A 55251-nucleotide genomic window follows, 5' to 3' on the forward strand; every position below is an offset into this window, starting at 1 on the left:
AAGAGCCGGGCGTTTTCGTGTCCGGGGCGCCATAGCGAGCGCCCGAAACGGCCCGCCGCGCGCAGGGCGCGGGAAAATTCGGTCGTTCTTGCGCCGACCTCTGCTAGACTCGCGCCCGTGACGACGGCGCATGAGGAATCGATCACGATGAAGCGTTTGGCATTGACGTCCGCCGCGGTTCTCGCGGCCGTCGCAGCGCTTGGCGTCCAGGCGGCCTCGGCCGCAGACATGGCCGAGCGCACGCGCGAGCACGTCTACGAACGCCCGATCCCGCGCGTCTATTACCAGTCGGCCCGGCCGACCGCGGTCTGCCGCGTCGTGTTCCTGACCGAAGAGCGCGGCCGCCAGTGGCCGAAAGAACAGCGCTCGGTCGCGCGCTGCATGGACTTCCGCTAAAGCCGCCAGCGCCTGATCTCGAGCCGGGATCGTGAGTCATGTCGCGCGCCCGGTGCATGTTTTTCTCGGAACGATCTCTCCTCCGCCTCGTTGAGACTGCATAAGCGCGGCCTGAAAGCAGGGTCGCGACGTTCCACCAGAGCGCTTCATCTGGAGATTTGTTCTCCTGACGCGATGCGGCCGGAACGGTTCTCGAACGAATCTGGAGGAGAGCCTCATGAAGACCCTCATCCTTTCGACCGCGATGATCATGGGCCTTGGAGCCGCCGCGCCGGCGATGGCGCAGAGCGTCTATATCGGCCCGGGCGGCGGCGGCGACCGCGGCGATTGCCGCATGGTCGAGAAGAAAGTCGTGAAGAACAACAAGACCGTCATCACGAAGGAACGCCAGTGCGACGGCGACCGTCGCGTCTATCGCGAAGGCGGCGACCGCTACGTCGAGCGGCGCGACAGTGGGCCAGGCGTCTATATCGGCCGCTGACGCTGACAGTCGGTTTGACAGTCAAGGCGCCCGGACCTCGCAGTCCGGGCGCTTTTTCGTCACCAGTCGTGCGTCTTGTCGATCTTGATCACGAAGTTCCGCCATGGCGCGGCTTCGGCGATGCGCTCGTAAAGCGCGGCCGCGGGATTCTTTTCCGGGACCATCCAGCGAAGATGCATCCAGCCGAGCCGCTCGCCCTCCTCGACGAGGCCTGCGATCAGTTTTTGCGCGACGCCGTTTCCGCGGGCGTCCGGGCGGACGTAGAGGTCGTCGAGCTGACCCGCGCGCAGGCCCGAGATCGCCTCGGGAAGGTCGTAGTAGAGCGCGAAGCCGACGAGCCGGCCGTCCAGAAACGCTCCGGCGACGTTGGCCACCGGCTCCTCGTCCGACAGCAGTTTGCGCGCATAGGGTTCGTCGGGCGCGCTTGGCGCTTCGCGGCCGAGCAGCGCGTCCGAATAGGCTGCGAGCAGCGGCGCGAACAGGTCTGCGTCGTCGGGCGTGAGGGCGCGGATGTCGAGGGACATGGAACCTTGGCGCGACGCTGTTGACCCCCTCTCCCGCAGAGCGGGAGAGGGTAAGGGTGAGGGCCCTTTTGAGAGGGCGCCGCCGTTTCCCCTCATCCTTACCTTCTCCCGCGAGCGGGAGAAGGGGCGGGAAACGTCGCGCTCTAAAGCCTCACCGCCAGTCGCGGATGTCGACGAACTTGCCGGCGATCGCGGCGGCGGCCGCCATCACGGGCGAGACGAGGTGCGTGCGCCCGCGGAAACCCTGGCGGCCCTCGAAATTGCGGTTCGAGGTCGAGGCGCAGCGCTCCTCCGGCGACAGCTTGTCCGGGTTCATGGCGAGGCACATCGAGCAGCCCGGCTCGCGCCAATCGAAACCCGCGGCGCGGAAGATCTTGTCGAGCCCTTCCGCCTCCGCCTGCTCCTTCACGAGGCCCGAGCCCGGCACCACCATGGCGTTGACGTTGCCGTTCACCGTCTTGCCCTCGATCACCTTGGCGGCGGCGCGCAGATCCTCGATGCGGCCGTTGGTGCACGAGCCGATGAACACGCGGTCGACCCCGATGTCGGTGATCTTGGTGCCGGCGGTCAGGCCCATATAAGCGAGCGCCCGCTTGATCGCGGCCTTCTTGCCCTCGTCCTCGGCGGCGTCCGGATCCGGCACCACGCCGGTGATCGAGACGACGTCCTGCGGGCTCGTGCCCCAGGAGACGATCGGCGGCAGGTTCGCGCCGTCGAGCCGGACGATCCGGTCGAAATGCGCGCCCTCGTCGGTCTTCAGCGTGTCCCAGTAGCGCACGGCCGCGTCCCAGGCTTCGCCCTTCGGAGCCATCGGGCGGCCCTTCAGGAAGTCGTAGGCCTTGCCGTCCGGCGCCACGAGCCCGGCGCGGGCCCCGCCCTCGATCGACATGTTGCAGACCGTCATGCGGCCTTCCATCGAAAGGCTCTCGATGGTGTCGCCGGCGTACTCCATCACGTAGCCGGTGCCGCCCGCCGTGCCGATCTCGCCGATGATGGCCAGGATCACGTCCTTGGCCCCGACGCCGTCCGGCAGCTTGCCGTCGACGACGATGCGCATGTTCTTGGCTTTGGTCTGGATCAGCGTCTGGGTCGCGAGCACGTGCTCGACCTCGGACGTGCCGATGCCGTGCGCGAGCGCCCCGAACGCGCCATGCGTCGAGGTGTGGCTGTCGCCGCAGACGATCGTGGTGCCGGGGAGCGTAAAGCCCTGCTCGGGACCGACGACATGGACGATGCCCTGACGCTTGTCGAAGGCGTCATAATACTGGATGCCGAATTCGCGCGTGTTCTCGGCGAGCGCCTCGATCTGGGCGGCGCTCTCCGGGTCCGGGTTCGGCAGGTTGCGGTTCGAGGTCGGCACGTTGTGGTCGACGACCGCGAGCGTCTTGTGCGGCGCGCGGACCTTGCGGCCCGAGGTGCGCAAGCCCTCGAAGGCCTGCGGGCTCGTCACCTCGTGGACGAGGTGGCGGTCGATATAGAGCAGCACCGAGCCGTCGGGCTGCCGGTCGACGACGTGGTCGTCGAAGATCTTGTCGTAGAGGGTCTTGGGAGCGGCGGCGGCCATTGTTCGCCTCGGAAATATGAGCGTTTGCGTCGATCGGGTGTCAGGCCGCGGAAAGCCGCGGCGCGCTCAGTCCCGAAGTCGGGTCGCGATGCCGGACAGACGCGCATGGAACCGCGACGGCAGGCGTGCGTGGTCGGTCAGGGCGGCGAAGCCCTCCGACGTCAATTCGCCCGTGATCCTGCGTCCGGTCATGGGCGTCATATAGGATTGGAACGGCTCTAGTTGCAATCGCCATGGACGGTGGGCGGAGGCCGCAAAAACGCCCGGTCCATCTCCATGAACCGGGCGTGGGCGTCGAGGAGACCGGAGGCGGAGAGGGGCGGGGATCCGCTGCCGGCGTCTTTCGGGACGGGAGAACCGCCTCGACGTTGGATCGGAGACTAGCGGGGCCGATCTGAACGGCGCATGGCCGGCGCGTTTGGCCGGGGTTCATCGGCGTGGCGCTGAGACGGCCAAGCCGTGGCGGGCTCCGCCGGGGAGGGCGGCGGGCTTCGGCTCGCCTGGACGCGAAAACGCCCGGCTCATCTCCATGAGCCGGGCGTTTGGCCTCGAGGGGTCCGGAAGCGGAGAGGGGCGGGGATCCGCTGCCGGCGTCTTCAGGACGGGAGATCCGCCTCGACGTTGCAGAGACCCTAGCGGCGCGCGTGTGAACCGAAGGTGGCCGGTCCGTTTATCTCGGGTTCATGGGCTCGGGCGGTCCGTCTCCGAGCCCCTTTCGGGCGCGTCCGCTCGCGAAGAACAGCGCGAGGGTCGCTGTCCCGAACGTCGCGACCGCGACCGGCAAGGCGAGAAAGCCGTAGTCGGTCCCGAGCGTGCGCCCGATCGCGACGCCGATCAGCGCGCCGGTCGCCATCTGGGCGAAGCCGACGAGCGAGGACGCCGCGCCCGCGCGCTCGGGAAACGGCTGGAGCGCGGCCGCCATCGACTGCGGCATCACCAGCCCGACGCCGAACATGTAGATCATCATCGGGATCATGACCGCGAAGGGCGTCTTGGGCCCGAGCGTCACGAGCGCGAGCATCAGCAGGCCGCCGACCGCGAGCGCCCCCGTCCCGATCCCGATCGCGTGGTCGAGCCCGCCGCGGCGCACCAGCGGGCCGGCCGCGAGCGTGCCCCCGATGAAGCCGATGACGCCGACCGCAAAGGCGGCCCCATAGGCCACCGCCGAGAGGCCGTAGATCGACTGCAGAATGAAGGACGAGGTCGAGATGTAGGCGAACAGCCCCGCGAACGCGACCGCGGTGAGCCCGAGATAGGTGAGGAAGCCGCGGTGGCGCAGCAGCACGCCGAAGCTCGCGAACACGGTGCGGGGGCTGACGGCTCCGACGGCCTTGGCGCGGATGGTCTCGGGCAGGAAGACAGCCACCACCAGCATTTCGGCGGCGAGCACGAAGGTCAGCACCACGAAGGTCGCGCGCCAGGAGAAGGCGTTCTCCAGCACGCCGCCGATGAGCGGGGCGACTGCCGGGATGAGGCCGAGGATCGTCGCCATGCGCGCGAGCTCCCTGGCGGCGCGCGGCCCCGAATAGAGGTCGCGCACGATCGAGCGGGCGAGCACCACCGGCCCCGCGCCGCCGAGCGCCTGCGCGAAGCGCGCGACGATCAGCGTCTCGATGGTCGGGGCGACGGCGCAGAGCGCGGAGCCGAAGGTGAAGAGCGCGAGGCTCGCGATCAGCACCGGCTTGCGGCCCTTGGCGTCCGACAGCGGGCCATAGACCACTTGGCCCGCCGCGAAGCCGACGAGGAAGGCCGACAGCGTCAGCTGCCCCTCCGACTGGCTCGCCCCGAGCGCTTCGGAAAGGTGCGGCAGCGAGGGCAGATACATGTCGATCGCCAGCGGGCCGACGGCGGTCAGCAGCGCAAGGACTGCGGTGAGAGCGAGCGTGTCTGGCTTGAGGCGCATGGGCGCTCGGGGCTCGTGGCGAAGCGGGGACGCGAGGTGGAGAGGCCGCGCGTTGAGGCGCGGCGAACCCGCCGGTTTTAGGGCGCTGGAGCCAAATCGCCGCGCATGCCGGCTTTGCGCCTTCGCCCAAGCGGCTAAGATCGCCAGAAAAACGGGGAGGACCAATGACGCACGACCACGGCCACGATCACGAGCATGATCACGCGCCCGATCGCTGGAAGCATGACGGCGTCCGCGTCATCAAGGGCGACAAGCTCGACTCCAACACCGCGCAGACGCCCGGGATGTTCCGTCAGGCGGCGATCAATCACGCGCGCGTCGGCGCGCAGAAGATCTGGGCCGGGACGGTCTCGATCGAGCCCAACGCCAAGACCGGCGTTCACCACCACGGCGCGCTGGAAAGCGTGATCTACGTCGTGCGCGGCCGCGCGCGGATGCGCTGGGGCGAAAGACTCGAATATGTCGCCGAGGCCGAGCCCGGCGACTTCATCTTCGTGCCGCCTTATGTGCCGCATCAGGAGATCAACGCGAACCCCGACGAGCCGCTCGAATGCGTGCTGGTGCGCTCCGACAACGAGGCCGTGGTGGTCAACATCACCGACGTCGACCCGGTGGAGAAGCCCGAAGCGGTCTACTGGGTCGACCCGATCCACAAGGCGCCGTGAGGGACCAAGCACGGCGCCGCCGATTGCGAGCTTTCGCGGGACGCGCACGACGTCTCTGTCCCCGTCCCTCCCCCTTGCGGGGAGGGTGAGGGTGGGGGTGGTTCAGAATGAAGCTCGATACATCGGCATAGAGCGACGTCGCGCATGCCGCTCAATCCTGAACCACCCCCACCCCCGACCCCTCCCCGCAAGGGGGAGGGGAGAACAGGCGCGGCTTCCGACCGTCTTCACGCGATCTCGTGGTTCGACATGATCTCCAACGCGCGGGCGAGGCCGGAATGATCCCAGGCCTTGCCGCCATTGGCGACGCACACCGAGAACAGCTGCTGGGCGACCGCGGTCGAAGGCAGCGCGATCCCGAGCGACTTCGCGCCTTCGAGCGCGAGGTTGAGATCCTTCTGGTGCAGCTCGATGCGGAAGCCCGGATCGAAGGTGCGCTTGATCATCCGCTCGCCGTGAAGCTCGAGGATGCGCGAGGTGGCGAGCCCGCCGGTCAGCGCCTGCCGCACCTTGGCGGGGTCCGCGCCGGCCTTGGAGGCGAACAGCAGCCCTTCGGCCACCGCGCCGATGGTGAGCGCGACGATGATCTGGTTCGCGACCTTGGTGGACTGGCCCGCGCCCGTCGGGCCGACCAGCGTCACGTTCTTGCCCATCAGCTCGAACAGCGGCTTCACGGCGTCGAAGGCCGCCTCCTCGCCGCCGACCATGATGGTGAGCGAGGCGTTCTTCGCGCCGACCTCGCCGCCGGAGACCGGCGCGTCGAGGTAAGAACCGCCCTTTTCCGCGATCCTCTCCGCGAAGGCCTTGGTTGCGATCGGCGAGATCGAGCTCATGTCGACGACGATCTTGCCGGCCGAAAGCCCCTCGGCGACGCCGCCTTCGCCGAACAGCACGGCTTCGACGTCAGGCGTGTCCGGCACCATGGTGATGATGACGTCGGATTTTTCCGCGACCTCTTTGGCGCTCGCGCAGGCGGTTCCGCCGGCTGAGATCAGCTCGGTCGGGACTTCCCGGCGAGTTTTCAAGAAGAGCGTGTGGCCGCCTGCGATGAGGTGGCCCGCCATCGGCTTGCCCATGATGCCGAGGCCGACGAATCCGACGTTCATGTGGGGTCTCCGGTCTGTGGGAAAGTGTGTAGGAAAGCGGTGGAAAGGGAGTGCGTTCCCAGCCGTCATGCCCGCGCCTTCGCGCGGGTATCCACGACTTGGTCGTAGCGCTTGCCATCTACGGAAAGTCGTGGATACCCGGCTTCGCCGGGCATGACGGCGGGGGCCTTGTCACCCCTGCTTGAACCGCGCCGCGAGCGCTTCGGTAGTGCGCGCGAGCAGGGTCATGTCGGAGCCGACCGCGGTGAAGATCGTGCCGGCGGCCATATAGCGGCGCGCGAGCGTCTCGTCGCCCGTCAGGATCCCGCAGGCCCGGCCCGTCGCGGTGATGCGCGGGATGATCTTCTCGATCGCCTCGACGACGTCTGCGTGGCCCTGGCGGCCGAGATAGCCGAGGCTGGTCGACAGGTCGCCCGGCCCGACGAACAGCGCGTCGACGCCCTCGACGGCCGCGATCTCCTCGATGTTGTCGAGCGCGGTCTGGCTCTCGATCTGCACGATCACGCAGATCTCGGCCTCGCAGTTCGCGTGGTAATTCGGAACGCGCCCGAATCGGGCGGCGCGCGGCGCCTGGCTGAAGCCGCGCACGCCCTTCGGCGCGTAGCGGGTCGCGGCGACGACCTTCGCCGCCTGCTCGGCGGTCTCGACGTTCGGGATCATCAGCGACTGCGCGCCGGCGTCCAGAATGCGCTTGATGGCGATCGGATCGTCGCTCGGCATGCGGATCACCGCCTGCGTGGCGGTCTCCATCATGGACTGGAGCTGGACATAGACGTCGCCGAGGTCGTTCGGCGAGTGCTCCATGTCGAGCAAGATCCAGTCGAAGCCCGAGCCCGCGATGACCTCTGTCGAGATGTTGCTCGCGAGGCTCGACCACAGGCCGATCTGCTGGCGGCCCGACGAGATCGCGGCCTTGAAGGTGTTTTTGGGCATGTCCATGGCGGTTGCTCGCCTCTGTGTCTGAAGGGTTCTGGCGACTGTCGGTCAACGGCGCGCGCGGCGACGAACTGCGTGCTTCGAGATGCGGCCTTCCGGCCGCTCCTCAGCATGAGGGAGGGGGAGGAAAGCCGACCCCTGACGGTCCTCATGCTGAGGAGGCCCGAAGGGCCGTCTCGAAGCACGCACTGTCCGATCCGCCGCCATCACCGCACCATCGCGGGGCGCTTGTTGTCGAAGGTCCAGCCGGGGATGAGGAACTGCATGGCGGCCGCGTCGTCGCGGGCGCCGAGGCCGTGGCGCTTGTAGAGCTCGTGCGCCTTCTCGACCTCCAGCCAGTCGATCTCGATCCCGAGGCCCGGCCGCTCGGGGAGCGCGACGAGCCCGCCCTTGATCTGCAGCGGCTCCTTGGTGAGCCGCTCGCCGTCCTGCCAGATCCAGTGGGTGTCGATCGCCGTCACCTTGCCGGGCGCGGCGGCGGCCGCATGAGTGAACATGGCGAGCGAGACGTCGAAGTGGTTGTTGGAGTGCGAGCCCCAGGTGAGGTCGTGGTCGCGGGTGAGCTGCGCGACACGAACCGCCCCTGCGAGCGTCCAGAAGTGCGGATCGGCGAGCGGGATGTCGACCGAGCCGAGCTGGATCGCGTGGCGCATCTGCCGCCAGTCGGTCGCCACCATGTTGGTGGCGGTGGGAAGGCCCGTGGCGCGGCGGAACTCCGCCATGATCTCTCGCCCCGAAAAGCCCTGTTCGGCGCCGCACGGATCTTCGGCGTAGGCGAGCACATGGCCCTGGCCCTTGCAGAGCCGGATCGCCTCTTCGAGCGACCAGGCGCCGTTGGGGTCGAGCGTCACGCGGGCGTCCGGAAAGCGCTTCTTGATCGCGGTCACGGCCGCGATCTCCTCCTCGCCCGGCAGGGCCCCGCCCTTCAGCTTGAAGTCGTTGAAGCCGTATCGCTCATGCGCGGCCTCGGCGAGGCGCGTGACGGTCTCGGGACTGAGCGCCTCCTCGTCGCGCAGGCGCAGCCAGCCGTCCTTGGCGGTCGGCGCGCGATAGGGCAGGTCCGTCCTCGTCCGCGGGCCGACATAGAACAGGTAGCCGAGCATCTCGACGGCAGGACGCTGCACGCCTTCGCCGAGCAGCGCCGCGACCGGGACGCCGAGATGCTGGCCGAGCAGGTCGAGGAAGGCGCTCTCGACCGCGGTCACCGCATGAATGGTGATGCGGAGATCGAAGGTCTGGAGCCCGCGGCCGCCGGAGTCGCGGTCGGCGAAGGCGGCGCGCATGTCGGTGAGCGCCGCGTTCCAGGCGCCGATCGGGCGGCCGACGATGAGCTCGCGGGCGTCCTCCAGCGTCTGGCGGATCTTTTCCCCGCCCGGCACCTCGCCGAGGCCGGTATGGCCGGCGCTGTCGGTGAGGACCACGAGGTTGCGGGTGAAGAACGGGCCATGGGCGCCGCTCAGGTTCATCAGCATCGAGTCATGGCCGGCGACGGGCACGACCTTGAGGTCGGTGACGACCGGCGTCGAGGCGCGGGCGGAAGCCTGGCTCTCGACGTCTTCGGCGAGGGTGGTCACGGGAGGGCTCCGGGCAAAGAGATCTTGTGGGTCTCGCGCCGTTCGCGAAGGAGGCGCTCTTCTCCCCTCCCCCTTGCGGGGAGGGGTCAGGGGGGTGGGGGTGGTTCCGGAAGGGCGAGGAGAGAGCCGCTGCTCTGCGCGCGGCGCCTGAGTCCAGTCCTGAACCACCCCCACCCTTACCCTCCCCGCAAGGGGGAGGGAGCGGACACGTCGCGGCTTGCCGCGAAGGGCAGGGGTCACGGCGACGGGATGTTCCCCTTGGCCACGACCTCCTTCCAGCGGGCGATCTCGCCGGCCTGGAAGGCCCGGAACTCCTCTGGCGTGTTGGCCACGATCTCGAAGCCGGTCTTGGCGAAGGCCTCCTTCACGGACGGCTCCTTCAGCGCCTTGACCATCTCGGTCGCGAGCTTTGTCCGAACGTCCTCGGGCATGCCCTTCGGCCCGCCGAGCGCCTGCCAGGAATAGACCTCGGCGCCCTGAAGGCCGAGTTCCGCGAGCGTCGGCACTTCGGGCAGCAGCGGGTCACGCTTCTCCGAGGTGATGGCGAGCGCCCGCACCTTGCCCAGATGGACCTGCGGATAGATGTTGCCGAGATTCGCGAAAGAAGCGTCGGCGTGGCCGCCGATGAGGTCGGCGATGGCCGGTCCGCCGCCCTTGTAGGGAATGTGGTTCGCCTTGGTGTCGGTCTTCTGCCACCAGAGTTCTGCGGTCAGATGATCCGACGAGCCGCTGCCGGAGCTCGCGAACGTCACTTCGCCCGGATGGGCCTTCAGATACTCGACGAACTCCTTGTAGTCCTTGGCCGGAAAGTCCTTGCGCACGACCAGCACGTTCGGCGTGCGCACTGCGATCGTCAGGTGGTCGAAATCCTTGGCGGGGTCGTAAGGCAGGTTCTTGAACAGCGCCGCGTTGATCGACCAGACCGACAGCGCCGCGCAAAGCAGCGTGTAGCCGTCCGGCGCGGCGCTCGCGGCGAGACGCGCGCCGGTGTTGCCGGTCGCGCCCGGCTTGTTCTCGATGATGATGTTCTTGCCGAGCTGCTTCTCGAGTTGCTGGCTGACGACGCGCGCCGCAGTGTCCGAGGCGCCGCCGGGCGGGAACGGCACGATCATCGTGATGTTGCGGGTCGGGTAGTCAGTCGCCAGCGCGGGCGGCGGCGCGACGAGGGCGAGCGCGCAGGCCGCGACCGCCAAAACCTTGAGCATGCGCATCTGAGACACTCCTCCCGGGGCGCGTTTCCTCGTCGGCCTAGCGGTCTTGTCGCCGCATCGTCCCGACGTCCCGGAGGCTAGTCGCAGCCTCTATTCCGGTCTAAGCTAGAAAATGCATCGATCGATGCTCGTTAGGTATCGATGTTCGAATTCGCCCATCTTCGCTGTTTCGTCGCCGTCGCCGAGGAGCTGCATTTCGGCCGCGCGGCGCGCCGGCTGAACATGACGCAGCCCCCGCTCAGCCGGCAGATTCAGCTGCTCGAGCATCTGTTGGAGGCCAAGCTCTTCGAGCGGTCTCACCGCCGCGTCGCGCTCACGCCCTCGGGGCGCACCTTCCTTCCGGAGGCGCGGCGACTGCTGCAACTCGCCGAAGGCGCGGCGATGTCGATCCGGCGCGTGTCGGGCGGCGACGTCGGCGCGGTGACGATCGGCTTCACGGCGGCCTCGGGCTACGGCTTCCTGCCGGACGTGTTTCAGCGGCTGAGGGCGCGGCTTCCCGGCGTCGACGTCGCGCTGCGCGAGGCGGTGACTTCCGCCCAGCTCGACGCGCTGGCCAACGGGCGCATCGACATCGGCCTCGTGCGCCCGCCGGTGCGCCATGCGGGCCTCGAATTCCGCATCGTGCTGCGTGAGCCGATGATCGTCGCGCTGCCGCCGGACCACCGCTTGGCGGACCGCGACCGGATCGACCTCGTCGAGCTCGGCGGCGACCCGCTGATCAGCTACTCGCCGTTCGAGGCGCGCTATTTCCATGACCTGACGCTGCGGCTGTTCTCGGCGGCGGGCGCGCAGCCGACCATCGCCCAGCATGTCAGCCAGATCCATTCGGTGCTGGCGCTGGTTCGGATCGGGCTCGGGGTGGCGCTCGTCCCGGAGGCGGCGCGCCAGCTGCACTTTGAAGGCGTCGCCTATCGCGAACTCGCCCGGGCCGGCGAAACCGCGGACCTCGGCGCCGTCTGGCGCAGCGACAACGAGAACCCGGCGGCCGCGCGCGCGCTCGAGATCATCTTGGGCGAGGGGTGAGGGGAACGGCTTGGCGCATCCGTCGTCCCGGCCGAAGAGCCGGGACGGCGGCTCTTCGACCGGCATGACGCCCTCCAGCGCATGAGGCGGCGTCAGGGACGTCGGCTCATGCCCGCTTGCCGACTTCGTGGCTGTCCACCACCCATGCGCGCGCCTGCTCGCTGATGGTCGCGCCGAGGCCCGGACGGTCCGGCACCACCATGCGGCCGTCGCGGATCTCGAGGCTTTCCTCGAACAGCGGCTCCAGCCAGTCGAAGTGCTCCACCCACGGCTCGCGCGGATAGCAGGCGCAGAGATGGAGGTGGATCTCCATGGCGAAATGCGGGGCCATCATCAGCCCGGCGTGGTCCGCCATGTTCATGATCTTCAGGAACTGCGTGATCCCGCCGACGCGGCCGGCGTCCGGCTGGATGAAGTCGACGCTGTCGTTGCGGATGAGCTCGTAATGCTCGGCGACGCTCGTCAGCATCTCGCCGGTCGCGATCGGGGTGGCGAGGTCGGCGGCCAGCATCGCGTGGCCCTTGGCGTCATAGGCGTCGAGCGGCTCCTCGATCCAGAACAGGTCGAAGTCCTCGAGCGCCCGGCCGACCCGCATCGCGGTCGGGCGGTCCCACTGCTGGTTGGCGTCGACCGCGAGCGGAAACCCGCCGTCGAGCAGCTTGCGCACCGCCTTCACGCGCTCGAAATCCTTCGACCAATCCGGCTGGCCGACCTTGATCTTGATGCCGCCGATGCCCTTTTCGCGCGACGCCGCGCAGTTCTCGAGCACCTCGGGAAGCGGGGTCGAAAGGAAGCCGCCCGAGGTGTTGTAGCAGCGCACCGAATCCCGGTGGGAGCCGATGAGCTTCGACAGCGGCAGGCCGGCGCGCTTGGCCTTCAGATCCCAGAGGCAGATGTCGATCGCGGCGATGGCTTGCGTCGCCAGCCCCGAACGGCCGACCGAGGCCCCGGCCCAGACCAGCTTGGTCCAGATCTTTTCGATGTCGTTCGGATCCTCGCCGATCAGGCGGTCGGCGATCTCGCGGGCGTGGGCGAACATGCCGGGTCCGCCGGCGCGCTTGGAGTAGGAGAAGCCCATTCCGCGATGCCCGTCCCGGGTCTCGATCTCGCAGAACAGGATCGCGACTTCGGTCAGCGGCTTCTGGCGCCCGGTCAGCACCTTGGCGTCGGAGATCGGGGTCTTGAGCGGAAGGAAGCAGAGCGAAAGCTTGGCGAAGGCGATGCGGTCGCCGCCGGGCGCGGCGGCGTGGGTCGCGACGGCGGAGCTGTCGGCGGCGGTCATCGGGCGTTTCTCCTCACGGGCCGGCGCTCCCAAGGCGCAGGCTTCTCGCGGGGGTAGAGATACGCCCGGACATTCGTGCGCGTCCAAGGCTATGTTTTCATAATTTTGATGCGCTCAGGGCATCAATTGTTCGCGCACGCGTCAGCCCACCAGCGCCGAGCCATCGCACCGCACGCCGCGCACCGAGACGTCCGCCTGGCCGAGGCCGACGCCGAGCGTCGACAGCAGCGTGTTGAGCACCGGGTCAAGCAGCGCGCCGATCGGCGAAACGGCCGCGGCGAGCGTGTCGGTGACGAATTTCGGCGTCCCGAGCGTGAAGCCGAGGAGATTGACCGTGATGGACAGATTCTTGGTGAGGCTGGTCAGGGCCGATTGCAGAATGGAGGTGTTCGTGACCGTCTTCATCGTGCCGGCGGCCATGTCGCTCGCGGTGAAGGTCACGTTTGACGCCTGCGTCGTCTCCACGCCGACATAGGACAGCGCGGAGGCGGACAGCAGCAGCGGCACGTCGACAAGCGTCGCCGGACCGATGTCGGCCGCCTGGGTCATGTCGTTCCAGCGGCTCAGGTTCTTCGGCTGACCGATCCAGATCCGGCCGATCGAGGGCGTCACCGAAAGCGTCGCGGTGGCGTCGGTCTTCGGATTGCGGCCGCATTGCGAGGCGGACAGCGTCGCCTGCGAGGCCGCCACGTCGACGGCGACCGGCAGATTGATCGACGCCAGGCCGAGCACCCCGCCGATTTTGGCGTTGAGGCGCAGGCGGGTCTGCGCCGTACGAACCGTCGCGCCCTCCGTGTTCAGTCCGAACCACGGCGACGACTGGGGGCGCTCGCCGATGTTCAGCGAGGCCGTCAGAGCCAGCAGGCCCGGGATCTGCGCGCCGATGTCGAAGTCGATCTGGTTGGCGCCGCCGTTGGCGACGCCGAGCGCGGTCATCACCGTCTGCAGCACGGAAGCGGAGGCGCTGAGGCCGATGGGACTGCCAAGCTGAAGCTTGGCGAGCGGACCGAAGTCGATCATCGTCGCCAGCGAGATCTTCTTCACGTTCGCGCCCTGCGCGAGCGTCTGCAGCAGGTACTTCAAGGTCGGGGTGCCGAGCACGTCTCCGATCGCGTTGAGGAGATCGCCGACCCCCACCTGCGCGTTGAGGACGTCGTCATAGGTCACGGCGGTCAGATGGGCGCGGGTCGCCACCGCCTGGAGCAGCTTCGGCAGTTCGATCTTCGCGTCGGCCAGTGAATTGTAGTCCATGACCGAAAGCGACACTGAGGCGCCGAGCAGCTTGGACAGGAGCGCGTTGGCGACGCCGCCCTGAAGCGAGGCGAGACGAGAGCCGATGGTGAACGACGCGAGCCGCGTGTTGACCGCGGTCGCGACCGTCGTGAGCTTCTGGGACGAGCCGAAGATCGCGCGCCCGAACACGACCGGGTTGTCTGTCGTCATCTTGAGCTGGACGGCGTTGGTGGGCTTGCCGCCCGCCACGAACCGGCGCGTCGGGTCGCCGCCGCCGGTCGCGACGTAGCTGCCGAGGGTCACCACGAGGCCGCTCGGGAGCGCGACGCCGTTGTCGGAGAGCGCCTTGCGAGCCGAGGCCTCCGCGAGCACGAGATTGCGGGCCGCCGAGAGCGCCGCGAGATCGAGCGCTCCCTGGTTCTCGCGCCGCTCGAGATGGAGGCGCGCGAGGTCGATCGTGATCGCGAGCGAGGCGATCAAGCAGCCGCCGAAGGCGACGGTCAGGATCGACACCGAACCCCGCTCGTGACGCCGGAAGCGCGAGAGCAGATCGAGCGCCCGCCGGATCACCTCAGTAACCCCCTCGCAGGATGACGGACGAGCGCACGACCGTCTTGGACGGCAGCGGGATGAGGCCGGAGAACGACCAGATCGCGAGCTTGCTCGCGTCGTAGGAGACCACGACCTCGAACAGGTCGGGAGACGCCGACGACGTCTTGGCGTCGATCTTCAGGCGCGTCGGGTCGATGAGCGCGTAGGTCCGACCCATCTGGTCGGCGTGCTGCTTGGCGAGGTCGGCGCGCTCGGTGTCCGACAGACCCGCCACGGTGGCGCGGGCGGTGTCGGCCGCGATCTGCTGAATGCTGTTGGCGACGCTGAAATAGGTGCCGTAGCAAAGCACGCCGACGAGAAACAACAGCAATACCGGGGCGATGAGCGCAAACTCGATCGCGGCGGAAGCGTTTTCGTCGGTCCCTCGGCGCAGCGTTTGACGCGCGCGTGCCAAGAAGGTGCTTGCCATGACGATCATTTCCACGGTCGACTGAAAGTAAATCGAACGTATTTGAGTAAAACTACTTATCGCGAGCGCGTTATGCAGATGCAATTCGAAGCGCTTCGACTGAGCTAGCGCCACACGCCCTGATGGCAAAACGTTTGGACCCCGGTAGTTAACGGTTCCTATTTATCGTAATGGTTGTGCAAAATCCGGCCCAAAACACAGGGAGTTAGCCGATCCGCAGGCGGCTTTTGGACCTTTTCCGCCTTGACAGGCCGATTTGGGCTAGATGCTCTACGCGCGGCGCCCGAAAATCTCATGCTTGGCGAAACATGCGCGAGCACTTGCGAAGCGGTCGCATCAAGCGAGACGTAAGGGCAAATACTTATAACGGTTGTGCAACTCAGATCGTACAATTTGGCATAGATGTTGGTGGGTTGTGTGCGATCGATCGATCGAAAACTTCGGGTTGTCTTGGAGTTGTGAGCTGTTTGGTGCGCGTCGAAGTAACGTCTCGTTAAAAGATCGCTCGCAATACGATGGTGCGATGCTCCCGCACGACCCGGATTTTGACGCGCTGCACACTTCAGTGGCAAATTTGCAGCGCGGTATGCGTTGAGCGCAAATCCGGTATGCAAAAATGTTTGATCTGAATCAGGCGCGGGCGTTCCTCGTCGTGGCCGACGAGCTCAGCTTCGGGCGCGCCGCGCGGCGGCTCAACCTCACCCAGCCCGCGCTCAGCCGCCAGATCCAGGCGCTCGAGCGCGAACTCGACGTCCAGCTTTTCGCCCGCACGACCCGAAGCGTGGTGCTCACGCCCGCCGGGCTCGCCTTCCTGTCGGAGACTCAAGCGCTGCTGCGGCAGGCGGAGGCGGCGGCCGCCGCCGCCCGCCGCACGGCGGGGCGCGCAGGCGGATCGCTTGTGGTCGGTTTCATCGGCGCGACGTCCTACGGCTACCTGCCGCGCCTCGTCGCGCGCGTCCGGCGGCGGCTTCCCGAGGTCGCCGTCACCTGGCGCGAGCTCGACTCCGCCGACCAGCTCGTCGAGCTCGATTTCGGGCGGCTCGATCTTGGCCTCGTGCGGCCGATCGCGGCGGTCCAGAAGGCGTCGTCGCGTTGCGTGATGCGTGAGCCGCTCGCGCTCGCGGTCCCGGCCGACCATCCGGTCGCGGCGCGCCGACGCCCGCCGCTGGCCGTTCTGGACGGCGCGCCGTTCATCGCCTATGCGCCCGAGGCCCGCCATCTGCATGATCTCGTCGAGGGCGCGCTCGCGGCGGCCGGCGTCGCGCCCGTCCGCGTCCAGCAGCTGACGCACGCGCAGGCGATCCTGTCGCTGGTCGCGGCGGGTCTCGGCCTCGCCATCGTGCCGAGCGAGGCGCGCAACGCCTGTTTCGACAATGTGGTGTTCCGCCCGCTCGACCTCGGCGACGTCCGCGCGGAGCTGCACGCGGTGACGCGCCCCGACAACCGCAACCCGGCGCTCGCGCCGTTCATGGCGCTTTTGGACGACGGCTGATCTGGGGAAGGACGGGCCGACCTTGCAGGCCGGCCCGTCGATGGGGTCAGCGGCAGGTGTTGGCCGCCTTTTGGAACGTCGCCTCGTTGGTGACGGTCTCATAGTCCGTCGTCGCCTTGGTGTAGCTGTAGATGACGAGGTCGGCGCCGGACATCGTGGCCGCAATCAGCGATCCCGTGGTGAAATAGTAGGAATGGAGTGAGCTGCCGCTGCCGCCTGCGATGCCGAAGGAACGACGGTCAGACGCAATGTTCTTGGCCGCCAGCGGCGATTATGTAGCTTGCAAACTCGCTAACCACATGAACGAGAGATGACTTTCTTATTATTCTAAATTCAGATTGAGGCCTGTAGGGTCCGCCCTGCTTCGGGAGGCCCCCGCCGGGAAAAGGCGCTGGACGTGTTTCCGCCCCTCCTCGTCCAGACAAACGAAGCATGGTCCGATCGCTGGGGAGCGGTCGGACCGCTCAACTCTATCGAATACGAGGCCACATGACCTTTATCGTGAGCCATGGGCCGCTTAGCGACGAGCATCAGATCAGCTGCGAGACCGCCGCTGAGGCGCTTCAGATCGTTGAGCGCCTGAGATCTGAGGGATCATCCTTTATCGTCGTCACCCAGGTCGAGACTGGGGATGTCGCCGTCGAGGTTCTTCAGGTGTTGGCGCGGCACGAAATGAAAGCCGCAGCAGACGCCTAGCAACCTACGCGACTTGCGTCAGAGGCGTGGATCATTTCGCCTTGGCGGGCTTCTTCGGCTCAGCCGGAGCAGGCGGAGCCTTCGCCAGCTTACGCACCCTCTCCGCAAACCGCTCTGGATCGTCGTCCGTGCCGAGCTCGCGGGCGGCGTCGCGGAACTTGTCGAGTTGGGTATGCTGGTCGTCTGCAACCTTCCGATTCGCCACAGTGCTAACTTCCATTGTCAGAGCGTAAACTCATCATCTACTGCGATGAATCGGCTGAAAAGGGCCGCTTCTTCTCGCATTTTTACGGCGGCGCATTGCTGGATCAGAGCAATGTACAGCGCATAGAAAACTCTTTGAATGACGTAAAAACACAAAACAATTTAAATGCAGAATTGAAATGGACGAAAATATCAAAAGCATATAAAGGAAAATATATTGCTTTTTTAGAGCGTTATTTTGACCATATTGCTAGTGGAGACATCAAAGTAAGAATTATGTTCACTCAAAACTCTAACGAAGCGGCTGGTCTTGAGGACCATCAAATTGGAAATCAGTATTGGCTTCTATATTATCAGCTTGTGAAGCATGCTTTTGGGCTAATGTACTGTGGCTGTCCGCCGATCTGGACGCGAGTTTCTCTATATCTCGATGACATACCAGACACCGACGAAAAATTCTCTTCTTTCAAGCAATACGTCTCCAGCCTCAATATGTTTCCGAAGTTTGCAAACCAACGCGTCTATATTCCAGATACTGAGATCGTTAATGTAAATTCAAAATCCCATGTAATACTTCAGGGCCTAGATATCATTCTCGGCGCCATGCAGTTTCGGCTAAATGACAAACATAAAGAGATCCCAGAGGGCCTAAAACGACGCGCCAAAAGAACCGTCGCAAAAGAAGAGGTTTATAAATATATTAATTCACGCATCCGAGATCTTTATCCGAACTTCAATGTAGGAACTAGCACTGCCGTAGGAGACGATGTGGCGAACCGTTGGCGGCACCCCTACCGTCACTGGCTTTTGGTGCCTTCGGAAAAGCGCTTGATTGTCGGGTTCTTCAGCTTAGAACGGTGCCTCATTGATCGAACGAGGCCCCTGATAGATCAGTTCGCTTGCCCTTGATGCCGATCGCAGCCTTCGCCGTCCGCTGCTGGTCGTTCACGCCCAGCGCGGTGCGCGCGTTGTACCGGAACTCAAACTCCGCGAGGTAGCGGTGCAGGTGCTTCTCAGCGCAGTGCTGATAGACGCCCTTCATGCCGCGCTTGAAGATTGAGAAAGAGCCTTCGACGGTGTTCGTCGTGATGTCGCCGCGGGCGTATTCCTTGCGGCTGTGGTTCACGACGCCGTGGCTCGCGAAGTCCTTGTCGAGGCCAAGGTACCAACGGCCTTCGTCGGTCATGATGCGAGCTTCGCGATCGACGTTGGCGCGGATGATCGCCTGCAACTCGTTCTTGGTCGTGCCCTCGACGTGGAACATGCGGGTGGCGCCGCCGCGCTCCACGAGAGCGAACACCGTGTTCTTGTAGCTGGTGACGCCGTGCCCCTTGCGGTCGGGCTCACCTCCCAGACGGCCGATGAACGTCTCGTCGATCTCGACAATGCCAGAGCCGCCAGCGCCGCCCATCGGAGCCAACTCGCCAGAGCGCATGGCCTCGCGGATGCGGTGAGCGAGGAACCACGCGGTCTTGTACTGAATCTCAAGGATGCGGTGCAGCTGGTGGGCGCTTATGCCCTTCTTGGACGAGCACATGAGGTGCACGGCCTGCAGCATCTTATGCAGCGGCATGCGGGCGTGCTCGAACACGGTGCCGACCTTGACCGTGAACTGCTTCTTGCAGTCGCCGCAGCGGTGGAGGCCCATGCGGACGCGGGCGGCCACGTTCGGCTTGATCTTGGAGATGCGATCCATGCCGCCGCAGTGCGGGCAAACCGGAGCGCCGTTCCAAAGCGTCTTCTCAAGCCAGTCGAAGGCGGCGGCTTCGTCGTGGAACTGGGGCTGAGAAAGGACGGACATCACTAGAGCTCCTTGGCCCGAGTGTTATCTCACGTCCGATCCGTGTTTGCAAGATACATAATCGCCCCGCCGGCCGGCTTTTGAGGTCGCCTCGGACGTTTCTGGTGGTCCAGCCGGCTGAGAACCCATCGGTTTTTGAAGAGATCGTCCATTGGGTGCTGCCGCCGTCGAGGACGGAGCCGCCCGACACGCAGAAGTCGACATTGCCTCAGCGATAGAGGCCGGCCGCGAAGCCGCCGCTCTGGAGGTTCGGCGAGTCCGAGACCTTGATGTCGACGCCCTTCGCCGAGAGCCCGCCGGCCGCCGTCGTGCGGAAGCGGATGTCGACATCCTTATAGACGATGTCGCCATTCGCCTTGCGGACGGGAACGCGCGTCAGGCGCAGCGTTTCGCCCGCCGTGCCGACGGTCGCGGCCTCGAGATAGACGGTCGGATCGTCGGCGAGCGCGGGGGCGACCTGCGCGCCGGCGGCGGTGACTGCGAGCGCCGCGGCGGCGGCGAACTGGACTGAACTGCGCATCGGGATCCTGTTTGAAGGCATGGCGTGGCGATCGCCGGCCGGTCGTCCGGCGGCGTGGAAGGGGGCTTGGGGAGTTCGAGCGCGACCGGCGTCGCGGCGAGCGCGGCGCAAGCGGGCGATAGGCGGCAGGCTGTCGTCGTCGGCCCCGTCGGTCGGCGCGTCGCGCGGCCTCGCCGCGCAGCGCTCCGTCCGTCTGAGCAGTCCCGGACGGTCCCTATATACCGGTCAACCCGTGATTTAATTTTTTGCGGAAAAGATTCAATTCTAGGGAGAATCTGCGGCTTTCCGGCCGTTCTCCTGCGGCGGTCCTACAAAGCGTCGTCGCCTACAGAATTGTGATGTCGTTGTGATGCGGGGAGCGCCGAACCGCCCCTATATTTCGACTCGCATGATCAGACACGACTGACTCTCGATTGCAGATCGCCCGCGCCGAAAAGACGGCGCGCGTTCGTCATGCGTCACCGACAGCACGAAACTCTTTTCCCGCCCTTCTCGCGGCGGAACGGAAACTTGCGCCGTCGTCGCTCAAACCGGAGATCGAAAGACATGGAAACCCAGGACCGCCAGGCCATCGAGGGGCTGTTCAGCCGTCTCGACGAGGTGGATCGGCGCAGTCCGCCGAAGGACGCCGAGGCCGAGGCCCTGATCAGGGAGCGGGTCACGGCGAGCCCGAACGCCCCCTATCTCATGGCCCAGACCATCGTGATGCAGGACTACGCGCTCACCCAGGCGCAGCAGCGCATCGAAGATCTCGAGCGCGAGGCGGCCGAACGGCCCGCCGGCGGCGGCGGCTTCCTGTCGAGCCTGTTCGGCGGCGGCTCCCAGCCGGCCCGTCCGCAGGCCGCGCCCGCAAGGCCGATGGGCGCTCCGATGGGTGCGCCGACAGGCGCTGCGATGGGGGCTCCGATGGGCGCTCCCGGAGGGGCGCCGATGGGCGCGCCGGGCGGATCGCCCTGGCAGGGCGCGGCGGGACAGGCGGCCGCAAGCCAGCAGCCGTCGCGCGGCGGCGGGTTCCTCGCCGGCGCGGCCCAGACCGCGATGGGCGTCGCGGGCGGCGTTCTGATCGGCAACGCCATCGGCTCCATGTTCGGCGGCGGCGACGACGCCAAGGCGGCGGAAGCGCCGGCCGCGGCTCCTGAGCAGACTGCGGCCGCCGAGCAGCCGGCGCAGACCGCCGAGGCCCAGCCGGCGTCGGACGAGGGCGGCGGGTTCTTCGACTCCTTCTTCGGCGGCGACGACGACGAGACCGCATAACGACATTGTCATCGCGCCCGGCGCCCGCGCCGGGCGCCCACGAAAGGCCGCCGTGCTAGGTGTCGGTTTCGCTGACGGCGAAATGACAGGATCCGATGCCCGCGACTGACCCTTCCAGTATCGCGGCCTCCGCGCTGAGCCATGACGGCAAGCCGCGGGGGCCGAAGCTCTCCGAGATCCTCTTCGCCATCGCCAACGACACGAGCCGCGAGCGCGTCTCGGTCGCCGACCTCCTCGCGGTGATGCAGGACCGCGCGGTCGGCGCGCTGATGTTCGTGTTCGCGCTGCCGAACGTTCTGCCGACGCCGCCCGGCACCTCCACGGTGCTCGGCGCGCCCTTGATCTTCCTCACCGCGCAACTCGCGCTGGGCTTAAAGCCCTGGCTTCCCGCCGTGATCGCCGACCGCTCGATGGCGCGCTCGGACTTCGCCGCGGTGGTGAACAAGGCAGCGCCCTGGCTCGCCAAGGCTGAAAGCTTGCTGCGCCCGCGGCTCGGGCGGCTCGTCGCGCCGCCTGCCGAATACGCCGTCGGCCTGGTCTGCTTCCTGCTCGCCGTGATCCTGTTTTTGCCGATCCCGCTCGGCAACATGCTGCCGGCGCTCGCCATCTGCCTGTTCTCGCTCGGCGTCGTCGAGAAGGACGGCGTCTGGATCCTGGCGGGGCTCGCGACCACGATCGTCTCGCTCGTCGTGATCTGGGGCGTGCTCTACGCCATCATCACCGCCGCGCTCTACTTCATCGCCAACGTCTTCGTCTGACCCTCGACCTGAAAGGAAGGCGCAGGGCGTGAAGACGCTCGCGCCGACGCGACATGCTGTTCGAATGGATCGCCGATCCCGCCGCCTGGGCGGGCCTCGCCACGCTGATCGTGCTCGAGGTGGTGCTCGGCATCGACAACCTCGTCTTCATCGCGATCTTGGCCGACAAGCTGCCCGAGCACCAGCGCGACAAGGCCCGCCTGCTCGGCCTCTCGCTCGCGCTGATCATGCGGCTCATCCTGCTCGCCTCGATCTCCTGGATCGTGACGCTGACCGAGACGCTGTTCACCGTCTTCGGCACGGACATCTCGTGGCGCGACATCATCCTGATCGTCGGCGGCCTGTTCCTTCTGTTCAAGGGCACCATGGAGCTGCATGAGCGGCTCGAGGGTTCGGACCACACGCACAAGAAGGGCGCGGCCGACGCGGTGTTCTGGCAGGTGATCCTGCAGATCATCGTGCTCGACGCGGTGTTCTCGCTCGACAGCGTGATCACCGCGGTCGGCATGGTGCAGCAACTCTCGATCATGGTGATCGCCGTCATCGTCGCGATGGCGGTGATGATGCTGGCCTCCAAGCCCTTGATGGCCTTCGTCGGCCGCCACCCGACGGTGGTGATCCTGTGCCTCGGCCTGCTGCTGATGATCGGATTTAGCCTCGTGGTCGAGGGCCTCGGCTTCCACATCCCGAAGGGCTACCTCTACGCCGCGATCGGCTTCTCGATCCTGATCGAGGCCTTCAACCAGATCGGGCGGCGAAACGTGCGCAAGCGCGTCACCACCGCGGATCTGCGCGACCGCACCGCCGACGCGGTGCTGCGCCTGCTGCGCGGCGGGCGCGGCGAGCCGACGGCCGACGACCAGGCCGAGGTCGCGGCGCTGGCGGAAGCCGGCGGCGGCGCGGTGTTCTCGCCCGCCGAGAGCTCGATGATCGAGCGCGTGCTGACGCTCGGCGACCGCTCCGTGCGCTCGATCATGACGCCGCGCCGGGAGGTCGTCTGGCTCAATGTCGAGGACGACCTGTCGGCCTCCCTCCATGCGGCGCGCAGCAGCGGCCGGTCGCGCTTTCCGGCCTGCCGGGGGGAAATCGAGCACGTGGTCGGCGTCGTGCACGCCAAGGACCTCATCGGCGTCGAGGTGGGCCGCGTCGCCTCGGTCGCGCGCGAGCCGCTCTACGTGATCGAGACCATGCCGATCCTGAAGCTCCTGGAACGCTTCCGGAGCTCGACCGTCCACATGGCGATCGTCGTCGACGAGCACGGCGTGCTGCAGGGCGTCGTGACGCCGACCGACGTGCTGACCGCGATCGCGGGCGAGCTTCCCGAGCGCGCGGCCGACTCCGAGCCGGACGCGGTCCGCGACGAGGCCGGCGTCTGGCTGCTCGACGGCCGGATGAGCGTCGACGACGCCGAGCGGACGCTCGGGATCGAGGGCATGCGGGAGGCCGGCGACCATGAGACCGTCGCGGGCTTCGCGCTCAGCGTCCTCGGCCACATTCCGGATGACGGCGAGCAGTTCGAGTGGAACGGCCGCCGTTTCACGGTGCGAGGCGTGCGCGAGCGGCGCATCGAGCGCCTCGAGCTCGGCCCGGCCGATTGATCGCGCGAGGTCGCCTTGGCGGACGTCCCGCCGGGCGAAGCGTCATCGGGGCGCGTTCGACAACTGCGCGGCCCGCGCCGAAGCAAACAGCGCGCGCCAATGAATGGCGCGCAAGCAAATGGCCGGTTGTCGCTCTGTTTACGCCTCTTGGAAAAATCGCGCTCTCGCGTTGATAGCTTTGCTGCCACCTTATACTCGGAACGAGTGAATCGCGCCGTTCCCCGAGCGAGAGATCGACGATGCCCATGTCTCCTTCGACCGAAGCCGCAGTGCCAGTCTGCATGCAGGAGTTGTTCATCCGCGTGCAGCTTCTCGAGCGCGTGGTCGCCAATCTGCCTGGAGCGTCCGGGGTGGACCTGTCTGCGATTCGAGTCGAACTGAAGAAGATGGGCGCCGTTCTGGCCGACGTCACGAAGGACAGCCATGAGCGCCTCGTCTCGAAGGTCGTGGGCGACATGACCGGACTTCTGCGCGAGGACGAGACCAACGACCGCGACGACGACGACTATTTTTCGTAAGCGACGTCGCGGCGCTTCGGCTGCCGCCTGTTCGTTTCGCCGTCGATCGTTGCGCCGTCCGTGAAGGCTGCGACCGAAGCCCGGTCATCACGTGAAGGCTTATGGCCTCTCCCGGGAGGGAAGGACGCGGTCGGCTGAAATTTTTGATGTGAGGCTGGTGCTGTGAGAGAGGATTGAACTCTCGACCTCTCCCTTACCAAGGGAGTGCTCTACCACTGAGCTACCACAGCGAAGCAGGCGGGGCGGGCAAGCGCGGCCCCGAAAGCGCGCGGAAACTGCCACAAGCCCCCGGGCGGCGCAAGCCAAGCGACATGCGGAATTTCGGACCCGCGTCCTGACGTCCACAGCTTGCGCCGAAAGGCCCCCGTTTCGTTCTGATTTCAGGCGTTCGCGCAGGGCTTCCGCCCCCGAGCGCTGCGTCTCGGGCGCCCATCGCACCTCTCGTTTCGTCTTTTCGCTCCTCGATGCTCCAGCACGGCGTTCGCGCGTCGCGGAAAATGTTGCGCGCGTCGGTCACGCCGCTATTATGCGAACGAACGTTCGCTCGCTTTCTTTGGCGGGCCGCCGGGGAGCCGCCATGAACGAGCTGTCGCCGATCCGCGATCCGCGCGCGAACCGCGCCGAGGAGCAGCGCCGCCGCATCCTCGACGCGGCGATCCGGTGCTTCGCCCGCGGAGGCTTCCACGCCACCGGCATGCAGGCGGTCTGCGCCGAAGCCGGCATGAGCCCGGGGGCGCTCTACCGATACTTTCCCTCCAAGGAAGCCATCATCGAGGCGATCGTCGAACGCGACCGCGCCGACATTCCCGCCCAGCTTGAGCCGCTGCTCCACGCCGAGAACGTCGTGGACGCGCTGATCGCCTCTGCGCGCGCGTTCCTCGTGGGCAATCTCAGGCCCGAGAGCCTGCCGATGTTCCTCGAACTCTCGGCCGAGGCCGCGCGCAACGAGGCGGTGCGGGGCATCGTCATGCGTTGCGACGAGGAGGTGGGCGACATCGTCGCGCGCGCCGTCCAGCGCGGCATGGCGATGGGCCAGATCGATCCGACGCTCGACGCCCGCGAGGCGACGCGTTTCCTCATGGCGCTGACCGACGGCGTGCTGACGCGTCTGCTGCTGGAGCCCGCGGCCGAGCTCGAAGGGCTGATGCCGATGTATGAGCGCTCGGTGCGGCGCTTCCTTGCGCCCGAGCCTGCTCCGGCCGCGGAGGCCGCGCGATGAGCGAGCCTCTGAAGCTCAAGGCCCGCAAGCGTCGCTGGCCGCTCGCGGTGGTCGCCGTCGCGGCGCTCGGCGGCGCGGCTTACGCGTTCCAGAACGAGCTCGGCGCTCTGGTCGGCGACCTCAAGACGGGCAGCGCCGAGGCCGCGGTGACGGCCGAGCCCCCGAAGCCGCCTTCGATCACGGTCGCGACCGCCGAGCGGCGCGAGATCGCCCAAACGCTCGTCACCACCGGCACGCTGGTGGCGCGCGACGAGATCCTGGTCGGTCCGCAGATCGACGGGGTGAGGCTCGAGGAATGGCTGGTCGAGGTCGGCGATCGCGTGACCCAGGGCCAGGTGCTCGCCCGGCTCGACCGCGACATGCTGGAGACTCAGGCGCTCCAGAACCGCTCCAACGTCGCCCGCGCCGAGGCCGCGATGGCGCAGGGCGAGGCGGCGATCGCGGAGGCCGAGGCGGCGGTGGTGGAGGCGGACGCGGCGCTCAGGCGCGCCGAGACGCTGAAGAAGACCGGCAACGCCACCGAGGAGCTCCTGGTCTCCCGCCAGGCCGCGAGCCGGATCGCGGCGGCGCGCGTCGAGGCGCAGAAGCAGAACCTCCGCGCCGCGGCTTCCGACAAGGCGCTCGCCGAGGCGCAGGGGCGCGAGATCGCGCTGCGGCTCGCGCGCACCGAGGTGAAGGCGCCGGCCGCGGGCGTGGTGGCGAGCCGCGCCGCGCAGGTCGGCCAGATGGTCGGCATGGCCAACGCGCCGCTGTTCAAGCTGGTGCGCGACGGCGCGATCGAGCTCGAGGCCGAGGCCACCGAAACCCGTCTGCACTCGGTCGAGCCCGGCCAGAAGGCGCGGGTCGAGGTGGCGGGGATCCCCGAGCCGGTCGATGGCGTCGTTCGCCTCGTCGAGCCGACGGTCGACCGCGCGAGCCGGCTCGGCAAGGTCCGGGTCTCGCTTCCGGCCGACAAGGGGCTGCGCCCCGGCCTCTTCGCGCGCGGCCGCATCGAGACGGCGCGGCGCGTCGGCGTGGTGGCGCCGCAGTCGGCGCTGCTGTTCGGCGCCGAGGGCGTCCGGCTGCAGGTCGTCAAGGACGGCGTGGTGCGCGACCGCTTCGTGAAGCTCGGCCTCTCCGACACGACCGGCGTCGAGATCCTCGAGGGCCTCTCCGAGGGCGAGCGGGTGGTCGAGCGCGCCGGCGGGTTCCTGCGCGACGGCGACCGCATCACGCCGGTGGAGGCCGGCAAGCCCGTCGCGTCCACGGGGCAGGGGGCCGGCTGATGGCGCTCAACGTCTCCGCCTGGGCGATCCGAAAGCCCATCCCCTCGCTCGTGCTGTTCGTGGTGCTGGTCGCGATCGGCGCGGCGTCGTTCATGACGCTGCCCGTCACCCGCATGCCCAACATCGACCTGCCGCTCGTCTCCGTCACGATCATGCAGGACGGCGCGGCGCCGAGCGAACTCGAGCTTCAGGTGACCAAGCGCGTCGAGACCTCGGTGGCGGGGCTCTCGGGCGTCAAGCACATCACCTCGACGGTCAATGACGGAGTCTCGGTCACGGTGATCGAGTTCCAGCTCGAGACCTCGGTCGACCGAGCGGTCAACGACGTGCGCGACGCCGTCACCAAGATCCGCACCGAGCTGCCGCAGTCGATCGAGGAGCCGCTGATCCAGCGCATCGACATCGAGGGAATGCCGATCTCGACCTATGCGGCGTCTGCGCCCGCGATGACGCCCGAGGAGCTCTCCTGGTTCATCGACGACCGGGTGATCCGCCAGCTGCAGTCGGTGCGCGGCGTCGCGCAGGTGAAGCGCGAGGGCGGCGTCGACCGCGAGGTGCGCGTCTCGCTCGATCCGGCGCGCCTGCAGGCGCTCGGGATCACGGCCGCGGAGGTCAACGCGCAGCTCCGCGCCACCAACGTCGATCTCGCGGGCGGGCGAGGCGAGGTCGGCACGCAGGAGCAGTCGGTCCGCACGCTTGCGGGCGCGCTCAGCGTCGAGAAGCTCGCCCAAACCCGCATTGTGCTGCCGGGCGGGCGCCAGGCGCCGCTCTCCGAGCTCGGCTCGGTGCGCGACGGTTCGGCCGAGCCGCGCATCTCCGCCCGGCTCGACGGCAAGCCGATCGTCGCCTTCGGGGTCTATCGCGCCAAGGGATTTTCCGACGTCGTCGTCGCGGCGGCGGTCGAGGAGAAGCTCGCCGAACTCCAGCAGGCCCGCCCCGACGTCCAGATCTCGCGCATCGACACCACGGTCCGCTACACCGAGGGCGACTACCGCTCGGCCATGCACACGCTGCTCGAGGGCGCGGCGCTCGCGGTCGTGGTCGTGTTCCTGTTTCTGCGGGACTGGCGCGCGACGCTGATCACGGCGCTCGCCATTCCGCTCTCGATCCTGCCGACCTTCTGGGTCATGAGCGCGCTCGGCTTCTCGCTGAACGCGGTCAGCCTGCTCGCCATCACGCTCGTGACCGGCATTCTGGTCGACGACGCCATCGTCGAGATCGAAAACATCGTTCGCCACATGCGGATGGGGAAGTCGCCCTATCGCGCGGCGATCGAGGCTGCGGACGAGATCGGGCTCGCGGTGGTGGCCACCACCGCCACCATCGTCGCGGTGTTCATGCCGGTGTCCTTCATGGGCGGCATCGCGGGTCAGTATTTCAAGCAGTTCGGCATCACGGTGGCGGTGGCGGTGGCGTTCTCGCTGTTGGTGGCGCGCCTCATCACGCCTTTGCTGGCCGCCTATTTCCTGCGCGACCACGGCGCGCATGAGGAGCGTGACGGCTGGGTGATGCGCGGCTACACCGCGATGCTGCGCTGGTGCGTGCGCTGGCGCTTCGTCACCGTCCTCGCGGGCTTCGCGATCTTCGCCGGCTCGATCGTGATGGCGGGCTATCTGCCGTCCGGCTTCCTGCCCGAGAACGACACCTCGCGTTCGATTCTGAAGTTCGAGCTTCCGCCCGGCGCCAGGCTCGAGCAGTCGGACGGCGTCGCGAACCGCATCACGGCGATGCTCAAGAGCCGGCCCGAGGTCCTGTCTGTCTACGCCACCGCGGGCTCGGACATGAACGGCGGCCAGTCGACCACGGGCGAGGTGCGCAAGGGCGTCGTCATCGTGAACCTCAAGCCCAAGCGCGAGCGAAACCTCACCCAGAAGCAGTTCGAGGCCGAGATGCGGCGCCAGCTGGCGAGCATCCCGGACCTGCGCACCAATTTCGGCAACGAGGGCGGCCAGCGCGAATTCGCGATGATCGTCTCCGGCCAGGACGGCGAGGCGGTGGAGAAGGCCGCGGTCGCGATCGAACAGGCGGTGCGCCAGAAGGTGCCGGGCCTCCTCAACGTGATCTCGACCGCGGCGATCGACCGGCCCGAGATCCGCATCGAGCCGAAGCTCGACGAGGCGGCAGAGCTCGGCGTGTCGGTGTTCGACATCGCCGAGACGGTGCGCATCGCCACCATCGGCGACGTGACCCAGAACCTCGCCAAGTTCTCGGCCGGCGACCGGCAGGTCGACATCCGCGTGCAGCTCGACCAGACGGCGCGCGCCGACCTCGCCACCTTCGAGAACCTGCGGGTGCGCCGCGGGGCGGGCGAGAGCGTGCCGCTGACCGCCGTGGCGGACGTGCGCTTCGGGCAGGGCCCGACCGCGCTCGACCGCTACGACCGCGACCGCCGCGTCGCGATCGAGGGCGACCTTGCGCCCGGCGTGCCGCTCGGCGAGGCGCTCGACGCCGTGAAGGCGCTGCCGGAGGCCAAGAACCTGCCGGCGGGCGTGACGCTGAAGGAGTTCGGCGACGTCGAGATCATGCGCGAGGTGTTCCAGGGCTTCGCCATCGCCATGGCGGCCGGCGTGCTGCTGGTCTTCGCCGTGCTGGTGCTGCTGTTCGCCGACGTCGCGCAGCCGGTGACGATCCTGCTCTCGCTGCCGCTGTCGATCGGCGGCGCGCTGGTGGCGCTGTGGTTCGCCAATGAAAGCGTCTCGATGCCGGTGGTCATCGGCTTCCTGATGCTGATGGGCATCGTGACCAAGAACGCGATCCTGCTCGTCGATTTCGCCATCGAGGAGGTGGCGCGCGGCGTCGAGCGCACGACCGCGCTGATCGAGGCCGGCCGCAAGCGCGCTCAGCCGATCGTGATGACGACGGTCGCCATGACCGCCGGCATGGTGCCCTCCGCGCTCGCGCTCGGCGAGGGCGGATCGTTCCGCGCGCCGATGGCGATCGCGGTGATCGGCGGCCTGATCGCCTCGACGGTGCTGAGCCTCGTCTTCGTGCCGGCCGCCTACACGATCCTCGACGACGTGCGGAAGATCTTCAGCTGGATGTTCGGACGCTTCGTCGGCGAGACCGACGAGCCCGAGGAGCCGCCGCTCCCGCTGCCGGCTCCGCCGCAGAGGCTGAGGGCGGCGGAGTAAGAGGGACGGCCCGTCCTCCGGGATGCGGCCGGACCCACATCCCGTCATCCCGGCCGAAGAGCCGGGATCCAGAACCGAGGGCCTTTCCAAATTTTGCGACAGCGTCGGTTCTGGATCCCGGGTCAAGCCCGGGATGACGGTTTGCGTGTCCCGTGCGTACTGTCAGTCGTCTCGGCCCGCTCGTCCTGAAGCGCCCGACCCTCCGCCGTCATCCCGGCCGAAGAGCCGGGATCCAGAACCGAGGGCATTGGCCGATCATCCGCATCGGCGTCGGTTCTGGATCCCGGGTCAGGCCCGGGATGACGGTTTGCGTGTCCCGCGCGTACTGTCGGTGGTTTCGGCCCGCTCGTCTGAAGCGCCCGACCCTCCGCGGTCATCCCGGCCGAAGAGCCGGGATCCAGAACCGACGGCCTTTCCAAATTTGGCGGCGGCGTCGGTTCTGGATCCCGGGTCAGGCCCGGGATGACGGTTTGCGTGTCCCGCGCGTACTGTCAGTCGTCTCAGCCCGCTCGCCCTGAAGCGCCGGACCCACCGCCCGTCATCCCGGCCGAAGAGCCGGGATCCAGAACCGAGGGCATTGGCCGATCATTCGCATTGGCGTCGGTTCTGGATCCCGGGTCAAGCCCGGGATGACGGTCTATGTGTCCCGCGCATGCTGTCGGTGGTCTCGCGGGCGTCCGCGGCCTTAGCCCTTCGCGGTCCGTCGCGCCTCGTGCGCCTGCATGTGCGCATAGGCGACGGCGAGCATCGGGGCAGCGATCCCTTGGCTCCGGGCCCTCGCCAGCATGTCGCCGAGGATGTGGTCGTGCTCGGTGCGTCCGCCGCCTTCGAGGTCGCGCAGCATCGAGGCCGTGCCCGACGAGCCGCGCGTGGTCATCAGCGTCCGCGCTTCGGCGAGCGCCGCCTCGCTCGGCGCAAATCCTTCGGCCGCGGCGACCGCGGCGCATTCGGCCAGGAAGGCGTTGGCGATCGCTTCGCCGTCGTCGGCCGTCATGATCGCGCCGACGGGCGCGCGCATCAGGCAGGTGAGGCCGGCGTAAGCCGCGAGCAGCGTGTATTTCTCCCACATCGCCTGCTCGATGTTTTCGGACAGGATCGCCTCGAAGCCGCCGCGCCGGATGTCCTGAAACAGCGTCTCGCACACGGGCTTCTGCGCGTCCGAGCGCGCGCCGAAGGTGAAGCGCTGCAGCGCGCCGAGATGTCGGACGGCGCCATCGGGATCGAGCGTCACCGGGATGTGGGCGAGCCCGCCCAGAATGCGCTCCGCGCCGAAACGCTCGTCGAGCGCGGCGTAGTGGCGGGCGCCGTTCAAGAGCGGCATCACGAAAGAGCTTGGCCCGACCGCCGGGGCGACGGCGTCGACCGCGCTGTCGAGGTCGTAGGCCTTGCAGGACAGCAGCACGACGTCGAAGGGCTCGGTCGCTCGGGTGATCGTCTTCACGGCGAGCGTGACGTCGCCCTTCGGGCTGACGACCCTCAGGCCTCCGGCCGCAAGTTTCTCCGCGCGGGCGGGCCGCACGAGGAACGTCACGTCGACGCCCGCCGCCGCGAGCCGCGCCCCGAAGTATCCGCCGATTCCGCCGGCGCCGAGCATAAGCAGTCGCATCGATCAAAAGATCCTTCGTTTGCGGGTCCGCAGCACATACCTGCGCGCCCCGCCGCGCATTCAAGGTGTCGTCCTGTCGGCCGGGCTTTGCGCTCGCGCAAGGCTTCGTGTCTGGAACGGCTCCAAATGGCGCGTTAGCATCCGCAGCATCCGAAGCCGCACCTGATGAGGGCGGCTTGCGCCTTGGCCGATGGGCCTGAGGGAGACGACATGATCAAGCTCAACATCAACGGCGTCGACCGTGACGTCGACGTGCCCGAAGACACGCCGCTTCTGTGGGTTCTCCGCGACGAGCTCGGACTGACCGGCACCAAGTTCGGCTGCGGCGTCGCGCAGTGCGGCGCCTGCACCATCCATCTCGACGGCTCGCCGATGCGGGCCTGCCAGACGCCGGTCGGCGACGTGGCGGACTCGAAGGTCGTGACCATCGAGGGCCTCGTGGCGGAGAACGCGTCGAAGGAAGGCAAGGCCGTGCAGGCCGCCTGGCGCGCGCTCGACGTCGTGCAGTGCGGCTATTGCCAGTCCGGCCAGATGATGTCGGCGGCGGCGCTGCTGACCTCCAACAAGAAGCCGAACGACAAGGACATCGACGCGGCGATGAACGGCAATGTCTGCCGCTGCGCCACCTATCAGCGCATCCGCGCCGCGATCCATGACGCCGCCAAGCGGCTGGAGGCGTGATCCCATGACCATCCAAGAACGCATTTCGGGCGGACAGCCCGTCTCCACCAGCCGCCGCGGCTTCCTCGCGATCGCGGGCGGCGCCGGCGTCGGCCTCATGATCGGCTTCAAGGCCGGTCCGGCCGAGGCTGCGACCGAAGCCGCCAAGGGCGCGGCGCTCGAGTTCAACCCGTTCGTGAAGGTCTCGCCGAACGGCGCCATCACCGTCGTGGTGAAGCATCTCGACATGGGGCAGGGGCCGACCACGGGCCTCGCGACCCTCATCGCCGAGGAGATGGACGCCGACTGGAGCCAGATGCGCACCGAGTTCGCGCCGGCGAACGCCAACCTCTACGCCAACCTCGCCTTCAAGGCGCAGGGCACCGGCGGCTCGACCGCCATGGCGAATTCCTGGGAGCAGTACCGCACGGCCGGCGCCACGGCGCGCGCGATGCTCGTGAAGGCGGCCGCCGACAAATGGCAGGTCGCTCAAGGCGAGATCGTCGTCGACAAGGGCGTGCTCACCCACCCGTCGGGCAAGAAGGGGACGTACGGCGAGTTCGCCGAGGCGGCCTCCAAGCTGCCCGCGCCGGTCGGCTCGGCCCAGCAGACGCCGTTCAAGGATCCGTCGAAGTTCAAGCTCATCGGCAAGGAGGGGCTGCACCGGATCGACAACGACTCCAAGACCGACGGCACGGCGATCTACACGCAGGACGTGAAGCTCCCGAACATGCTGGTCGCGGTCGTGGCCCATCCGCCGAAGTTCGGCGGGAAGGTGAAGTCGTTCGACGACGCTGAAGCCAAGAAGGTCAAGGGCGTCGAGAAAATCGTGCAGATCCCGCAGGGCGTCGCGGTGCTCGCCAAGAGCACCTGGGCGGCGATCTCGGGCCGCAACGCGCTGAAAGTGGAGTGGGACGACGCCGGGGCCGAGAGCCGCGGCTCGGAGGACTTCCTCGCCATGGCCAGGGACGCGGTGTCGAAGCCCGGAACGGCGACCGCCAAGAAGACCGGCGACGTCGACAAGGGCTTTGAGGGCGCGGCCAAGGTTATCGAGGCCGAGTTCACCTTCCCCTATCTGGCGCACGCTCCGATGGAGCCGCTGAACTGCGTCGTCGACCTCAAGAAGGACTCCGCGCACCTGATCTACGGCGCGCAGTTCCAGTCGATCGACCAGCCGACGGTCGCGGCCATCACGGGCCTGAAGCCCGAGCAGGTCACGATCGAGACGGTGTGGGCCGGCGGCTCGTTCGGCCGCCGCGCGGTGCCGACCGCGGACTACGTCGCCGAGGCCGTGATGATCGCCAAGGCGATCGAGGGCTCGAATCCCGTCAAGCTGGTCTGGACCCGCGAGGACGACACCAAGGGCGGCTACTACCGGCCGTTCTACGCCCACAAGGTCAAGGCCGCGCTCGACAAGGACGGGATGCCGGTCGCCTGGCTCCATCGCATCGCCGGCCAGTCGATCTTCGCCGGCACGGCGCTCGAGGCCATGGCGGTGAAGGACGGGGTCGACGAGACCTCCGTGGAGGGCGTCTCCAACCTCGCTTACGCGGTGCCGAGCCTGCAGGTCGAGCTCACGACGCTCAAAGTCGGCGTGCCGGTGCTGTGGTGGCGGTCGGTCGGCCACACCCACACCGCCCATGTCGTCGAGACCATGATCGACGAGCTTGCGCACGCCGCCGGCAAGGACCCGGTCGAGTACCGGATGGCGCTGCTCAAGGATAAGCCGCGCCACCTTGCGGCGCTCAAGCTCGCGGCCGAGAAGGCGGGTTGGGGCGAGAAGCTGGCTAAAGGCCGCGGCCGCGGCGTCGCGGTGCACGAGAGCTTCAACTCGGTGGTGGCCCAGGTGGTGGACATCACCATCAAGCCGGACGGCGGCGTGAAGGTCGACCGCGTGGTGGCGGCGGCCGAAGTCGGCACGGTCATCAACCCGGACGTCGTGCGCGCCCAGGTCGAGGGCGGCGTCGGCTTCGGGCTGGGGGCGGCGCTGCGCAACGCCATCACGCTCAAAGGCGGAGAGGTGCAGCAGGGCAACTTCGACACCTACAAGCCGCTGCGCATCTCCGACATGCCTCACGTGGAGGTCTACACGGTGCCCTCGACCGCGAACCCGACGGGCATCGGCGAGCCGGGCGTGCCCCCGATCGCGCCGGCGCTCGCCAACGCGATCTTCGCCGCGACGGGCAAGCGCATTCGCGATCTGCCGCTCGGCGAGCAGAAGTTCCAGAGCGTCTGAAGGCGCTTTCCGGAGACGAACGAAAAGGCCCCGCGGGTTCGCCCGCGGGGCCTTTTTCTTGGGGCGACGGTCGCCTCCCACATCCTCAGTCGTCATGCCCCGGCTTGTCCGGGGCATCCACCGATCGTGCCGGAGCGCGGCGCTGCGGAACCGTGGATGCCCCGGACAAGCCGGGGCATGACGAGTCTTATCCTGATGAGATGGAGTTGCTCCGGCGGAGGCGAACTGCGTGCTTCGAGACGCCGTGTTGCACACGACTCCTCAGCATGAGGACGGTTTGTGCGACCCTCAACGAACCTCATGCTGAGGAGCCGTCCAAAGGACGGCGTCTCGAAGCACGCAGTTCGACTGAGCAAGCCTCAGCTCTCTTCGGCCTTCGCCTCGGCCGCGTCGATCGTCTTGAGGCTCTGCGGGTTCGGCATCGAGATGATGTTGTAGCCGGAATCCACGAAGTGGATCTCGCCGGTCACGCCCGCCGACAGCGGCGACAGCAGGTAGAGCGCGGCCCCGCCGACGTCCTCGATGGTGACGGCGCGCCGCATCGGCGAATGGCGGCGCTGGAAGTCGTACATCAGCCGCGCGTCGGTGATGCCGGCGCCCGCGAGCGTCCGCACCGGACCCGCCGAGATCGCGTTGACGCGAATGCCCTGCGGCCCGAAGTCGGCTGCGAGATAGCGCACGCTCGCCTCGAGCGCGGCCTTGGCGACGCCCATGACGTTGTAGTTCGGCATGACGCGGGTCGCGCCGCCATAGGTCAGCGTCAGCATCGCGCCGCCCGCCGGCATCATCTCGGCGGCGCGCTTGGCGAGCTCGGTGAAGCTGAAGGCCGAGATCACCATGGTGCGGGAGAAGTTCTCGCGGGTCGTGTCGGCGTAGCGGCCCTTGAGCTCGTTCTTGTTCGAGAAGCCCACGCTGTGGATCAGGATGTCGATCCCGCCCCAGCGCTCCTTCAGCGCCGCGAACACCGCGTCCACGGAGGCGAGATCCTCGACGTCGCAGGGCAGCACGATGTCGGAGCCGAGGCTCTCGGCGAGCGGACGCACGCGCTTGCCCAGCGCCTCGACCTGATAGGTGAAGGCGAGCTCGCAGCCGGCTTCGCTGAGCGCCTTGGCGCAGCCCCAGGCGATCGAGTGGTCGTTGGCGACGCCCATGACGAGGGCGCGCTTGCCCTTGAGAAGTCCGGCGACCATGGGGTCACTCCTGTTGGTCAGCCGTCATCCCGGCCGAAGCGAAGCGCAGAGCCGGGATCGTGTTCCGGATCAGGCGCCTCTTTCCGATGACGATCCCGGATCGGCCTGACGGCCGTCCGGGATGACGTGTCGGGGTCAAACGCGTTCGAACACCAGCGTGGCGTTGGTGCCGCCGAAGCCGAACGAGTTCGACATCACGGCGTCGAGGCTGACATTGTCCTTGCGCTCGCGCAGGATCGGCATGTCGGCGAATTCGGGGTCGAGCTCCTCGATGTTGGCGCTCTCGGCCATGAAGCCGTTCTGCATCATCAGCAGCGAGTAGATCGCTTCCTGCACGCCCGCGGCGCCCAGCGAATGGCCGGTGAGCGACTTGGTGCCGGAGATCGGCGGGCACTTGTCGCCGAACACCGCGCGGAGAGCCTCGACCTCCTTGAGGTCGCCGACCGGGGTCGAGGTCGCGTGCGGATTGACGTAGGCGATCGGCTCGCGGGCGGTCTTCATCGCCATCTTCATGCAGCGCACCGCGCCCTCGCCGGACGGGGCCACCATGTCGTAGCCGTCCGAGGTCGCGCCGTAGCCGGTGAGCTCGGCGTAGATCTTGGCGCCGCGGGCCTTGGCGCGCTCATATTCCTCGAGCACCAGCACGCCCGCGCCGCCGGCGATGACGAAGCCGTCGCGGTTCTTGTCATAGGCGCGCGAGGCGACCGCCGGACGGTCGTTGTACTTGGTCGACATGGCGCCCATGGCGTCGAAGAGGTTGGACAGCGTCCAGTCCAGCTCCTCGCAGCCGCCGGCGAACATCACGTCCTGCTTGCCCCACTGGATCATCTCGGCGGCGTTGCCGATGCAATGGCTCGAGGTCGCGCAGGCCGACGAAATCGAATAGTTCGCGCCCTTGATCTTGAACCAGGTGGCGAGCGTCGCCGAGGCCGTCGAGGACATCGCCTTCGGCACCGCGAACGGGCCAATGCGCTTCGGGCCGCCTTTTTCGCGGGTGATGTCCGCGGCTTCGACGACCACGCGGGTCGAGGGGCCGCCGGACCCCATCACGATGCCGGTCATCTCGTTGGAGATGTCGCTCTCTTCGAGGCCCGAGTCGCGGATCGCCTGATCCATCGCGACATGGTTCCAGCCCGTGCCGCCGCCGTGGAAGCGCATGGCGCGGCGGTCGACGATCTCCGAAGCTTCGAGCGAGGGCGCGCCCTGAACCTGGCACTTGAAGCCATGGGCGGCGAACTGTTCGGCATGGGTGATGCCGGATTTGGCCTCGCGCAGGGAGGCGAGCACCTCCTGGGTCGAGTTCCCGATGGACGACACGATGCCCATGCCGGTGACGACGACGCGTCTCACGTGGATTGCCTCCCTTCGGCGGCCGGCGCTCGTCCTTTCAAGGCGGCGCCTGGTCCGTCCGATCGTTGACTTTAAGCCGGGGCGGAGCCGGCCTTGAACAGCCCGACCTTCAGGTCGCTCGCCCGATAGATGGTCTCGCCGTCGGCTTCCAGCCAGCCGTCCGCGATGCCTAGAACGAGGCGCCCGCGCAGCACGCGCTTGAAATCGACGCCGTAGACCACCTTCTTCACGGTCGGAAGCACCTGGCCGGTGAACTTGATCTCGCCCGTGCCGAGCGCGCGGCCGCGGCCTTCCGCGCCGAGCCAGCCGAGGAAGAAGCCGGTCATCTGCCACAGCGCGTCGAGGCCGAGGCAGCCCGGCATCACGGGGTCACCCTTGAAGTGGCAGTCGAAGAACCAGAGGTCCGGCTTCACGTCGAGCTCGGCGCGCACGAAGCCCTTGCCGTGCGGGCCGCCGGTCTCGGAAATCTCGGAGATGCGGTCGAACATCAGCATGGGCGGCAGCGGAAGCTGCGCGTTCCCTGCGCCGAACAGCTCGCCCCGCCCGCAGGCGAGCAGGTCCTCATAGTCGAAGCTCGACTGCCGGTCAGTCATGTCGGCCTTTCATCTTTCCGTCGCAGGCGGGCGCGTATCCCAAGGAGCCGCAGCGGGCCTAAGGGGGTCTTGCGCCGGCGCCTCCCTAGCACACAAGCGCGAGCGCCGGGAAGGCCGCTCGGCAAGGCGCGGCCGCGCCGCGCCTTGCCGAGCGCGAAACCCGCTTTGTCCCCCGGGCGCGCGGCGTTTCGTCCGCCGGCTTCCCGGCTGAGTTGCTCGTGGCGCCGCAAAAATGTATTCTACAGGCGATTAAGCGGAGCCGGCGCGGCGACTGTCGCAAAAGCTCCAAGCGCCTGAGATGATTGGGCGTTTCTTTGTAACTGTTCCAGAAAGACGAAGAGATTCCGACGATGGCCGAAACGACGACCACCGCCGCGACCGCCGGGGCTGAAAGGCCGCTCGACTGCGGCTTGCGCCCTTCGCTCTGCGTCGCCCGCGACGTCGGCGCGATGCTTCGCGACTCGGGGCTGCGCCCCACCCGTCAGCGCATCGCGCTCGGCCGGCTGCTCTACGCCAAGGGCGACCGCCACGTGACCGCTGAAATCCTGCACGAGGAGGCGATGCGCGCCCGCGTGCCGGTCTCGCTCGCGACCGTCTATAACACGCTGCACCAGTTCACCGAGGTCGGGCTGCTGCGCGAGCTCGCGATCGACGGCTCGAAGACCTGGTTCGACACCAACGTCACCGAGCATCACCATTTCCTGGTCGAGGACGACAACCGCCTGCTCGACATTCCGGGCGCGGCCGTCGCCGTCACCGCGATCCCCGAGATTCCGGAAGGGATGGAGGTCGCCCGCGTCGACGTCGTGGTGCGCCTGCGCCGAAAGACGGCGCTCTCCTGATCCGATCTTCGGTTTCAGCCTGATTTCGAAAGGCCGCCGTGGACGACACGGCGGCCTTTTTCGTTGGAATGACGCGCTGGCCCTGACGCGCGCGAACCTCCGCCCGTCATCCCGGCCGAAGAGCCGGGATCCAGAACCGACGCCGTCGCCAGGCGGGATACGTCGTTTCGGTTCTGGATCCCGGGTCAGGCCCGGATGACGGGAGTGGTTCTGGCGGGCGGATGGGGCGGCCCATCGATACCCCCGGCGCGCCATCCCACACCGGCGGGCATCCGTTTCCTTCGCGAAATCCATCACGAGAATGCGCTGGTTTCGATCGCCCGCCGGAGGCACGCTCGCGGGCGACGCCACCTGCACAGGGCCTCGCCGATGAGCTTCGCCGATCTTCCCGCCGACCTGCCGCGCCCCGTCGACGACGGCGGCTGCGACCACCTGCCCGGAACGACCGTTCCTAAGACGGCGCTGGCCTCGACGGCCGGCCGGCGCGTCGATCTCTCGGCGCTGCCGGCGGGCCGCGCGGTGCTCTATTGCTATCCGGCCACGGGCGTGCCGGGCGAACCTCTGCCCGACGGCTGGGACGCCATTCCCGGCGCGCGCGGCTGCACGCCGCAGACCTGCTCGTTTCGCGACCACCACGCCGAGCTCAAGGCGCTGGGCGCCTCCGTGTTCGGCCTCTCGACTCAGTCGCCCGCGATCCAGAAGGAGCTGTCGGAGCGGCTTCACCTGCCGTTCGAGGTGCTGAGCGACGAGGATCTCGACTTCACGAACGCGCTGGGCCTGCCGACCTTCGAGGTCGAAGGCCGCACGCTGACGAAGCGCGTGACGCTGATTCTCAAGGACGGGGTCGTGGAGGCCGCGCTCTATCCGGTGTTCCCGCCCAACGAGAGCGCGGCGCAGACGCTCGAATGGCTGAAGGCCAACGGCTGAGACAAGGGCGGGTTTTGGTCACGCGAAGCTGAGCCGTCATCCCGGCCGAGGAGCCGGGATCCAGAAACGCCGACCGCGCTCAGTTCTCGTCTCGCCCGTGGTTCTGGATCCCGGCTCAAGGCCGGGATGACCCGTTGCGTTTCCGCCGCGCCATTTCGCGCGCGATCCGGCTCGAGCGTCGGCCGTCCGGGATGACGGCCCGCGTCCTCAGTCGAAGCGCTCGCCCGGATAGACGCCCCAGAGGCGCTCCTGCTCGATGAAGCCGTCGAAGCCGTCGCCCTCGACGCGGCACCACTGGCCGTCGCAGCGGCGCACCTCGACCAGCACCTTGGGCTCGAGCCGCGCGGAGGTGCGCTCGGCGGCGGACGCCTTCACGCGGATCGGCAGCGCGGCCTCCTTGGCCCAGGGCGCGACGAGGCCGGTGCGCCGGCCCGAGAGCAGCGAGTGCCACACCCAGCCTTCCGAGCCTTCCGAGTCGCGGATGCGGCGCCAGTTGTCGTATTCGGCGGTGATCTCCACCGGCTCGCCGGCGCGGCGATACACATAGGCGACCGGATAATCCTTGGTCGGCCCGAGCCGAACGTAGACCTTGCCGGCCTTCAGGCTGACGTAGCGCGGCACCGGCAGGCCCGAGACCGGACCGATCATCACGCCGGCCTCGCCCTCCTTGGCGGCCTGCGCGTTCGCGGCCTCAGGCGCGACGAGAACCGCGGCGAGCGCGAGCCCCACGACGCCGAGCGCGAGGCGGGACAGAATGCTAGTGGTCATCGCGCCTTCGAGGCTCCATCTTTCGTCGCCGTATTGCGTTCCGCCTCTCGTCTGCTAGAGACGGCCCGGACCCGTTCGGCGGCTCGGCCGAAGGATCTTCGCGTGAGCATCTCTCTTGCGCGTTGACGAGGGATTAACCGTAACCGCCGGCTCGCCTGAAAAAGAGGTCGCAAGGCTCATGAAAAAGCGCCCGCTTGTCGTCGTGACGCGCCGTCTCCCGGACGTGATCGAGACGCGCATGCGCGAGCTGTTCGACGCGCGGCTCAACCATGACGACGAACCCTTCACGGCCGAGCGGCTCGCCCAGGCGGTCGCCGAGGCCGACGTGCTCGTCCCCACGGTCACCGACCGCATCGACGCCGCGCTGCTGGCCAAGGCCGGCGAGAACCTCAAGCTGATCGCGAATTTCGGCAACGGCGTCGACAACATCGACGTCGAGACCGCGCTGAACCGCGGCGTCACGGTCACCAACACCCCCGGCGTCCTCACCGAGGACACCGCCGACATGACCATGGGGCTCATCCTCGCCGGCCCGCGCCGCATCGCCGAGGGCGCCCGCGTGGTGCCGGACGAGCACGAGTGGAACGGCTGGAGCCCGACCTGGATGCTCGGCCGCCGAATCTGGGGCAAGCGCCTCGGCATCGTCGGCATGGGCCGCATCGGTCAGGCGGTGGCGCGCCGCGCCAAGGCCTTCGGCCTGTCGATCCACTATCACAATCGAAAGAGGCTTCCGTCGACCGTCGAGGACCAGCTCGAGGCGACCTATTGGGAGAGCCTCGACCAGATGCTGGCCCGCATGGACATCGTATCGGTCAACTGCCCGCACACGCCCGCGACCTATCACCTGCTGTCCGCGCGCCGCCTGAAGCTCCTGAAGCGCGACGCCTATGTGGTGAACACCGCCCGCGGCGAAGTGGTGGACGAGGGCGCGCTCGCCCGCATGCTCGAGGCCGGGGAGCTCGCCGGCGCGGCGCTCGACGTGTTCGAGAACGAACCTGCGGTGAACCCCAAGCTTGTGCGGCTCGCCCGCCAGAACAAGGTGGTGCTGCTGCCGCATCTCGGCAGCGCGACCATCGAGGGCCGCGTCGACATGGGCGAAAAGGTCATCGTCAACATCAAGACCTTCATGGACGGCCACCGTCCGCCGGACCGCGTCCTGCCCTCTATGCTCTGAGGGCCTTGGCGGCCGGGCTTTAGCGGCTTGGCCCGGCCCTCATTTCCTGCGGGCCCGTCGCGAGCGCGCCGGAGCGCGCGTCTGCTTGGCCGCGCCCGGAAACCAGAGCGTCGTCATCTGGCGGGTGGCCTCGGCCCTCATCTGCGACTGCTGACGCTGCATTTCGGCCGCCATCGCGCCGCGCGCCGCGCCGCTCCATGCGTTCGCGGCGCTCAACCACATGCTCATCCAAGGGTTTTTCATCGCCCGCCTCCCGTGTGTCTGGACTGAACGCAACCTCGCCGCGGGCGTTCCGCGTCGGTCGTCAGCCATCACGCGAATTTTCTCTGGACAAATCCGAACAAGAAGAGAACATTAAGCGAACTCAATCATGAGGAGGTCGCCATGCGGCGTCGTCTTGCGGCAGCAGCAGCGGTGTTTGGTTTCGGCATATGCGGGCAGGCCGCCATGGCCATGGAGCTCGTGTCGCCCCAATCCCTCAAGCGCGACTGGCTCGACGGCCGCGCGGTGACGACGGTCGGGCCGCGCGGCGGCAAGTCCGAACTCACTTTCCGCAACGACGGCACGCTCGTTCGCACGGGCGGACGAGCCGGCGCGGCCGGCGAAGGCTCCTGGCGTCTCGACGACGAGGGCTTCTGCATGACGCTCGGCCAGGCCAAGCGCGAAAGCTGCTATGTGGCGATCCGCGGCGAGGGCGGGGCGATCCGCGTCATGCGCCGGACCGGCGCCTTCGTCTGGACGCGCTGAGGCGCGCCCGCGGCGTGAAGCCGGGCCCGCCGCCGGCGGCCCCTGCGATCAGCGGCCGGCCGTAAAGGTGATCGGCAGCGAGTAGCGCGCCGACGATTGGGTCATGTCGGACGGCATGGCCGGGATTCCGGCGCGGCGCACCATGGCGGCGGCCTCCGCCGCGGCCGCGCCGCCGCCCGACGCCGAAACGCCCGACACCGCGCCGCTGCGCGAAACCGTGAACGACACGATGACCCGGCCCGAGAAATTGACGCCCGAGCGCTTCTGCGCCGCGACAGCCGCGCGCACGCGGCCGGCGTAGACGGAGGCGGCGGCCCGCGCCGCGCCGGCGTTCGACGACGCGCCGCTGCGCCCGCCCGCCTGCTGCGAGGGACGCGCGGGCTCCGGACGCTCGGCGGGCTTGGCGGCTTCGCGCACGGGCTTCGGGCGCGGCTGCTCACGCTTCGGGGTCGGCTTCGGGTCGGGCTTCTTGGCGACGGGCTTGGGCGTCGGCTTCGGCTCGACGGGCTCCTCCTGCGCCACCACCGTTTCGGGCGGCGGCAGGGTGACGACCGGCTCGACGTCCGGGGGAACGGCCGCGACGTCGGGCGGAACCTCGGTGACCTCGGGAACCTGCTCGACGGCTTCGAGCTCCTCGGGCGGCGCTTCCTCGGCCGTCACCTCGGTCTCGTCGGGGGGCGTGGTCTCGTCCGGCTCAACGGGGTCGAGCTCGTCGAGCGCCTGCTCCTCGGGCGTCTCTTCCGGAGCGGCTTCCGAGGTCGCGTTCGCGCCGGCCTCGTCCATCTGCGCGGCGCCCGAGGGCGGCGGCAGCATGTCGAGTTCGATCGGCGCCTGCGACTCGAAGCCGACCGGCGCAGGCGCGTTGTTCAGATAGACATAGGCCGCGCCATGGACCGCGGCCGCAAACGCCACGCCCATAGCCCAACGCCTTGCCGAGCTCGCCGAGGACTCCTGGTCCTGGAGGCTCAGCGCGTCAACGGCCGCCATTCGAGCCCACGGCCTCGAGCGCGACCAGCGCGACCTTGAGATAGCCGGCGTTGCGGAGGTCGTTCATCACCTCCATCAGTTCGCCATAGGGCACGCGCTTGTCGGCGCGCAGAAAGATGCGCTGCTCTTTGTCGCCCTGCGTGGCGGAGGCGATCGCGCGGCCGAGCGCGGGCCTGTCGAACACCTGGTTGCCGACCGCGAGCTTCAGGTCCTGCTGGATCGTCAGATAGACCGGCTTGTCGGGCCGCGGCTGGCGCTTGGCGCTCGAGGCCGGCAGGTCGACGCCGACGTCCACGGTCGCGAGCGGCGCCGCCACCATGAAGATGATGAGCAGCACGAGGATCACGTCGATGAACGGCGTGACGTTGATCTCGTGGGTTTCGACGAGGTCGTCCCCGCCGGACTGGTCGAGCTTCGCGGCCATGGAACGCCTGCCTTATTCGGCCGCGCGGCGGACGCCGTGGCCCATCGCCGCCCGGTCGAGGTCGCGGCTCACGATCCGCAGGACGGCCGCGGCGGCGTCGCCGAGCAGCGCCCGGTGGGCCGAGATCGCGCGCGCGAACACGTTGTAGATGATGACCGCCGGGATCGCGGCCACGAGGCCGATGGCGGTCGCGAGCAGCGCTTCGGCGATGCCGGGCGCGACGACCGCGAGGTTCGTGGTCTGGGCGTTCGAGATGCCGATGAACGAGTTCATGATGCCCCAGACCGTGCCGAACAGGCCGACGAAGGGCGCGGTCGAGCCGATGGTGGCGAGCACGCCGGTGCCGATCGCGAGGCGGCGGCCGGCCTGCGCCTCGAGGCGCGACAGATGCGAGGCGACGCGCTCCTTCACGCCCTCGGCCGACATCGCGTCCTCCGAATAGGTCAGCTCCGCGTCGGCGGCGTTGACGAAGGCCGCGACCGGGCCGCCGCCCTTGCGGGCGCCGAGCGCGCGGCGGGCGTCCTCCAGGCTGCGGGAGGCGGCGAGCGCCCTGAGCCCGCGCTTGGCCTTCTGCGAGGCGGCGGCGAGCTCGAGCGACTTGGCGAGCCAGACCGTCCAGGTGACGACCGACGCGAAGGCGAGGCCGATCATCACCGCCTTCACCACCCAGTCGGCGGCCATGAACATGCCCATGGGCGTCAGGTCATGCGGGATCTTGCCGCCGCCGAAGGTCGGGGCCGAAGGTCCGGCGGGCGCGCTGTCCGCGGCGTCCGCAGGCGCGGGCTGGCCGGAGTCGGGCGCAGGGGCTGCGCCCGGGGCGGGCTGGGCGGCCTGCGGCTGCGCGGGCGCCGGCTTGCCGGGTTCGGTCGCCTGGACCTCCTCGGCCGGCGGAAGCGCCTGGGCGGGCTGGGCCGGGGACTGCTGCTGGGCGGCGGCGGGGGCCGCCGGCCGCTCCTGCGCGACGACGGCGTGGGGCGCGGCGAGCGCGAGAGCCAGCGCGAGCGCCGCGGCGCGGGAGCGGACGTCGATCACTTCGCGAACTCCACGTCCTTGACGCGCGAGGAGGTCGAGACCGCCGCGAGGCAGTCCTCGGCCCCGCCGCAGGCGGTGACGTCGTTCAGCAGCACGCGCCCGATGCCGTCGCACTTGGTCTCGGCGGCGTTGAACAGCTTCACGCTGGTCTTGGACGCGCGGACCGGGCCGGCCTCGACCGCGAGGCGCCGCGAGATCACGCCGTCCTTGTCGAAGAAGACGAGATCAAGCTTGAGGCTGTCGAGCGCCTTGTCGGCCGCGTTCGCCACCACGATCGAGATCTGGCAGCCGCTGTCCTTCGGTTCGAGGCGGTTGAGCTCGACCGACACGCCGGAGGCCGCCGTCGCCGGAACGCCGAGCGTCAGAGCGGCGAAGCCCGCAAGGGCGGAAAGCGCGGCGCGCGAGGAAACGAAAGGCGACAACGACCTCTCCTCAGGATCGGACAATCGGATTGACAACAGGCGAATAGGGGCAAGGAGCCAAGACATCAAGGGTTGGTCCCCCAATTGATAATCGCTCTAAATTCACGGCGCGGCGAGGGATAAGAAGAGAATAAGAAGCGCGGGAGCGGCGGGGTTTCGAGGACTCGAGGCCGGGTCGCGAAATCTTCCCGGTTCCGAACGTGTCTTCCGATCGGGCTCCGTGGCGCTCGTTCGCGTCCCCCTGCCGCATGCCGGAAGGGAGCGTTCCGGCTTGACAGTCTACTAAAACACTCGAATAAAAGAATTGTCGGCCGCCATAGCCGGCGAGCAGTTTCAGGAGCAGCTCATGGCCGCACGCCCCCCGCGCCGCCCGCACGAGCCTGTCAAATTCGCCTATTGGGTTCCCAACGTCTCCGGCGGCCTCGTCATCTCGGACATCGAGCAGCGCACCAGCTGGGACATCGACTACAATCGCGAGCTTGCGCGGATCGCCGAACGGTCCGGGTTCGACTACGCCCTCACCCAGATCCGCTTCACCGCCGGCTACGGGGCCGAGTTCCAGCACGAGTCGGTCGCGTTCAGCCATGCGCTGGCGGCCGCGACCGAGAAGCTGACGGTCATCGCCGCGCTGCTGCCGGGCCCGTGGAACCCGACGCTCGCCGGCAAGCAGCTCGCCACGATCAGCCAGCTCACCGGCGGGCGCATCGCGATCAACGTCGTGTCGGGCTGGTTCCGGGGCGAGTTCGCGGCGATCGGCGAGCCCTGGCTCGACCATGACGAGCGCTATCGGCGATCGGAGGAGTTCATCCGGGCGCTGCGCGGCGTCTGGACCGAGGACAGCTTCACGTTCAACGGCGACTTCTACCGATACCGCGACTATTCGCTGAAGCCGAAGCCTCTCGATCCGTTGCCCGAAATCTTCCAGGGCGGCTCCTCGCGCGCCGCGCGCGACATGGCGGCGCGGGTCAGCGACTGGTACTTCACCAACGGCAACACGCCGGAGAACGTAGCTCGTCAGGTCGACGACATCCAGGGGAAGGCCGCCGAGCTCGGCCGTTACGTCAAGATCGGCGTGAACGCCTTCGCGGTCGTCCGCGAGACCGAGGCCGAGGCCCGCGCGGTCGTCGACGAGATCGTCGAGAAGGCCAATCCCGACGCGGTGAAGGCGTTCGGCCACGAGGTCAAGAACGCCGGCGCCGCCTCGCCCGAAGGCGAGGGCAACTGGGCGAAATCCAGCTTCGAAGACCTCGTCCAATACAATGACGGCTTCAAGTCCAACCTGATCGGCACGCCGCGTCAGATCGCGGACCGCATCCTCGACCTGAAGGATGCGGGCGTCGATCTCGTGCTGCTCGGCTTCCTGCATTTCCAGGAGGAGGTCGAGTTCTTCGGACGCGAAGTCATTCCGCTGGTGCGCGAGCTCGAAGCTCGCCGCCGCCCCGTCCACGCCGCCGCCTGACGTCGCGTTTTCCTGTGTTGAGCCCCTTCGCCATGACCGCAGATCTGATCGACGCCATCGCCGGCTGGTTTTCCGGCCTCCGCTTCTCCGAGCCGGACGCGTTCGCGCTCTCGCAGGACGAACTCGACGGGGAGGACGAGGAGCGCTTCGACTCCGCGCTGAGCCCTCTCGAAGAGTTCCGCTGAAGCCGCCCTCCTAGGAACCTCGCCTCATGAGCCCGAACAAGCCGCGCCTCACCCTTGTGCGCGAGGCGCGCAACGGCGTGTCCGGACCGCCGCGGCCGAGCCATCCCGCCTATGTGGTCAAGGACGACGCCGAGGCGCTCGCGATCGCGACCACGCTCGCGGCCGAGTTCCGCGTCGGCGCCGGCGAGCGCGACCGGCTGCGGATCTGGCCCGTGGCCGAGCTCGACCGCTTCTCGCAGAGCGGCCTCTGGTCGATCAACGTGCCGAAGGCGTTCGGCGGGCCCGAGGTCTCCTATGCGACGCTCGCCGAGGTCATCGAGATCATCTCGGCCGCGGACTCCTCGATCGGCCAGATCGCCCAGAACCATCTCGGCGTGCTGGCGGCGATCCGCACCGTCTCGGACGAGCCGTAGCAGCGTCTGCTGTTCAAGGAGGCGCTGAAGGGCGCGCGCTTCGGCAACGCCTTCTCCGAATTCGGCTCCAAGCGCGCCGCCGAGTTCGAGACGCGCTTCACCGACCATGGCGACCATGTCGTCGTGAACGGCCGCAAGTTCTATTCGTCGGGCGCGCTGCTCGCCCACTACGTCCCGATCGTCGCGCTCGATGTCGAGGGGCGCGCCTGGTACGCGATCGCCGACCGCGACGCGTCGGGCCTCGCCGTCATCGACGACTGGTCGTCGTTCGGCCAGAAGACGACGCTCTCGGGCACGGTGATCCTCGAGAACGTCAAGGTGCCGAAGACCCATCTCGTGCCCGGCTTCAAGGGCTACCAGCGGCCGAGCGCCGACGGGGCGGTGTTCCAGATCATCCAGGTCGCGGTCGACGTCGGAATCGCGCGCGGCGCGATCGAGGAGACGATCCAGTTCGTGCGCACCAAGTCGCGGCCCTGGGCGGACAGCGGCCTCGAGCACGCCTGGCAGGATCCTTACGTGAAGCAGGCGGTCGGGGACCTGACGTTGCGTCTTCACGCCGCGCAGGCGCTGCAGGCCCGCGCCGGGCGCCTGATCGACGCTGCGGTCGCGCGGCCGAACGAACGCACGGTCGCCGAGGCGCAGGTCGCGACCGCCGAGGCGAAGGTGCTGTCGACCGAGATCGCGATCGCGGCCGCCAACAAGCTGTTCGAGCTCGCCGGCAGCCGGTCGACGCTGGCCGAGCACAATCTCGACCGGCACTGGCGCAACGCCCGGGTCCATACGCTCCACGACCCGATCCGCTGGAAATACGCGATCCTTGGCGACTATGCGCTGAACGGGGTCAATCCGCCGCTCCACGCCTGGAGCTGAGACGCGCCGGAATGGGGTGACGGGCGCGAAAGGCGCGCTAAAACGAGCGTCCTGCAGATGCGACGCTTCCTTCGCCCATGACCGACGTCGACATTGGCCCGACAGGCGTTCTGCCCGAGGGTCTCGCCTTCCTCGCCAGCGGCGGCGAACTCGCCGACGCGATGCGCGCTCTCGACGAGAGAGGCACGCCGCTCGGGCCCGCCGCGGGATGGTCGGCGAGCCTGAAGGCCACCGTCGGCTTCATGCTGCCCTCGCAGGCGCAGATGGTGCTGTTCTGGGGCGACGACTATCTCGCGCTCTACAACGACGCCTACGCGCCGACGATCGGCTCCAAGCATCCGGACGCGCTCGGCCGGCCGGCGCGCGACTACTGGTCGGAGCTCTGGGACGATCTCGAGCCGCTGCTGTCGCGCGTGCGGACCACCGGCGAGACCTACACGGCCAAGGACCGGCCGTTCGTGCTCTCGCGCGGGTCTGGCGTCGAGCAGGTGTTCTTCGACATCTCCTACCAGGCGATCCGCGACGAGGCGGGCGCGGTGGCGGGCGTGCTGTGCATCGTCGGCGAGACCACGAAGCGGGTGCTGGCCGAACGCCGCCTGAAGTTCCTGGTTGAGCTCAGCGACCGCACCCGCGCGATCGGCGATCCCGAGACCATCAAGGCGGTGGTGGCGGCGCTGCTCGGCGAGCGTCTCGGCGTGGCGCGCGCCGGCTACGCCGAGATCGCCGACGACAGCCTGACCTTCTCCGTCACCCGCGACTGGTCGCTGCCCGGGGTGGCGGGCCTCGGCGGGCGCTACGACCTATTGGCCTTCGGGCAGGAGATCGCCGACGACCTGAAGCTCGGCCGCGTGATCCGGATGGAGAACGTCGACGACCATCCCTTGTCGAGCGAAGCGTTTCGGGGGCTCGGCGCCGTCGGCAACCTCGCCGCGCCCCTGATGAAGGACGGCCGCTGCGTCGCGGTGCTCTATGTCCACACGCTCGAGCCGCGCCGCTGGTCGGACGACGACGTCGCGCTCGTCAACGAGGCGGCGGAGCGCACATGGTCGGCGGTCGCCCGCGCCCGCGCCGACAGGAACGCGCAGGAGAGCGAGCGCCGCTTCGAGGCGATCGCCAACTCGATCGACCAGATGATCTGGTCGACCCGGCCGGACGGCTATCACGACTATTACAACGACCGCTGGTACGAGTTCACGGGCGTGCCCTACGGCTCGACCGACGGCGAGGCGTGGAACGGCATGTTCCACCCCGACGACCAGGAGCGCGCCTGGGGCTTGTGGCGGCGCTGCCTGGAGACCGGCGAGCCCTACCACATCGAATACCGGCTCCGGCATCGCACCGGCGCCTATCGCTGGGTGATCGGCCGCGCCCAGTGCGTGCGCGACGCGGGCGGGCGCATCACGCGCTGGTACGGCACCTGCACCGACGTCGAGGACCTGAAACGCGCCGAAGGCGCGCTGCGGGAGCTCAACGACACGCTCGAGACCCGCGTCGCCCATGAGGTCGCCGAGCGCGAGCAGATGGCCGAGGCGCTCCGGCAGGCGCAGAAGATGGAGGCGCTCGGCCAGCTTACCGGCGGCGTCGCGCACGACTTCAACAATCTCTTGCAGGTGGTGGTCGGCAATCTCGAGATCCTTCAGCGCAACCTGCCCGAGGACGCCGCCCGGCTGCGGCGCTCGGCCGACAACGCGCTGATCGGCGCCAACCGCGCCGCGACGCTGACCCAGCGGCTCCTCGCCTTCGCACGCCGCCAGCCGCTCGCGCCGCAGCCCGTCATGGCGAACTCGCTCGTGACCGGCATGGCCGAGCTCCTCACCCGCACGCTCGGCGAGACCATTCATCTGGAGACGGTGCAGGGCGGCGGGCTCTGGCGCGTCGAGGCCGATCCCAACCAGCTCGAAAGCGCGATCCTCAACCTCGCGGTCAACGCCCGCGACGCGATGCCCGAAGGCGGCAAGCTGACGATCGAGACCTCGAACGCCCATCTCGACCACGCCTATGCGGCCGAGCGCGCCGAAGTGCAGCCCGGACAGTATGTGGTGATCGCGGTGTCGGACACCGGCTCCGGCATGGAGCGCGCCACCCGCGAGCGCGCCTTCGAGCCGTTCTTCACCACCAAGGAAGTGGGCAAGGGCACCGGCCTCGGCCTCTCGATGGTCTACGGCTTCGTCAAGCAGTCGGGCGGACACGTCGCGATCTATTCCGAACCGGGCGTCGGCACGACGGTGAAGATCTATCTGCCGCGGCTCATGGGCGAGTCGCCCGAAGAGGCCGAGATCGCCGTCTCCGGCGTCGTGCCCGACGGGTCGCGCGCCGAGACGATCCTCGTGACCGAGGACGACGACGACGTGCGGATGTACTCGGTCGACGCGCTGCGCGAGCTCGGCTACCGCGTGCTCGAGGCCTATGACGCGGCCTCGGCGCTGCGGCTTCTGGAGCGGCAGGAGGGGCGGGTGGACCTGCTGTTCACCGACGTCGTGCTAACCGGCGGCATGAACGGGCAGGAGCTTGCGGAGCGCGCCCGGGCGATGCGGCCGGGGCTGAAGGTGCTGTTCACCACCGGCTACGCCCGCAACGCCATCGTGCACCACGGAAGACTCGACGCCGGCGTCGAGCTTATCACCAAGCCTTTCACCTTCGCCGATCTCGCGGTGCGCGTGCGCGACGTGCTGGACGACCGTCCGGGCCGGCCGAAGGGATAGGCGGCTTCAGCCGCCGAGCCGCGCCGTCAGCTCGCGCGTCTTCAGCGCGCGGCCAGACCGCAGGATCTCGATCTTCGCGCGATAGTCGCCGGCCGGCCAGCCCGCCGCAGGGCGCTTGCGGCCGGTGAACAGCGACCACTGCGCCTTCGGCCGCTCTGCGACGGGCGCATCGTTGCGGGAGAGCTCCCGACCGTCCGGCGCGAACAGCGTGACGCGAACGCCGTCGCCGCGCCCCAGCCCGACCACGCGGGCGAAGGCCATCAGCGCCGCCGGGTCGCTTCCCGGAGCCCGCGCCTCGATGGCGCCGCTCTCGATGTCCTCGTTCGGCGCCGGGCCGTCCGCGAAGCCTGCGTTCAGCACAAGCGGCGCCTCGATCGCGACGGCCGCGGCGGCGTCCGCGGCCCATGCGCTTTTCGTCTCGCCGCAGGAACTGGACGGGCCGTCGACCGCATAGGGATCGACGGGCTCGCCGTTTCGGCGCAGCGCGAAGTGAAGATGGGGAAACTCGGTCGCGCCCGAGAGCCCGATCCGCCCGATCGCTTGGCCGCGGGCCACCTGGTCGCCCTTCTTCACCGCCACCGACCCCTTGGCCATGTGGCAGTACTGGGTCGACCATTCGTCGTCATGGCGGATCATGACGCCGTTGCCGCATTCGACGCCCTCGACCGCCTCCCGGCCGCTCGCCTTGAGGCCGGCGTCCTCCATACCGTCGCGCGTTCCGACCACGACGCCTGGGGCGGCGGCCCGCACCTCGACGCCGGCCTTCTGCGCGGCAGTGGTCGGCGCGCGGAAGTCGACGCCGTCGTGGCCGTCATAGCCGAGCGCCGTGCAGCGGAAATCACGCACGCCCTTGCCGGGATCGTGGTCGAAGAGGTTCTGGACCGGACAGACGAGCCCGGCCGGACAGACGATCGGCGCGGACAGCTCGACGGCGGCTGTGGGCAGCGCCGACAGGACCACGCAGGCCAAGGCGAGACGGATCCTCATGGCTTCAGGTCTAGCCGATGCGGCGGACGCTCGTCACCTCGTCTCCGGCCTTTCGGATCCGCTCTATCGCGGATGTGAGCGGCTCGACCGCGACAGCCATCGCCCAGGCGTTGGCGTGCAGAAGCGTGTCGGCGTCGCGCACGAAGGCCACATGGCCCTTCCAGAACACGAGGTCGCCGCGCCGGGCCTTTTCGAGATCGACCCGCTTGCCGAGATCGGCCTCCTGCATGTCGCTGTCGCGCGGGGCGGGCACGCCGCAGGCCGCAAGGCCCGTCTGGACAAGCGCCGAGCAGTCGAGCCCGAGGCTTGTGCGCCCGCCCCAGAGATAGGGCGCGCCGACGAAGCGCTCGGCGACCGCCACGGGGTCGGTCTCGAAGCCGTCGAGCGGCTTCAGGTGGCCCCTGACCGCATAGGCGCCGGTGTCGAGCACCGCGAAGCGGTCCTCGAAGCCCACGACGCTGACGCGCGCGCCCATCGACAGCGCGTCGACCGGCGGAGCCTTAATGGACGGGGAGGGGAACAGCAGCGTCCGGAGCGCCGCGACCCGGTGGGTCGGGCCGGGCCCGAGCTCTTCGGAGAGCGCCGCGGAGGGCAGGTAGCCCACATAGCCGTCGGTCACGAGCTGGCCCCAGGCCCAGCCCTCGAGCTCGTCATAGACGGTGACTTCCTCGCCGTAGAGGACCTCGGTCTCGAGCGGCGACGACGCGCCCGGCGCCCGGCGCAAGCCCGCATGGCCGACCGCAACGCGGCGACGCTGACCTTGCGTGAACCGCAGCGCCTCGACCTTGCCCTTGAGGCGCGCCGCCGCGACGTCCGGGCGGGCAGGGGTGACGCGGCGGTCGAACGGCACGGCCATGCGGCGCAAATCCTCGAAAGATCGGGCCGCGGAGCAAGCGCCGACGCGATCCTCGCGTCAATCGCCGAATAGCAGGGGCGCGGCGAGGAACCCGACGATGACCAGCGCGAGCGCGATCCAGCCGAACAGTTTTCCGCGGGTCTCCATCAACCGCTTTGCGTGGTCGCCGAAGAAATAGATGATCCCGCAGGGCAGGGCGAAACGCACCCCGCGCGCGACGATGCTCGCGAGCACGAAGGTCATGAAGTCGAGCTGGGTGAGGCCGCTCGAAATGGTGATGACCTTGTAGGGGATCGGCGTGATGCCGCCGCCGATCAGCACCATCAGCCAGCCATACTCGTTGTATTTCGCGGCGATCTCCGCGAAGTCGCCGCTCATGCCGTAGAACCGCATGATCGGTTCGCCGACGGCCTCGAACAGCAGATAGCCGATCAGATAGCCGACGATCCCGCCGATCACCGACGAGATCGTGCAGACGGCCGCGTAGCGCCACGCCTTGGCGCGCTCCGCCAGGATCATGGGAACGAGCATGACCTCGGGGAACATCGGGATGAACGAGCTTTCGGCGAAGCACGCGGCCGCCAGCGCCCGTTCGGCGTGCCGGTGGCGCGCCATCCTCATCGACCAGTCGTAGACCCGTGACACCGCCGCACCGCTTCAGTTCGAACGATGCGGGTTATGGACCGATTTCCTTGACGGAACGGCGCCGAACCGCGCCGCTTACGCCATCGTGAAGAGGCGGCTCAGGCTCCGTATCGCCGGCTGAGCAGCGCCATCAGCGCGCGCGACGCCTGCACCTCGCCGCCTTCGGGGCGACCGGGCTTGGCGCTCGGGGCCCAGGCGAAGATGTCGAAGTGGGCCCAGCTTCGCGCCTTCTCCACAAAGCGCCTCAGGAACAGCGCCGCGGTGATGGAGCCCGCGAACGCGCCGCTCGAGATGTGGTTCACGTCCGCGATCTTGGACGACAGCAGGTCGTCGTAAGGGTTCCAGAGCGGCATGCGCCAGAGCGGATCGTGCTCGGCCGCAGCGCAGCGCAGGAGATCGGCCGCGAAGGCCTCGTCGTCGGTGTAGAGCGGCGGCAGGTCGGGCCCGAGCGCGACGCGCGCGGCGCCCGTCAGGGTCGCGGCGTCCACCATGATCTCGGGCGCCTCCTCGTCGCCGAGCGCGAGCGCGTCGGCGAGCACGAGGCGGCCTTCGGCGTCGGTGTTGCCGATCTCGACCGTGAGACCCTTTCGGCTCGGATAGACGTCGCCGGGGCGGAAGGCGTCGCCCGAGATCGAGTTCTCGACCGCGCCCACGATGAGGCGGAGCCGCACCTTCAGCTTCGCGCCCATGATCATGGCGGCGAGCGCGATCATGGCCGCGGCACCGCCCATGTCCTTCTTCATCAGCAGCATCGCGGACGACGGCTTGATGTCGAGGCCGCCGGTGTCGAAGGCGACGCCCTTGCCGACGAGCGTGACCTTCGGCGCGTCCTCCGGCCCCCAGCGCAGGTCGACGATGCGCGGCGCGCGCGGCGAGGCGCGGCCGACCGCGTGGACGAGAGGGAAGTTCTCCTTGAGCAGGTCGTCGCCGACGATCGACGAAACTTCGGCGCCGTGCTCGCGCGCAAGCGTGCGGATCGCCTCCTCGATCTCGGCCGGGCCCATGTCGTTGGCCGGCGTGTTGACGAGGTCGCGCCCGAGCGTCACGGCCGCGATCGTGCGTTCGATCTCGGCGGCGTCGACGCCCTCGGGGAGGGCGATGCGGACCAGCTTCGCCTCGGACTTGCGATAGCGCGTGAACCTGTAGGAGCCGAGCCCGAAGCCGAGCGCCGCGAGCCGCGCGTCGCCCACCGCGCCGTCGAAGCGATAGGCGCCGGCCGGCAGCGCGCCGACGAGCTTGCCGACGAGGAACGGGTTCTTCGACGTCGCGTCCGCCTTCTCGACGCCGAGCACCACGCCTGCAAGCGCGCCGCCGTCGCCCGGGACCAGCAGCGTCTTGCCCGCGCCGAGCTCGAAGCCCGTGGCCTTGGCCCAGGCCGCCGCAGCTTCGGGCAGCGCCTCGCCCGAGGGCGTGAACCAGACAGGCGTCGCGGGCTCGGACGACGGCGCGAAGAGGTCGGTCATGTGCGTTCGGCTCCGCATCGAGAAAGGGCGAGCAGGTCATCGCACGACCGGATTGGCCTGTCGCGCTCTTCTCCCCTCCCCCTTGCGGCGAGGGGGCGGGGGTGGGGGTGGTTCCGGAAAAGGCGAAGAGGGCGACGTCGCTCTACGCTCATTGGCTGATCTTCATTCTGAGCCACCCCCACCCTTACCCTCCCCGCTAGTGGGAGGGGGCGGAGACGTCGCGCCAGCCGTCGGGTGGTCACGCCGCTGCGGAGAACATCTCGGCGGCGAGGCGGCCTTCATGCTCGAAGGTCGCGGGGCCGGTCATGAGGATGTGGTCGTCGCCCTCGCGCCAGACGATGCGCAAAGGGCCGCCCGGCAGGCTGACGACGACGTCGCGGCCCGTGCGCCTCGTGCGGGCGGCCGAGACAGCGGCCGCGCAGGCCGCGGTGCCGCAGGCGAGCGTGAGCCCCGCGCCGCGCTCCCAGACCTTGAGCGTGATCGCCTCCTTCGAGGTCACCTTGGCGAGCGAGATGTTGGCGCGCTCGGGGAACAGCGGGTGGTTCTCGAGCATCGGTCCGGAACGGCGCAGGTCCACGACGTTGAGGTCGTCGACCCAGAAGATCGCGTGCGGATTCCCGACATTGGCGACCGAGGGCGAATGGATGAGCGGGGCGTCGATCGGCCCAAGCTGCAACTCGACCGCGCGGGTGTCGGCGAACTCTTCGGACAGGGGAATGTCGGCCCAGCCGAAGCGGGGCTTGCCCATGTCGACCGTGATCTGGTCCGGCGTCTCGCCCGCCGAGCAGATCAGCAAGCCGGCGTCGGTTTCGAGCGTCAGCTCGCGGCGGCCGGTTTCGCGCATCAGCCACCAGGCGACGCAGCGTGTGCCGTTGCCGCAGGCCGAGACCTCCGAACCGTCGGCGTTGAGGATGCGCATGAAGCCGTCCGTGCCGGGCGTGCGCGGATCATGCACCGCCATCAGCTGGTCGAAATGCGTCTTCGGCGCTCGCGCGAGCGCCTGAGCGTCTTCTTCCGTGGCGCGGGCCTTGGAGCCGCGCAGGTCCACGATCAGGATCTCGTTGCCGAGTCCGTTCATCTTGAGAAAGGGCCGGTCGATCAGGGCGGACATCGCAAGAACCTTGGTTGCGTGCGCCGTAGATATACCGGGCGACGCCGTTCCGCGAGAGGCTGCGCGACGGCGCAACCGGCGCGTTGCGCATGAAGGCTCGACACGTGCGGCCGAGCCGCCTAAGCGGTCACCTCACATCACAGCCTCGTGTGCCCCCATGTCCGCCGTCGATCCAGAGGCGCAAGGCGCGACCCCGGTTCCGGAGTCGCCGCTCGCCTTCCGCCACC

51 protein-coding genes, 1 tRNA gene and 1 pseudogene (1 of these 53 cut by a window edge) are annotated in these 55251 nt (G+C 68.3%); 25 read left to right on the forward strand and 28 right to left on the reverse strand.

Annotation, left to right across the window (positions count from 1 at the left end; translation table 11 throughout):
* Positions 1 to 147: 147 nt before the first annotated feature.
* Positions 148 to 396, forward strand: a complete 249-nt coding sequence (locus ACFOWB_RS10780) for a hypothetical protein (protein ID WP_261404931.1) — start codon at positions 148 to 150, stop codon at positions 394 to 396.
* 217 nt (positions 397 to 613) lie between these two features.
* Positions 614 to 877, forward strand: coding sequence for a hypothetical protein (locus tag ACFOWB_RS10785; protein WP_261404930.1), 264 nt, complete (start codon positions 614 to 616; stop codon positions 875 to 877).
* 59 nt (positions 878 to 936) lie between these two features.
* Here ACFOWB_RS10785 and ACFOWB_RS10790 read toward each other — a convergent pair whose 3' ends face one another.
* From ACFOWB_RS10790 to ACFOWB_RS10800, 3 genes are all read right to left on the reverse strand, one after another.
* Entirely contained in the window at positions 937 to 1401 is a 465-nt protein-coding gene (locus ACFOWB_RS10790; protein ID WP_261404929.1) for a GNAT family N-acetyltransferase, read from the reverse strand.
* A 151-nt stretch (positions 1402 to 1552) separates the two neighbouring features.
* Positions 1553 to 2965 carry a 3-isopropylmalate dehydratase large subunit gene (gene leuC, locus ACFOWB_RS10795; RefSeq protein WP_261404928.1) on the reverse strand — a complete coding sequence of 471 codons (1413 nt, stop codon included), beginning with the start codon at positions 2963 to 2965 and terminating at the stop codon, positions 1553 to 1555.
* Between the two features lie 670 nt (positions 2966 to 3635).
* Positions 3636 to 4868 (reverse strand): multidrug effflux MFS transporter, encoded by a 1233-nt coding sequence (locus ACFOWB_RS10800; protein ID WP_261404926.1) that lies wholly within the window; start codon positions 4866 to 4868, stop codon positions 3636 to 3638.
* A 164-nt stretch (positions 4869 to 5032) separates the two neighbouring features.
* Between ACFOWB_RS10800 and ACFOWB_RS10805 the strand changes: the two genes are divergently transcribed.
* Positions 5033 to 5533 carry a cupin domain-containing protein gene (locus tag ACFOWB_RS10805; RefSeq protein ID WP_261404925.1) on the forward strand — a complete coding sequence of 167 codons (501 nt, stop codon included), beginning with the start codon at positions 5033 to 5035 and terminating at the stop codon, positions 5531 to 5533.
* A 227-nt stretch (positions 5534 to 5760) separates the two neighbouring features.
* Here the strand turns inward: ACFOWB_RS10805 and ACFOWB_RS10810 are convergent, their stop codons facing one another.
* From ACFOWB_RS10810 to ACFOWB_RS10825, 4 genes are all read right to left on the reverse strand, one after another.
* Entirely contained in the window at positions 5761 to 6639 is an 879-nt protein-coding gene (locus ACFOWB_RS10810; RefSeq protein ID WP_261404924.1) for a 2-hydroxy-3-oxopropionate reductase, read from the reverse strand.
* Between the two features lie 171 nt (positions 6640 to 6810).
* Positions 6811 to 7578 carry an HpcH/HpaI aldolase family protein gene (locus ACFOWB_RS10815; protein ID WP_261404923.1) on the reverse strand — a complete coding sequence of 256 codons (768 nt, stop codon included), beginning with the start codon at positions 7576 to 7578 and terminating at the stop codon, positions 6811 to 6813.
* Positions 7579 to 7781: 203 nt separating this feature from the next.
* Positions 7782 to 9071 (reverse strand): enolase C-terminal domain-like protein, encoded by a 1290-nt coding sequence (locus ACFOWB_RS10820; protein WP_261405697.1) that lies wholly within the window; start codon positions 9069 to 9071, stop codon positions 7782 to 7784.
* Between the two features lie 314 nt (positions 9072 to 9385).
* Complete coding sequence (locus ACFOWB_RS10825; RefSeq protein WP_261404922.1) at positions 9386 to 10360, reverse strand: Bug family tripartite tricarboxylate transporter substrate binding protein; 975 nt, start codon at positions 10358 to 10360, stop codon at positions 9386 to 9388.
* A 141-nt stretch (positions 10361 to 10501) separates the two neighbouring features.
* Between ACFOWB_RS10825 and ACFOWB_RS10830 the strand changes: the two genes are divergently transcribed.
* On the forward strand, positions 10502 to 11383 hold the full coding sequence (locus tag ACFOWB_RS10830; protein ID WP_261404921.1) for a LysR family transcriptional regulator: 882 nt from the start codon (positions 10502 to 10504) through the stop codon (positions 11381 to 11383).
* Positions 11384 to 11489: 106 nt separating this feature from the next.
* Here ACFOWB_RS10830 and ACFOWB_RS10835 read toward each other — a convergent pair whose 3' ends face one another.
* The 3 genes from ACFOWB_RS10835 to ACFOWB_RS10845 all read right to left on the reverse strand — a co-directional run bounded on the left by ACFOWB_RS10835 (position 11490) and on the right by ACFOWB_RS10845 (position 15003).
* Positions 11490 to 12665 carry an L-talarate/galactarate dehydratase gene (locus tag ACFOWB_RS10835; RefSeq protein WP_261404920.1) on the reverse strand — a complete coding sequence of 392 codons (1176 nt, stop codon included), beginning with the start codon at positions 12663 to 12665 and terminating at the stop codon, positions 11490 to 11492.
* 141 nt (positions 12666 to 12806) lie between these two features.
* Positions 12807 to 14411 carry a TadG family pilus assembly protein gene (locus ACFOWB_RS10840; protein WP_378147224.1) on the reverse strand — a complete coding sequence of 535 codons (1605 nt, stop codon included), beginning with the start codon at positions 14409 to 14411 and terminating at the stop codon, positions 12807 to 12809.
* 58 nt (positions 14412 to 14469) lie between these two features.
* A complete protein-coding gene (locus ACFOWB_RS10845) occupies positions 14470 to 15003 on the reverse strand; it encodes a TadE/TadG family type IV pilus assembly protein (RefSeq protein WP_378147226.1) in 534 nt (177 codons plus the stop codon).
* A 532-nt stretch (positions 15004 to 15535) separates the two neighbouring features.
* Between ACFOWB_RS10845 and ACFOWB_RS10850 the strand changes: the two genes are divergently transcribed.
* The 3 genes from ACFOWB_RS10850 (at position 15536) to ACFOWB_RS10860 (ending at position 18220) form a co-directional block, all read left to right on the forward strand.
* The gene (locus ACFOWB_RS10850) at positions 15536 to 16411 is read left to right on the forward strand and encodes a LysR family transcriptional regulator (RefSeq protein ID WP_378147228.1); all 876 of its coding nucleotides are present in this window, start codon (positions 15536 to 15538) and stop codon (positions 16409 to 16411) included.
* 489 nt (positions 16412 to 16900) lie between these two features.
* Entirely contained in the window at positions 16901 to 17107 is a 207-nt protein-coding gene (locus tag ACFOWB_RS10855) for a hypothetical protein (protein WP_261404915.1), read from the forward strand.
* Positions 17108 to 17326: 219 nt separating this feature from the next.
* Positions 17327 to 18220 carry a DUF3800 domain-containing protein gene (locus tag ACFOWB_RS10860; RefSeq protein ID WP_261404914.1) on the forward strand — a complete coding sequence of 298 codons (894 nt, stop codon included), beginning with the start codon at positions 17327 to 17329 and terminating at the stop codon, positions 18218 to 18220.
* Here ACFOWB_RS10860 and ACFOWB_RS10865 read toward each other — a convergent pair.
* The gene (locus ACFOWB_RS10865; protein WP_261404913.1) at positions 18174 to 19112 is read right to left on the reverse strand and encodes an IS1595 family transposase; all 939 of its coding nucleotides are present in this window, start codon (positions 19110 to 19112) and stop codon (positions 18174 to 18176) included. The two genes, ACFOWB_RS10860 and ACFOWB_RS10865, sit on opposite strands and share 47 nt — an antisense overlap.
* 208 nt (positions 19113 to 19320) lie before the next feature.
* On the reverse strand, positions 19321 to 19632 hold the full coding sequence (locus ACFOWB_RS10870; RefSeq protein ID WP_378147231.1) for a hypothetical protein: 312 nt from the start codon (positions 19630 to 19632) through the stop codon (positions 19321 to 19323).
* 546 nt (positions 19633 to 20178) lie between these two features.
* Here ACFOWB_RS10870 and ACFOWB_RS10875 point away from each other — a divergent pair.
* From ACFOWB_RS10875 to ACFOWB_RS10890, 4 genes are all read left to right on the forward strand, one after another.
* The gene (locus tag ACFOWB_RS10875) at positions 20179 to 20886 is read left to right on the forward strand and encodes a DUF2076 domain-containing protein (protein WP_261404911.1); all 708 of its coding nucleotides are present in this window, start codon (positions 20179 to 20181) and stop codon (positions 20884 to 20886) included.
* A gap of 95 nt (positions 20887 to 20981) precedes the next feature.
* Complete coding sequence (locus ACFOWB_RS10880; RefSeq protein WP_261404910.1) at positions 20982 to 21644, forward strand: exopolysaccharide biosynthesis protein; 663 nt, start codon at positions 20982 to 20984, stop codon at positions 21642 to 21644.
* Between the two features lie 53 nt (positions 21645 to 21697).
* A complete protein-coding gene (locus tag ACFOWB_RS10885; protein ID WP_261404909.1) occupies positions 21698 to 23242 on the forward strand; it encodes a TerC family protein in 1545 nt (514 codons plus the stop codon).
* Positions 23243 to 23481: 239 nt separating this feature from the next.
* Positions 23482 to 23760, forward strand: a complete 279-nt coding sequence (locus ACFOWB_RS10890) for a hypothetical protein (protein WP_378147234.1) — start codon at positions 23482 to 23484, stop codon at positions 23758 to 23760.
* Positions 23761 to 23915: 155 nt separating this feature from the next.
* On the opposite strand, the gene ACFOWB_RS10895 is transcribed toward ACFOWB_RS10890, so the two are convergent.
* Positions 23916 to 23990 (reverse strand) — tRNA-Thr (locus tag ACFOWB_RS10895).
* Between the two features lie 347 nt (positions 23991 to 24337).
* On the opposite strand from ACFOWB_RS10895, the gene ACFOWB_RS10900 reads away from it, so the two are divergent.
* The 3 genes from ACFOWB_RS10900 to ACFOWB_RS10910 are packed head-to-tail and all read left to right on the forward strand — an operon-like array spanning position 24338 to position 29375.
* Complete coding sequence (locus tag ACFOWB_RS10900; protein ID WP_261404907.1) at positions 24338 to 24979, forward strand: TetR/AcrR family transcriptional regulator; 642 nt, start codon at positions 24338 to 24340, stop codon at positions 24977 to 24979.
* Positions 24976 to 26244, forward strand: coding sequence for an efflux RND transporter periplasmic adaptor subunit (locus tag ACFOWB_RS10905; RefSeq protein ID WP_261404906.1), 1269 nt, complete (start codon positions 24976 to 24978; stop codon positions 26242 to 26244). The genes ACFOWB_RS10900 and ACFOWB_RS10905 overlap by 4 nt, the downstream gene beginning before the upstream one ends.
* Positions 26244 to 29375, forward strand: coding sequence for an efflux RND transporter permease subunit (locus ACFOWB_RS10910; protein WP_261404905.1), 3132 nt, complete (start codon positions 26244 to 26246; stop codon positions 29373 to 29375). Before ACFOWB_RS10905 ends, ACFOWB_RS10910 begins: the two co-directional genes overlap by 1 nt.
* 685 nt (positions 29376 to 30060) lie before the next feature.
* Here the strand turns inward: ACFOWB_RS10910 and panE are convergent.
* Positions 30061 to 30981 (reverse strand): 2-dehydropantoate 2-reductase, encoded by a 921-nt coding sequence (panE, locus tag ACFOWB_RS10915; RefSeq protein ID WP_261404904.1) that lies wholly within the window; start codon positions 30979 to 30981, stop codon positions 30061 to 30063.
* Between the two features lie 210 nt (positions 30982 to 31191).
* On the opposite strand from panE, the gene ACFOWB_RS10920 reads away from it, so the two are divergent.
* The gene (locus ACFOWB_RS10920; RefSeq protein ID WP_378147237.1) at positions 31192 to 31662 is read left to right on the forward strand and encodes a (2Fe-2S)-binding protein; all 471 of its coding nucleotides are present in this window, start codon (positions 31192 to 31194) and stop codon (positions 31660 to 31662) included.
* Between the two features lie 4 nt (positions 31663 to 31666).
* Positions 31667 to 33877 (forward strand): xanthine dehydrogenase family protein molybdopterin-binding subunit, encoded by a 2211-nt coding sequence (locus ACFOWB_RS10925; protein WP_261404902.1) that lies wholly within the window; start codon positions 31667 to 31669, stop codon positions 33875 to 33877.
* Positions 33878 to 34236: 359 nt separating this feature from the next.
* On the opposite strand, the gene fabI is transcribed toward ACFOWB_RS10925, so the two are convergent.
* The 3 genes from fabI to fabA form a co-directional block, all read right to left on the reverse strand.
* The gene (gene fabI / locus ACFOWB_RS10930) at positions 34237 to 35067 is read right to left on the reverse strand and encodes an enoyl-ACP reductase FabI (RefSeq protein WP_378147239.1); all 831 of its coding nucleotides are present in this window, start codon (positions 35065 to 35067) and stop codon (positions 34237 to 34239) included.
* A gap of 135 nt (positions 35068 to 35202) precedes the next feature.
* Complete coding sequence (fabB, locus tag ACFOWB_RS10935) at positions 35203 to 36417, reverse strand: beta-ketoacyl-ACP synthase I (RefSeq protein ID WP_261404901.1); 1215 nt, start codon at positions 36415 to 36417, stop codon at positions 35203 to 35205.
* 71 nt (positions 36418 to 36488) lie between these two features.
* Complete coding sequence (fabA, locus tag ACFOWB_RS10940; protein WP_261404900.1) at positions 36489 to 37010, reverse strand: 3-hydroxyacyl-[acyl-carrier-protein] dehydratase FabA; 522 nt, start codon at positions 37008 to 37010, stop codon at positions 36489 to 36491.
* A 350-nt stretch (positions 37011 to 37360) separates the two neighbouring features.
* Here fabA and irr point away from each other — a divergent pair, with 350 nt between their 5' ends.
* Positions 37361 to 37852 (forward strand): Fur family transcriptional regulator Irr, encoded by a 492-nt coding sequence (gene irr, locus ACFOWB_RS10945; protein ID WP_315855169.1) that lies wholly within the window; start codon positions 37361 to 37363, stop codon positions 37850 to 37852.
* A gap of 369 nt (positions 37853 to 38221) precedes the next feature.
* The gene (locus tag ACFOWB_RS10950) at positions 38222 to 38779 is read left to right on the forward strand and encodes a peroxiredoxin (RefSeq protein WP_261404899.1); all 558 of its coding nucleotides are present in this window, start codon (positions 38222 to 38224) and stop codon (positions 38777 to 38779) included.
* A 207-nt stretch (positions 38780 to 38986) separates the two neighbouring features.
* Here the strand turns inward: ACFOWB_RS10950 and ACFOWB_RS10955 are convergent, their stop codons facing one another.
* A complete protein-coding gene (locus ACFOWB_RS10955; protein ID WP_261404898.1) occupies positions 38987 to 39547 on the reverse strand; it encodes an SH3 domain-containing protein in 561 nt (186 codons plus the stop codon).
* 178 nt (positions 39548 to 39725) lie between these two features.
* On the opposite strand from ACFOWB_RS10955, the gene ACFOWB_RS10960 reads away from it, so the two are divergent.
* Complete coding sequence (locus ACFOWB_RS10960) at positions 39726 to 40721, forward strand: 2-hydroxyacid dehydrogenase (protein ID WP_378147244.1); 996 nt, start codon at positions 39726 to 39728, stop codon at positions 40719 to 40721.
* 39 nt (positions 40722 to 40760) lie between these two features.
* Here ACFOWB_RS10960 and ACFOWB_RS10965 read toward each other — a convergent pair whose 3' ends face one another.
* Complete coding sequence (locus ACFOWB_RS10965) at positions 40761 to 40949, reverse strand: hypothetical protein (protein ID WP_261404897.1); 189 nt, start codon at positions 40947 to 40949, stop codon at positions 40761 to 40763.
* Positions 40950 to 41105: 156 nt separating this feature from the next.
* On the opposite strand from ACFOWB_RS10965, the gene ACFOWB_RS10970 reads away from it, so the two are divergent.
* Positions 41106 to 41468 (forward strand): hypothetical protein, encoded by a 363-nt coding sequence (locus tag ACFOWB_RS10970; RefSeq protein ID WP_261404896.1) that lies wholly within the window; start codon positions 41106 to 41108, stop codon positions 41466 to 41468.
* A gap of 48 nt (positions 41469 to 41516) precedes the next feature.
* On the opposite strand, the gene ACFOWB_RS10975 is transcribed toward ACFOWB_RS10970, so the two are convergent.
* The 4 genes from ACFOWB_RS10975 to ACFOWB_RS10990 are packed head-to-tail and all read right to left on the reverse strand — an operon-like array spanning position 41517 to position 44333.
* A complete protein-coding gene (locus ACFOWB_RS10975; RefSeq protein ID WP_378147247.1) occupies positions 41517 to 42386 on the reverse strand; it encodes a hypothetical protein in 870 nt (289 codons plus the stop codon).
* A gap of 55 nt (positions 42387 to 42441) precedes the next feature.
* Positions 42442 to 42879, reverse strand: a complete 438-nt coding sequence (gene exbD, locus ACFOWB_RS10980) for a TonB system transport protein ExbD (protein ID WP_261404894.1) — start codon at positions 42877 to 42879, stop codon at positions 42442 to 42444.
* A 12-nt stretch (positions 42880 to 42891) separates the two neighbouring features.
* Positions 42892 to 43911 carry a tonB-system energizer ExbB gene (exbB, locus tag ACFOWB_RS10985; RefSeq protein ID WP_261404893.1) on the reverse strand — a complete coding sequence of 340 codons (1020 nt, stop codon included), beginning with the start codon at positions 43909 to 43911 and terminating at the stop codon, positions 42892 to 42894.
* Entirely contained in the window at positions 43908 to 44333 is a 426-nt protein-coding gene (locus ACFOWB_RS10990) for a hypothetical protein (protein ID WP_261404892.1), read from the reverse strand. Before ACFOWB_RS10990 ends, exbB begins: the two co-directional genes overlap by 4 nt.
* 346 nt (positions 44334 to 44679) lie before the next feature.
* Here ACFOWB_RS10990 and sfnG point away from each other — a divergent pair, with 346 nt between their 5' ends.
* From sfnG to ACFOWB_RS11010, 4 genes and pseudogenes are all read left to right on the forward strand, one after another.
* Positions 44680 to 45792 (forward strand): dimethylsulfone monooxygenase SfnG, encoded by a 1113-nt coding sequence (sfnG, locus tag ACFOWB_RS10995; protein ID WP_261404891.1) that lies wholly within the window; start codon positions 44680 to 44682, stop codon positions 45790 to 45792.
* Between the two features lie 32 nt (positions 45793 to 45824).
* Complete coding sequence (locus ACFOWB_RS11000) at positions 45825 to 45977, forward strand: hypothetical protein (RefSeq protein WP_261404890.1); 153 nt, start codon at positions 45825 to 45827, stop codon at positions 45975 to 45977.
* Between the two features lie 26 nt (positions 45978 to 46003).
* Positions 46004 to 47260: pseudogene (locus ACFOWB_RS11005) on the forward strand (SfnB family sulfur acquisition oxidoreductase).
* A gap of 77 nt (positions 47261 to 47337) precedes the next feature.
* Entirely contained in the window at positions 47338 to 49962 is a 2625-nt protein-coding gene (locus ACFOWB_RS11010; protein ID WP_261404889.1) for an ATP-binding protein, read from the forward strand.
* Between the two features lie 6 nt (positions 49963 to 49968).
* Here the strand turns inward: ACFOWB_RS11010 and ACFOWB_RS11015 are convergent, their stop codons facing one another.
* The 5 genes from ACFOWB_RS11015 to dapF form a co-directional block, all read right to left on the reverse strand.
* The gene (locus tag ACFOWB_RS11015) at positions 49969 to 50949 is read right to left on the reverse strand and encodes a M23 family metallopeptidase (protein WP_378147251.1); all 981 of its coding nucleotides are present in this window, start codon (positions 50947 to 50949) and stop codon (positions 49969 to 49971) included.
* A 10-nt stretch (positions 50950 to 50959) separates the two neighbouring features.
* The gene (locus ACFOWB_RS11020) at positions 50960 to 51805 is read right to left on the reverse strand and encodes a C40 family peptidase (protein ID WP_378147254.1); all 846 of its coding nucleotides are present in this window, start codon (positions 51803 to 51805) and stop codon (positions 50960 to 50962) included.
* Between the two features lie 57 nt (positions 51806 to 51862).
* On the reverse strand, positions 51863 to 52426 hold the full coding sequence (locus tag ACFOWB_RS11025; RefSeq protein WP_378147256.1) for a YqaA family protein: 564 nt from the start codon (positions 52424 to 52426) through the stop codon (positions 51863 to 51865).
* Positions 52427 to 52548: 122 nt separating this feature from the next.
* A complete protein-coding gene (locus ACFOWB_RS11030) occupies positions 52549 to 53913 on the reverse strand; it encodes a leucyl aminopeptidase family protein (protein ID WP_378147258.1) in 1365 nt (454 codons plus the stop codon).
* A 238-nt stretch (positions 53914 to 54151) separates the two neighbouring features.
* Positions 54152 to 55024, reverse strand: a complete 873-nt coding sequence (dapF, locus tag ACFOWB_RS11035; protein WP_378147260.1) for a diaminopimelate epimerase — start codon at positions 55022 to 55024, stop codon at positions 54152 to 54154.
* A 157-nt stretch (positions 55025 to 55181) separates the two neighbouring features.
* Here dapF and ACFOWB_RS11040 point away from each other — a divergent pair, with 157 nt between their 5' ends.
* Positions 55182 to 55251: the 5' end (the start) of an MFS transporter gene (locus ACFOWB_RS11040; protein ID WP_378147262.1), read on the forward strand. Its footprint extends 1187 nt past the window's final position; only the first 70 of its 1257 coding nucleotides appear in the window; the start codon lies at positions 55182 to 55184; its stop codon lies beyond the right edge, outside the window.

This window comes from Chenggangzhangella methanolivorans, assembly GCF_042648545.1.
GTDB lineage: Bacteria > Pseudomonadota > Alphaproteobacteria > Rhizobiales > Methylopilaceae > Methylopila > Methylopila methanolivorans.

Excerpts from the sequence above, each read along its gene's own strand:
- ACFOWB_RS10780 (WP_261404931.1), top strand. The coding sequence starts at position 148 with ATGAAGCGTTTGGCATTGACGTCCGCCGCGGTTCTCGCGGCCGTCGCA.
- ACFOWB_RS10785 (WP_261404930.1), top strand. The coding sequence starts at position 614 with ATGAAGACCCTCATCCTTTCGACCGCGATGATCATGGGCCTTGGAGCC.
- ACFOWB_RS10790 (WP_261404929.1), bottom strand. The coding sequence starts at position 1,401 with ATGTCCCTCGACATCCGCGCCCTCACGCCCGACGACGCAGACCTGTTC.
- leuC (WP_261404928.1), bottom strand. The coding sequence starts at position 2,965 with ATGGCCGCCGCCGCTCCCAAGACCCTCTACGACAAGATCTTCGACGAC.
- ACFOWB_RS10800 (WP_261404926.1), bottom strand. The coding sequence starts at position 4,868 with ATGCGCCTCAAGCCAGACACGCTCGCTCTCACCGCAGTCCTTGCGCTG.
- ACFOWB_RS10805 (WP_261404925.1), top strand. The coding sequence starts at position 5,033 with ATGACGCACGACCACGGCCACGATCACGAGCATGATCACGCGCCCGAT.
- ACFOWB_RS10810 (WP_261404924.1), bottom strand. The coding sequence starts at position 6,639 with ATGAACGTCGGATTCGTCGGCCTCGGCATCATGGGCAAGCCGATGGCG.
- ACFOWB_RS10815 (WP_261404923.1), bottom strand. The coding sequence starts at position 7,578 with ATGGACATGCCCAAAAACACCTTCAAGGCCGCGATCTCGTCGGGCCGC.
- ACFOWB_RS10825 (WP_261404922.1), bottom strand. The coding sequence starts at position 10,360 with ATGCGCATGCTCAAGGTTTTGGCGGTCGCGGCCTGCGCGCTCGCCCTC.
- ACFOWB_RS10830 (WP_261404921.1), top strand. The coding sequence starts at position 10,502 with ATGTTCGAATTCGCCCATCTTCGCTGTTTCGTCGCCGTCGCCGAGGAG.
- ACFOWB_RS10835 (WP_261404920.1), bottom strand. The coding sequence starts at position 12,665 with ATGACCGCCGCCGACAGCTCCGCCGTCGCGACCCACGCCGCCGCGCCC.
- ACFOWB_RS10850 (WP_378147228.1), top strand. The coding sequence starts at position 15,536 with ATGTTTGATCTGAATCAGGCGCGGGCGTTCCTCGTCGTGGCCGACGAG.
- ACFOWB_RS10855 (WP_261404915.1), top strand. The coding sequence starts at position 16,901 with ATGACCTTTATCGTGAGCCATGGGCCGCTTAGCGACGAGCATCAGATC.
- ACFOWB_RS10865 (WP_261404913.1), bottom strand. The coding sequence starts at position 19,112 with ATGTCCGTCCTTTCTCAGCCCCAGTTCCACGACGAAGCCGCCGCCTTC.
- ACFOWB_RS10870 (WP_378147231.1), bottom strand. The coding sequence starts at position 19,632 with ATGCGCAGTTCAGTCCAGTTCGCCGCCGCCGCGGCGCTCGCAGTCACC.
- ACFOWB_RS10875 (WP_261404911.1), top strand. The coding sequence starts at position 20,179 with ATGGAAACCCAGGACCGCCAGGCCATCGAGGGGCTGTTCAGCCGTCTC.
- ACFOWB_RS10880 (WP_261404910.1), top strand. The coding sequence starts at position 20,982 with ATGCCCGCGACTGACCCTTCCAGTATCGCGGCCTCCGCGCTGAGCCAT.
- ACFOWB_RS10885 (WP_261404909.1), top strand. The coding sequence starts at position 21,698 with ATGCTGTTCGAATGGATCGCCGATCCCGCCGCCTGGGCGGGCCTCGCC.
- ACFOWB_RS10890 (WP_378147234.1), top strand. The coding sequence starts at position 23,482 with ATGCCCATGTCTCCTTCGACCGAAGCCGCAGTGCCAGTCTGCATGCAG.
- ACFOWB_RS10900 (WP_261404907.1), top strand. The coding sequence starts at position 24,338 with ATGAACGAGCTGTCGCCGATCCGCGATCCGCGCGCGAACCGCGCCGAG.
- ACFOWB_RS10905 (WP_261404906.1), top strand. The coding sequence starts at position 24,976 with ATGAGCGAGCCTCTGAAGCTCAAGGCCCGCAAGCGTCGCTGGCCGCTC.
- ACFOWB_RS10910 (WP_261404905.1), top strand. The coding sequence starts at position 26,244 with ATGGCGCTCAACGTCTCCGCCTGGGCGATCCGAAAGCCCATCCCCTCG.
- panE (WP_261404904.1), bottom strand. The coding sequence starts at position 30,981 with ATGCGACTGCTTATGCTCGGCGCCGGCGGAATCGGCGGATACTTCGGG.
- ACFOWB_RS10920 (WP_378147237.1), top strand. The coding sequence starts at position 31,192 with ATGATCAAGCTCAACATCAACGGCGTCGACCGTGACGTCGACGTGCCC.
- ACFOWB_RS10925 (WP_261404902.1), top strand. The coding sequence starts at position 31,667 with ATGACCATCCAAGAACGCATTTCGGGCGGACAGCCCGTCTCCACCAGC.
- fabI (WP_378147239.1), bottom strand. The coding sequence starts at position 35,067 with ATGGTCGCCGGACTTCTCAAGGGCAAGCGCGCCCTCGTCATGGGCGTC.
- fabA (WP_261404900.1), bottom strand. The coding sequence starts at position 37,010 with ATGACTGACCGGCAGTCGAGCTTCGACTATGAGGACCTGCTCGCCTGC.
- irr (WP_315855169.1), top strand. The coding sequence starts at position 37,361 with ATGGCCGAAACGACGACCACCGCCGCGACCGCCGGGGCTGAAAGGCCG.
- ACFOWB_RS10950 (WP_261404899.1), top strand. The coding sequence starts at position 38,222 with ATGAGCTTCGCCGATCTTCCCGCCGACCTGCCGCGCCCCGTCGACGAC.
- ACFOWB_RS10955 (WP_261404898.1), bottom strand. The coding sequence starts at position 39,547 with ATGACCACTAGCATTCTGTCCCGCCTCGCGCTCGGCGTCGTGGGGCTC.
- ACFOWB_RS10960 (WP_378147244.1), top strand. The coding sequence starts at position 39,726 with ATGAAAAAGCGCCCGCTTGTCGTCGTGACGCGCCGTCTCCCGGACGTG.
- ACFOWB_RS10965 (WP_261404897.1), bottom strand. The coding sequence starts at position 40,949 with ATGAGCATGTGGTTGAGCGCCGCGAACGCATGGAGCGGCGCGGCGCGC.
- ACFOWB_RS10970 (WP_261404896.1), top strand. The coding sequence starts at position 41,106 with ATGCGGCGTCGTCTTGCGGCAGCAGCAGCGGTGTTTGGTTTCGGCATA.
- ACFOWB_RS10975 (WP_378147247.1), bottom strand. The coding sequence starts at position 42,386 with ATGGGCGTGGCGTTTGCGGCCGCGGTCCATGGCGCGGCCTATGTCTAT.
- exbD (WP_261404894.1), bottom strand. The coding sequence starts at position 42,879 with ATGGCCGCGAAGCTCGACCAGTCCGGCGGGGACGACCTCGTCGAAACC.
- sfnG (WP_261404891.1), top strand. The coding sequence starts at position 44,680 with ATGGCCGCACGCCCCCCGCGCCGCCCGCACGAGCCTGTCAAATTCGCC.
- ACFOWB_RS11000 (WP_261404890.1), top strand. The coding sequence starts at position 45,825 with ATGACCGCAGATCTGATCGACGCCATCGCCGGCTGGTTTTCCGGCCTC.
- ACFOWB_RS11010 (WP_261404889.1), top strand. The coding sequence starts at position 47,338 with ATGACCGACGTCGACATTGGCCCGACAGGCGTTCTGCCCGAGGGTCTC.
- ACFOWB_RS11015 (WP_378147251.1), bottom strand. The coding sequence starts at position 50,949 with ATGAGGATCCGTCTCGCCTTGGCCTGCGTGGTCCTGTCGGCGCTGCCC.
- ACFOWB_RS11020 (WP_378147254.1), bottom strand. The coding sequence starts at position 51,805 with ATGGCCGTGCCGTTCGACCGCCGCGTCACCCCTGCCCGCCCGGACGTC.
- ACFOWB_RS11025 (WP_378147256.1), bottom strand. The coding sequence starts at position 52,426 with ATGAGGATGGCGCGCCACCGGCACGCCGAACGGGCGCTGGCGGCCGCG.
- ACFOWB_RS11030 (WP_378147258.1), bottom strand. The coding sequence starts at position 53,913 with ATGACCGACCTCTTCGCGCCGTCGTCCGAGCCCGCGACGCCTGTCTGG.
- dapF (WP_378147260.1), bottom strand. The coding sequence starts at position 55,024 with ATGTCCGCCCTGATCGACCGGCCCTTTCTCAAGATGAACGGACTCGGC.